This is a genomic window from Duncaniella muricolitica (genome assembly GCF_910574735.1).
GTDB lineage: Bacteria > Bacteroidota > Bacteroidia > Bacteroidales > Muribaculaceae > Duncaniella > Duncaniella muricolitica.
This window is the reverse complement of record NZ_CAJTCF010000028.1, coordinates 1-46,485: the sequence shown is the minus strand read 5'-3', so window position 1 is coordinate 46,485 and position 46,485 is coordinate 1. Positions and strand designations below refer to the sequence as shown.

Sequence of the window (46,485 nt, the reverse complement as noted above, 5' to 3'; positions counted from 1 at the left end):
AATTTTTAGTGTTAAATTTTCATGCTAAACATCAGATTTTTAACGGATTAAACACTTGGCTCCTCGGAGCCGTTAACAAATTCTCAAAAAATAACCGAAGTATTGAGTGTAATTCTAACTGCAATAAATGACGATATGAGAAACCAATTCATTACCGCTATGCTCATCGGCTGCGGAGTCCTTACGGCCGGAGCCGACACATGGAGTTACCGCGACTGCGTGGACTATGCCCGCGACCACAACATATCGCTACGCAAATCACAACTGAACGAAGAGTCTTCGGCCATCAACCTCGACGAAGCCAAAGCCCAATGGCAGCCGACTCTCGACTTTGCCACCTCTCACGGATATGTTAACACTCCGTTTGCCAACGGTTACAAGAACGGCTACAACAGCACCTACGGCCTCAATGCCGGATGGACTGTATGGAACGGCGGCGAGCGCGAAAACACCATCAAGCGCAACGAACTTCAGACAAGTATCGACCGGCTGAACACCGCTGACATAATGCGCACTCTTGAGACCGACTTGCTGCAGGTGTACATCAACATCCTCTACGCCAAAGAGTCGATAGGCATATACGAGGAAGCTGTAAAACTGAGTGAGGCGCAGGCCCAACGAGCCCGCGGGCTCATGGAAGCCGGCCGTATCTCACGTGTGGATTACGCCCAGCTCCAGGCTCAGTATGAACAGGACCGATACAATCTGGTCAATGCCAAAGGCACATACGATGCCCGCCGCATGGAACTAAAAAAGCTTCTCGAGCTCGGCATAGACACTGACATCGAACTTCAGGACGTGGAGTGGACCGCCGAGCAGGTGATGGCCTCGCTGCCCGACATGGCGGAAAGCTATCGGCTGGCTACAGTGACCGATATTAAACTCAAAGGTCTCGAACTGGAGATTGACGGTTCAGATCTCGACATTGCCATCGCCAAGGCTTCGGGACGTCCGCGCCTGTCACTCAACGCCGGAATCGGCACCGGCTATGCTGCTCCCGGTCTTTCGTTCGGGACATCCATGAAACAAAACCTCAACGAGTCAATCGGCCTCACACTGTCTGTGCCTATATTCAACAACAAGCAGACCAAGTCGGCCGTAGCCCGTGCAAACGTCCAGAAAATGAACGCCCGGCTCGACATCGACCAACGGCAGACCGAACTGGCCCAGACCGTAGAAAACTGGTATATCGACACCCGCTCTTCACAGTCACGCTATGAGGCTGCTGTCGAACAGCTCTCATCGGCACGACTGACCAACGAACTGACCAACGAGCAGTTCAGCCTCGGTCTCGTCAACCCAGTGGAACTGATGACAGCCCATAACAATCTTGTCGAGGCGAGTCATTCACTCCTTCAGGCCAAATACATGGCCATGCTCGGTCAGAAAATGATCGAATTTTACCGCACATCAACCATAACACTCCCCTAACAAACAATTACCATATGAAAATATCAGGATTATCGCTCACTCTGCCCCTGGCACTCCTGTTGTGTGCCTGTGGCAAAGAACCGGCAGTGCAGATTGAGACCGTAAAGGCCGAACTTGGCGAACTCACCGAGACAGTTACAGCCACCGGCGAAGTTGAATCAGTGACACAGGTCGACGTCGGCACACAGGTGACCGGCATCATCGACAAACTCTATGTCGACTACAACTCCGTCGTGACAAAAGGACAGCTTATCGCCGAGATCGAGAAGACTCTGCTCCAGAGCGAGCTCAACAGTGCCGAAGCCAATGTCGAGTCGGCCCGCGTGACCTATGAGTACAATCTCACCAACTACAACCGCGACAAAGCTCTGCATGACAAGCAACTGATAAGCGACTATGAATTTCAGACCACGCAAAAAGACCTCGAGGTGTCAAAGACTGCCTATGACAAAGCCAAGGCCGACCGCGTGCGCGCAGCAAAAAACCTCAACTACGCTGAAATCTACTCGCCAATCGACGGCATTGTAATCTCGCGTGAGGTCGAGGTAGGCCAGACCGTCGTGTCGAGCATGAACGTGGCCAATCTCTACACCATCGCCGACCTTGACAACATGCAGGTGATAGGCAATGTAGACGAGGCCGACATAGGCCGTGTAAAAGTAGGCCAGGACGTGACATTCTCGGTCGACGCTTATCCCGATGACCTCTTCGAGGGCAAAGTCACACAGGTGCGTCTCAGCCCCACCACCGAGAGCAACGTCGTGACATATGAAGTGGTGGTTGCCGCTGCCAATCCGGAGCACAAACTCATACCCGGCCTGACCGCCAACCTTACTATCTATGTGATACGCGAACAGAATCTCCTGCTCCTCCCGGCCCAGGCCTTCAAATTTGAGCCGGAAGAGAATGAAGGCAATGAAAAACTTCCGCAGCCGACAGGTACCCCCGACCGCTCGGGCCTGGCCAAAGACGAACGATACGTATGGGTTGTCGACGGCATGTCGCTCGTGCTAACCGTAGTGAAAATCGGCGAATCAAACGGCATAAAGACTCAGATACTGAGCGGACTTTCCGAAGGCACATCCGTAGCTGTCGGTTACACCGAATCGGCTGTCGCCACAGCCAACACCGAGGCTCAGCGAAGCCCCTTCGCCCCCCAGCCCCCGGGCCGCAATAAAAACAAAAAATAGGAGACTTCCCACTATGAGCGAAAATAAAGAAATAATCCGTGTCGACAATCTGCGCCGCGAGTTTATGGTGGGCGGCGAGCGCGTCAAGGCTCTGCGCGGGGTGTCGTTCTCAATAGCCGAGGGTGAATTTGTCACCATCATGGGCACATCCGGCTCGGGCAAATCAACTCTGCTCAATCTGCTCGGCTGTCTTGACACTCCTACCTCGGGCGAGTATATCCTTGACGGAGTGTCGGTACAGTCGATGAGCAAAAACCAGCGCGCTGTCACACGCAACCGCAAAATCGGATTTGTGTTTCAGAACTACAACCTCCTGCCCAAAACCACATCTATCGAAAATGTGGAACTCCCTCTGCTCTACAACTCCTCTGTATCGGCCAAGGAGCGTCGGGAGAGAGCCGTCAAGGCCCTCGAGGCTGTAGGACTGCATGACCGTCTCTATCACAAGAGCAACCAGATGTCGGGCGGACAGCAGCAACGCGTGGCCATTGCCCGCGCGCTGGTCAACGACCCTGTGATAATCCTTGCCGACGAGGCGACCGGCAATCTTGACACACGCACGTCGTTCAGCATCCTCACTCTCTTCCAGGAACTGCACAGACGCGGACGTACCATAATATTCGTAACCCACAATCCCGAACTCGCCCTCTACTCGTCACGCAACATCGTGCTGCGCGACGGCAAGGTGGTCTCGGACACTTATAACCCCGCTCCGGCTTCGACTCGCGAGGCCTACGAAGCACTGCCAACCGACAACGACTGACCATGAAATTAGCCAATCTACTCAAAATAGCACTCAAAGCCCTCAACAATAACAAGCTGAGATGCTTCCTGACCATGCTCGGCATCATCATAGGTGTAGCTTCGGTAATAACCATGCTCGCCATAGGCCAGGGCTCCAAAAACAGCATCAAGGCTCAGATTTCCGAGATGGGCTCCAATATGATAATGATTCGCCCCGGCAACATGCAACGCGGAGGTGTGCGTCAGAATGCCGAAGACATGCAGACTCTCAAGATCGAGGATTACGAGTCCTTGAAATCAGTCCCGGGAGTAGCAGCCGTATCCCCGATGGTCAACTCGAGCGGCCAGCTCGTCAACGGCAACAACAACTATCCCTCAAGCATCTATGGAGTGACACCCGAATATCTTGACATACGCAAACTCAAGGTCAAGGAGGGTTCGATATTTTCCGACCAGGACATCAAGTCGGCCGCCAAAGTGTGTATCCTCGGCAAGACTGTGGTCGACAATCTCTTCTCCAACGGAGAAGACCCTGTGGGCCGTGTGGTTCGATTCGGCAAAATACCGCTGACCGTCATCGGTGTCCTTGAGTCAAAAGGCACCAATTCAATGGGCCAGGACCAGGACGATGTGGTGATAGCCCCCTACACCACTGTGATGAAGCGCATACTTGCCGTCGACTATCTTCAGGAACTGTTTGCAAGCGCGGTCGACGAGTCGCAGACCGAGGAGACCATCGACAACATTACCGAGGTGCTACGCGCCAACCATCGTCTGAAAGAGGATGCCGACAATAACTTTGAGATACGCTCCCAGCAGGAACTCAGCCAGATGATGAACTCCACCTCCGACATGATGACTGTTCTGCTCGCCTGTATCGCCGGCATATCGCTCCTCGTCGGCGGCATCGGCATCATGAACATCATGTATGTATCGGTGACCGAGCGAACACGCGAGATCGGACTGCGCATGTCGATAGGAGCACGAGGCATCGACATACTGTCACAATTTCTCATCGAGGCGGTGATAATAAGTGTCACCGGTGGTGTGATAGGCATCATCCTCGGCATAATCGCCTCATGGCTTGTGACAGTCATCGCCAACTGGCCGGTGGCCATACAGCTCTACTCCGTAGTGCTATCGTTTGCGGTATGTACCGTCACAGGCATCTTCTTCGGATGGTATCCCGCCCAAAAGGCATCCAATCTCGACCCCATCGAAGCCATACGCTACGAATAGAGCCTCGGAAACTCTCAGGAAAAGACAGTAGTACAGGATTATAACAAAAAAATCCTGTACTACTGTCTTTATTATCTATTCAAACTCCGCATGCAGAGCCATGAATCTGTCAAGTGTCGAGTCAGAAATACGCTTCATTGACGCAACGACCCGGTCAAGTGACTTACGCTTCATATCACCGCTCTTGGAGTAAAACTTGTCGGCGTAACACACAAGCCGTTCCAACAACGTCTCCGGCATATACTGCCCCGGAGGCAACGGCAGCGACTGGTTCGTTATATCTTCATCCGAAATTCCGGCTCCGGTGTGACGCTCGGCCACCCGGGCATACTCCTCGCGCAGCCCTTCGCTTCTTATCAGCTTCCCACCAAGCACACCATGCATTATATATGGCTCCTCACCATGACAGTCTATATCGGGAGCATCGGTAAGAAATATGCCTATATCATGAAGCATCGCCGCCTCACGTATCTCGTCACGCTCAAGCGGCAATGCTTTTTTTTCGGCAATCTCGAGCGCGAGCTGCGCCACAGCCTCGCAATGTCGCATATATATTACCCGCCGGAGAGTCTCCGGCGGGTAATATCTGTCAATGACTTGCTGATATGTCATGAAGTATATTATTCGACTATTGTACACCATCCGTGCTTGTCCTCGATTTCACCGAGACGGATAGCGTTGAGGGTCTCATAGAGACGTGTGGTGATCGGACCGGGCTCCCCGTTTTTGGAGATTACATACTTCTTGCCGGTATCGAGGTCATCAATCTCGCCTACGGGCGAAGCCACGGCGGCAGTGCCGACAGCAGCGGCCTCGTCAAGCTCTTCAAGCTCATCAACGGTGATGTGGCGACGTTCTACCTTGATACCCATATCCTCGGCAAGTTGCATGAGGCTCTTGTTGGTGATAGAGGGAAGTATCGAGTTGGACGCGGGTGTGATATAGACTCCGTTCTTGATGGCCATAAAATTGGCGGGACCGCACTCGTCGAGATATTTCTTCTCTTTGGGGTCGAGATATAGCACGGCTGAGTAGCCAAGTTCATGGGCATGCTCACCGGCTGTGAGCGATGCGGCATAATTGCCACCCACTTTCCAGAGGCCTGTGCCGTTAGGAGCCACGCGGTCATACTGGCGCATGATGCAGATATTGGTCGGTTTGAATCCGGTCTTGAAGTAAGGCCCTACGGGTGTGACAAGAATCATAAACAGATATTCCGTAGCGGGCTTGACCCCTACCTGAGCCGACATGCCCAGCTCGATCGGACGGATGTAAAGCGACGCGCCCGAACCGTAAGGGGGCACAAAACGCTCGTTGAGCTTCACCACTTTTATTACCATCTCCTTAAACAGCTCCTCGGGCAGCGGTTCCATAAGGATACCCTTGGCCGACTCGCAAAGACGGCGTGCATTCTCTTCGAGGCGGAAGATACGGATTTTACCATCCTTGCCTCTGAAGGCCTTCAGGCCCTCGAATATCTCCTGTCCGTAATGCAGACAGGTGGCGGCGATATGCATGTTCACCTCTTCGCTCTGAGAGACTTCTATCTCGCCCCACTTGCCGTCACGATAATAGCAACGTACATTGTAATCTGTTGGGATATAGCCAAATGACAGGTTACTCCAGTCTAACTCTTTATCCATGATTCTGTTAAAATTTTCGTTTTAATATGCAAATATAGCGAATTTCTAACAAAAACCAATCAATATACCATAAATTTTCACCGTCACTCATTTTTTTATTCATTATTTGCCCCGTGTCTCTAACTTTATGCCGCAGACGATTGTTTATCTACATAAAAAAATATCCTCTCATTGCATAATCAATAATCCGTTTCAATCTATGCACTGGTTTGTAGAATCACTCCAAAACAATCCGTCCCTCGCCATCTTTCTCACGCTGGGACTCGGCTTTCTTGTAGGCCAATTGAAATACAAGTCTTTCTCGCTGGGCAATGTCACCTCGGTGCTCCTTGTCGGGGTGCTCATCGGACAGCTTGACATCCCTATTCCGGGCCCTATCAAAAACGCTTTCTTTCTCCTCTTCCTCTTCGCTATCGGCTACAGCGTCGGCCCACAGTTTTTTCACGCGCTCAAGGGCGATGGCATTAAGCAGGTGTTGTTTGCCTGCGTGCTGTGCGTGCTGTGCCTCCTCACCACATGGATTGTGGCTCTCCTGATGCACTACAACACCGGCGAAGCCCTCGGTCTTCTCTCCGGCTCGCAGACTATGTCGGCCATAATCGGAGTAGGTACCGACACACTCAACTCGCTCAACGTCTCGGCCGCCGACAAGAAAGCCTGGATTGAAATCATGCCTGTATGCTATGCCGTAACCTACGTGTTCGGCACCATCGGCTCGGCCTATATCCTCGCCAACCTCGGTCCGGCTCTGCTCGGAGGCATCAAGAAAGTAAAGGCCGAGACTGCCGAACTTGAGAAGCAGATGAATCAAGGCTCGGCTTTCTCCGACCCTAACTACATCAACGCTCTTCGTCCTGTGGCTTTCCGAGCCTATCGCGTGGAAGCCGACTTCTTCGACACGCCCAAAAGCATCTCGGAGATTGAGTCCTATCTGGCCGAGCAGGGACGCCGCCTGTTTGTGGAGCGAGTGCGTCAGGGCGGCAAAGTGATGGAGACAGCCCCCGACCTTAGTATCGCCAAGGGCGATGAGATTGTGCTCAGCGGCCGACGTCAGTTTATTATCGGTGACGAGCAGTGGATCGGCTCAGAAATCAACGATGCCGAACTGCTGTCGTTTCCGGCCGAACAGGTCCAGGTTACGGTATCCAAAAAGGGCGCGGCAGGCAAGACTGTCGACCAGATACGCGCTATGAAGGAGATGTATGGCGTCTCCATCAAGAGCATCACCCGCGGCGGCGCGCCTATCCCCGTTCTCGCTCAGGTAAAACTGTATCCCGGCGATGTCATGACCATTGTCGGTCTCAAAAACGAAATCGAGCTTGCCTCACCCGCCCTCGGATATGCCGAGAAACTTTCCGACAAGTCTGACCTTATCCTTGTGGGTCTTGGCATATTTATCGGTGGCATCATAGGCCTGCTCACCCTCCACCTTGGCCAAGTGCCTGTCAGCCTGAGCACCAGCGGCGGCGCGCTCATAGCCGGCCTCTTCTTCGGATGGCTGCGCTCCCGACGCCCCACGTGGGGACGCATCCCGAGCCAGTCGATATGGCTGCTCAACAACCTCGGCCTCAACATGTTTATCGCCGTCATCGGCATCAATTCCGGTCCCTCATTTGTAAGCGGTCTCCAACAGGTTGGCTGGATGCTCTTTGTCATGGGTGCCATCTGCACTACAATCCCGCTTGTGCTTGGCGTGATAATCGGTAAGAAAATCTTCAAATTCCCGGCTGCTATCAACCTCGGATGTTGCGCAGGCAGCCGCACCACTACAGCCTCGCTCGGAGCCATACAGGATGCCATAGGCAGTTCCATCCCCGCGATGGGCTACACCGTCACCTATGCCATCGGCAACACCCTACTGATCCTCTGGGGTGTGGTCATAGTGCTCCTCATGAACTGATTGACATCCGTATAAAAAAACCGACCGGAGTACAGAAGAGCTCTTCTGTACTCCGGTCAGTTTTTTTAACTATGTTCTTTTAGATTACTCCATGAGCCGAAAGAAGCATAGTCATATGGTCGCGGAGCTTACGGGCCTCGGCTGCGGCGACTTCGGCGAAATCCTCACCTGTGGAGGCATAGATAATGCCGCGCGATGAGTTGACTATGAGGCCACACTCGCGGGTCATGCCCCACTTGGCCACTTCGTCAAGACTTCCGCCCTGCGCACCCACACCGGGCACAAGCAGGAAGTTGTCGGGTGCCACACGACGCACCTCCGAGAACATCGCGCCCTGGGTAGCTCCGACCACAAACATCAGTTGGTCCTCGTTGCCCCACTTGCGGGCGGTCTCCAGCACGTGCTCAAACAGGCGTGTGCCGGTCATGTCGGTCAGAAACTGGAAGTCACGGCTGCCGGGATTGGATGTAAGTGCGAGCAATATCACCCAACGGCCCTCATAATCCATAAATGGCTTCACGCTGTCAAAACCCATATAGGGAGCCACCGTGATGGCATCGACACCCATATTCTCAAAAAAAGCACGGGCGTAGAGCGACGATGTGTTGCCTATGTCGCCGCGCTTGGCGTCGGCGATTATGAGCTGATCGGGATAATTCTCACGTATATATTTCACTGTACGGTCAAGAGCCTGCCAACCCTCCACTCCGAGGCTTTCATAGAAAGCTGTGTTGGGCTTATAGGCCACGCAATAGGGAGCGGTGGCGTCGATAATGGCTTTGTTGAACGTAAAGATAGGGTCCTCCACATCACGGAGATGCTCGGGGATTTTCTTGATGTCGGTATCAAGGCCTACACAAAGAAACGAGCCTTTCTTACGGATGTTTTCAAGAAGTTCTGCGCGGTTCATAACTTATATATAAATATGTGTTTATTGATTATTCGTTTTTGGTAAATATGTAGCCCGACATGTTGAGACTGTTGATTTTATGCCTCTCGTTCCATTCACGTTCTGAGTAATGCACATTCACTTCATATGCTACATATATTGTATCTGAACGGCCCGAAGCCTGATGCAATATCACCGGTTGCGCCATGCTTTCCGATGATTTCATTTTCATGATGCTGTCGACAGGCACCTTTATCCCACAGCCGATGTATACGATCAGCACACCGTCCTCTATTGTTTTGGGCATAAACACGTTCCAATCCTTGCGTTGCACATTGTCATACCCTTCGGGGATTGCCACCGAGCTTGACATCGTTTTGATGATATGGTTGCTGAAATCGCCGGCTGTAAGCTCGACAGTCTCTACATGAACATCATCCGTATCACCGCTTTCGCGCTGCATAAACTCTCCGATGTCTGTAAGATTGGCATATGGGAGTATCGAGGTGGCGAAAAACACCACGGCAAACGAGATGGCCACTCCGTTATATGTGCGGGTGCGCCGCAGGCTCAGATAACCGAACACGGCATAACACCACAGATTGAACGTTATGACATAAAGCCGTGTGGATGTGATCCCATACTGGTTCACACGATAGGCAAGCCCGACACTCATAAGCACCAGCAGCGGCAGCATGGCCACCGGCAATATGCGCAAAGCCCTGAGCGTAAGGGTGTCGGTTGGATGGGTGCGCCTTACACCTTCAAGCATAAACATCGACACGAGCACGGCAAGCGACAACCCGGAGACTGCCAAGGTAAGCACCCCTCGGGGCAAATCCCACGTGAAGAGTATCTTGGCTCCGTAGACATACAGTATGCACATATATACGGCCGTGATCATCAACACGAAATATTTGGCCGTGCCACACTGAAATTTCGATGCCTTATACACACCCTCTGTCGCCTCGACCTCGTCACGGCGCGGTATGAGATGGAGAAATATCACAGTGGGAATCATGGCAGTGCATACCACCATTGCACACGTCATTGACGTAAACCCGTCTTTGATGTCAAACAGACTTATGACAGTCATCCATATAACGGAGACTGCCAGGCTGAACGCCCAAGAGAAGACTCCGGCTGTGATAAGCCCGCAGGTCTGACGGTTGGTATAATTCCATGCCCACAGTCTGCGCGAAGGCACAAACAGAATGGCCACACACAAAGCCGTCACCACAGCTATGCGTCCTATTACAAAAGCATCGCCAATCACAGTGTCGGAGATGAGGATATAGACACAGTCGGCCCATAGCAGCACATTTGCCACAATCATAGGCCACTTCAACTGACGTCCGAGATATTCACACCACAGTGTCACCGCAAGTGACAAGGGTATGCCGACCCCGCCGAGATACCACAGCGCGCCGACCACACGTTCGCTGCCACGCACAAACTTACCTTCACCGATAATATATACGATGGCCCAAACGGTAGCATACATCACATAAATCATCGTGACAGGAAATCGCGACCACGCGCCGCGAAACGCCTGCACAAGCATATCAGCCGAAATCTTCGACTTACGGTGCAGGTTGTCTTCACCGATGTAGGGAGGAGGAGTTTCCATGCTGATTGGTTTTGGTTACACTGTGACTTGAATGGCAACCGCCGGAGTAATAGGCGGGATAGAATTGCCTGCTAAAGTTCGGCTGCCTTGAGTTTCTCGGCATTCTCGGCAATGGTGAGCTGGTCGATGACATCCTGTATGTCCCCGTCCATAAATGCCTGCAGATTATATATGGTATAATTGATACGGTGGTCTGTGATACGGCCCTGCGGATAGTTGTAGGTACGTATCTTGGCCGAACGGTCACCCGTCGACACCATAGTCTTGCGGCGCGAGGCTATATCGTCGATATACTTCTGATGCTCCTTGTCATATATGAACGTGCGCAGACGGCTCAGAGCACGCTCCTTGTTCTTGGGCTGATCGCGGGTCTCCGTACACTCTATAAGTATCTCCTCGGTCTCGCCCGTATTGGGATTGCGCCACATGTAGCGCAGACGCACGCCCGACTCTACCTTGTTGACATTCTGGCCGCCGGCTCCGCCCGAACGGAATGTATCCCACTTGATTTCGCCCTCGTTGATTTCCACGTCAAAGGCCTCGGCCTCGGGCAACACAGCTACCGTAGCCGCTGAAGTATGCACACGGCCCTGGGTCTCAGTGGCCGGCACACGCTGCACACGGTGCACGCCCGACTCATATTTCATCGTGCCATACACATTGTCGCCAGTAACGCTCACCACGATTTCCTTATATCCGCCCGCGGCTCCCTCGCTACAGCTCGTCACAGCTACCGACCATCCCTTCGACTCGCAATACTTGGAATACATCTTGAAAAGGTCTCCGGCAAATATGGCAGCTTCGTCACCGCCTGTTCCGCCACGAATCTCAAGCACCACATTCTTCGAATCCTCCGGGTCAGCCGGCACAAGCAGGAGCTTAATCTCCTCCTCAAGCGCGGGCAGAGCATCCGTAGCCTCGTCAAGCTCATCCTTGGCCATCTGACGCAACTCGGCGTCTGACTCCGAGCCGAGCACCTCACGCGCCTCCTCGATATTTCCGAGCAGAGTGCGGTAACGGCGAGTGACGGCCGTAAGTTTTTCAAGGTCTTTATACTCTTTGGTCAGACGGACATAACGCTTCATATCCTGGATTACGGCAGGGTCGGTAATCAGAGTGCTTACCTCCTCAAAACGCGCCTCGATGCCATCCAGTCGTGCTAAAAGTGAATTATCGGACATAAATAACTGTTCGGATTGAAATTTTCTACAAAGATAGCGAAAAAAATACCCACTGCAAAAAAGACACAAAAGAAACATCGGGCCGGTTCTATCCGGGACCTCCGCTTCTTTTGTGTCTTTTGTCCGCTTGTATCTCTTGACGCTGAGATTACTTCTTCTTGTTGCGGTTGCCGTAACGGCTCATGAACTTGTCCACACGACCTGCGGTATCGACGAGCTTCTGCTTGCCGGTGAAGAAGGGGTGTGACGAGCTGGTGATTTCAAGTTTCACCAGAGGATAGGTAACACCGTCAACCTCGATTTCCTCGCGGGTGGCTACAGTGGAACGAGTGATGAAGATCTCATCGTTTGACATGTCCTTGAATACTACTTCACGGTAGTTGGAGGGATGGATGTCTGCTTTCATTTTAGTATTGCGGTTAAATTGTTAACGAATCATTTAATTGACGTTGGTAGGACGCCTGTATTCGTAATGGCGGTGCAAAGGTAGCAATAATCCCCCATTCCCCCAAATCCCCACGCCACTTTTTTCACCAAAAATCGCCCGATTCAGCCATCAGCCCGACTCAGCCCCGTCCACCCCACCCCCTCCCATCCCCGCCACCCTTTTGAAAAAGTGTGAGCGCGGAAGCGCGAAGCCCAACCCCACCCATTAGCCCCATTGCCCTCTCCCTTCCCGGCCGCGAAGCTTTGTCCCCGCCTCCGAGCTTCAGCTCGGCCCACAGCGCGCGGCATTACCGCACCCCTTGCGTCCCCATTCTTACTACCTTTGCCTACAAAAAAGCAGACATGCACGCAAGGAGGCTCATCACCACCCATCAGCCACGCAAGCCACGCATACCCGACATCTGGTGTCACGGCTTCTCACGCCACCTCGGCAGGGCACTCACCCCCGCCGAGCGAAGCGTCATATCCCGTCTTGAGCAAAACCGCCGCAGCCGCCCCCAACCCGTCATGATCATCGACCGACCCGGCCACGACACCACAGCCATCCTGCGCAGCTACCTCGACTACAGGCTCGCCACATCACCCCCGGGAGCCACAGCCATACTCTGCACCCCCTCGCGACCAGCCCGCATCACACGCAACAAAAGGCTCCGCCACATCACCTACCGACAGGCCGACCACATCCGAGGCACCACCCCCGCCTTCATGATGCTCCTCAACGCCCACCAAGCCAAAACCTACTCACCCCTCCTGCGCGACCCGCGCAACTTCAGGCGACTCTGTTCAGCACTCTTCCCCATCCTCGACGCCTCAGGCTTCCTCATCATCCACCTTCAGGCCCCGGCAGCCCCACACCACGCCCCCGGCATCTCCGACTGCCACGCAGCCCCGCAGCCACAGCCCGCCGACCCGCCGCCCGTCACAATCATCACCATCCCCGACATGGCCACCCTCACCCGCCTGCTGGCCACACTCCCCCCATCAACACCACAAGCCCCATCCGGCCCATCCGTCCCGCCCCACCCACTTTAGCGGTACACCGTGCTCCGCAGCCCAAAGCTAAACCGCACGGTAAGCGACCGTTGACATACTGCACACCACTCCACACCCGGCTACGCGACCAAAGTCGCCGCCTGCAAAAAATTATTTCGCCCCGGCATAGCGCATGTATTGGGGATTTTTTGTAACTTTGCAGCGTATTTCAAGAAATAGCTCTTTAAAATTATGATAAATCGAGTTTTGATACGTATAAAGGTAGTTCAGCTACTCTACTCCTACCTGTTGTCGCAGAATGAGTTTCGCATAGAAGCTCAAGTAGAAAACCCTTCACGTGACAAAAAGTATGGCTATGCGCTATATCTCGACCTGCTGATGCTCGTGCTTGAACTCTCGGGCATTGATGTATCCAACGGTCGTCGCGAGTCTCCTCTGCGCGGCCTGTCCCTCAACAAGCACATTCATCAGAGCCTGCTTGCCAAATCGCTAAACTCCAACTTTGAGATTCGAGACATTATAATTAAGGAGCGCGCCAAGCCCGAGGCGTTCGACTCAGTGATACCGACACTTTACCGTGCCATAGCCGAGCTGCCCGCCTACAAGAGCTTCGCAAAAATCAAGACCCCTACCCTGCATGACGAAGTGACATTGTGGCTCTCGATTGTCGAGAACATCTTTGCTCAAAACGCCGAGTTCATGGCCATCGCTCGTCGCAACCCCGACTTCACCATGGCCGGATTCGAGCGCGGCATAGCCTCTCTCAAATCCACCCTCGGCAACTATGGCGACAACCGCTCGTTGGTAATTCACGCCCGCAACTCGCTCGACCATGCCATGGAAAAAGCTTACGAGCTCTACTACAGCCTGCTCCAGCTCGGCATAGAGCTGACCAACGAACAGGCCCTGCGCCTCGACAACGCCAAGCACAAATTCTATCCCACCGATGCCGACCTGCACCCCGACATGCGATTTGTCGAGAACAAATACATCCAGGCCCTCATATCCAATCCCCGGTTCAACGAATACATCGAGAACAACAAAGTCTCATGGGTGGCTCAGGACACCATGACAAGCACGCTGCTCAACGAAGTGCTTCAGTCGGATGCCTATCTCGACTACATGGCCTCACCCGGTGAGAAAACCCTCGAAGAAGACGCTGCACTCTGGCGCACACTCTACAAGAATGTCATCCTCCCGTCCGACACTCTGGCCGAGGCCCTCGAATCGAAATCCATCTATTGGAACGACGACCTTCAGGAAATGGGCACATTCGTCCTGAAAACCATACGACGCATCGCCATAGCCACAGACGAGGACTCCGCCACTTCGGCCATCATGCCTATGTACAAGGACGAAGAGGACAGCCACTTCGGTGCCGACATGCTCTCGAGTGCCATCAAGCATTGCGACGAATACAAGGAGCTCATCGAAAAATTTGTCAACACAGCCCGCTGGGACGCCGACCGTCTCGCATTCATGGACATCGTAATAATGGTAGCCGCAATCACCGAGATTATCGACTATCCCGCCATCCCGCTGGCTGTCTCCCTCAATGAGTACATCGAGATTGCCAACCACTACTCGACCCCGCGCAGCGGTTCGTTTATCAACGGCATTCTTTACTCGGTAGTCAAATATCTCAAAGAGGAAAACAAAATCTTTAAGAGCTGAACAAACGTTTATACTAATAATTAACTTCGGTAAAAATCAACAAACCACAACCCGATATGCTTAACAACATTCTTCTCCAGGCCCAAGGCACAGGATGGGCCAACATCCTGATGATCGTAGTGCTCATTGCCATCTTCTACCTGTTCATGATTCGTCCGCAGCAGAAAAAGCAGAACGAAATCAAGAAATTCCGCGAAGGCATCAAAGCCGGCGACCGCGTAGTCACCGCCGGAGGCATCTACGGCAAAGTACGCTCGGTTGGCGACAACACTTTCGATCTCGAAATTGCCAAGGACGTCCGCATAACCATTGACAAAGGCTCGGTATACCCCTCTGCACAGCAGGCTGCACAGGACGCCCAGGCCGACAACAAATAATCCCGGCCAAGACTCCGCATCCACATGAAGGATAAAGTCAGATATATCATACAGCGTGTAAGCACAGCCCTTCGCTCAAGCCGAGGGAAGGATGTGCTTACATACCTTATGTTTGTGGCTGTAGCCTTCGTGTTTTGGGTATTCATGTCTCTCGACACCGAGATGCAGCGCGACTTTGACGTCCCCGTCGAAATCAGCGAGATACCCGACAGCGTCACTCTCATAGGTCAGCCCCCCGCCTCATTGGCCGTCAGCGTCAAGGGCAAAGACTCCCACCTCATAAGATTTTTGTGGGGTAAAATGTCTCCCGTAAAATTCAAATGGGCCGACAATGCTTCGGACGGCTCCCTGCTCCTGCCCGCCGCCCGCATGGACACCAAACTTCGCGACTACTTCGGACCTGGCGTCGAGATTGTATCGTGTCGTCCTGACTCCCTGCGCATACCCTACACCTCACAACCGGGCGTTAGGGTGAAACTCATCGTCCAGACCGACATTCACCCCAACCTGCAATACATTGTCTCGGGCACCCCTTACGCCGATGTCGACTCAGTGACCCTATATTCGGTCAACGACATCCCTCATTCGCTCAAGATGGTAAGCACCGAGCCGATAGTCAAGTCCGGGCTCAAGGACACAGCCCGCTATGAAGTCAAGGTCAAACCGATAGCCGGAGTGCGAATAGTGCCCGACAAGGTGACTGTGACTGTACCGGTCGAGCCCCTCATCGCCCGTAAACGCATGGCTGTCATCGAACCGCAGGGTGTACCCGCCGGAAAGCACCTGGTCACATTCCCCTCCAAGGTCGAAGTATCATACCTCGTACCGATGAGCGCGTATAATGACGAATATCCCCTCAAGGCATTTGTCGAATATGCCGATGTAAAAAATCCCGGCAACAAGATACCCGTGACTCTCTCGATGATTCCGAGCATATATCACAGCGTATCGTTCTCACCCGAAAGTGTCGAATACATAATCGAAGACGCCGAATGACCGTCAATCGTCCCTACATCATAGCCATCAACGGAGGCATCGGCAGCGGAAAAAGTGTCGTAAGCCGCATAGTCACGGCAATGGGCTATCCCGTCTATGACTGTGACGCCCGGGCACGGCAACTCATGGACAGCAGCGACGAAATCAAGGCTGCCATATCAGCCGACATCCACCGTGCATGCATAAAAGATGGCCTGATCGACCGCGCCATGCTCGCATCAATAGTGTTTGAGGACAAAGAAAAACTTGCCATTCTCAACTCCATCGTACATGGTGCCGTGCGAGAGCATTTCGCGTCATGGGCCGAAAATCAGCCCGGCACCGTATGTTTTGTCGAGACAGCAATCCTTTATCAGAGCGGCATGGACACCATGGTCGATGAAGTATGGACTGTCGACGCCCCGCTTGACCTGCGCATTGAGCGCGTAATGAAACGCAACGGCCTCACACGCGAGGCTGTAATGTCACGGATTACCACCCAGGACTCCTACACCCCCGCCACCCCCCATCCTCTCGTCCGCCTGATAATCAACGATGCCGACACCCCCCTCCTCCCTCGCATCGAACAACTCACCTCCACCCTCCCCACCCGCTAACAACCTGCTTTTCGCACAAGCCTGACATACCCCACCCGTCATCTATAGATTGGCATTGTGAATACACCTGTAAATCCATCGCGAACATCCAATTTTAATATTTTTCCCCATAGAGTTTGCCAAGACGAGATTTTGTTAGTAACTTAGAGGCACAAAAAATCACATTTGTGTCACAAAGGCGTAAACCTTTTTGACGACACGGACGTTGATAAGTCATGACAACTAACTTCGGTCGCTAATGTGGCCAAATATAAAATAACAAAATTATGAAAGCTTTAAACATTGTGCTCGCAGTATTAGGAGGTGCCATCGCCGGTGCCACAGTAGGTCTTCTTCTCGCTCCCGAGAAAGGAGAAAATACCCGTAAAAACATCGTAAAATATCTCGAGAGCAAGGGCATCAAGCTCCAGAAGAGCAAACTTGAGGAACTCGCCGACGAAATTGCCGACGAACTCGGGAAATAATATCAGAAAAGATTAACACCACAATACAATCCACTGCATTATGTCAAACTTATCTACACTCTATGCTTTCATCGGTGGCGCAATCGTCGGAGCCGGAGCCGCAATTCTCTTTGCTCCCGAGAAAGGCGAAGACGTACGCACACGTATCGCTGAACTTCTCCGTAAGAAAGGCATTCTGTGCTCCGACAACGAAATCGACGCACTCGTTGAGCAACTGACAACTCAGATTGACGACTGAAATAAGCCAGTCCCAATCTACTCGACATAAATACATCGTCAGGGGCACGCCGGCTCATATCCTCGTGCCCCTGACGTGTTATTGACAATATGTCTGTTCCACTACCCCCATCACATATTCCACCATAATTAACTCACTATGCCGGAAATACGCGATCAGATATCAAGCATCTGGTTAGAAATCAAAGAAACCCTCAAGCTTAACTTTGATTACGCCAAACTCACCGCCACCGAAAAACTTACCGTACTCCTGTCTATGATAGGTCTCGCTCTTGTATGTTTCGCATTGGCTTCGATAATAATATTTCTGATTTCACTCGGGCTCATGCTCCTGCTGGCAAAGAGTACAGGACTGTTTGGCGCATGCATGATTATGGCGGGAATATATGCCATGATACTTGCCGCTGCCATATTGTTGCGCCGACAACTTATAATCGATCCCATAGCCCGCTTTATCTCCCACTTGTTTCTTAAGTAATCATGTCGAACGCCAAACAACTGCCACACAATACCGAAGAGTGGAAGGGATACACCCTTGAAGAAATCCGCTATGCCCGCGCTTACACAGCGGCCCGTATGGAACTAAACCGCGAACGTCTCACTGCCCGCGCTCGTGACATGCAAAAAAACGGGCTCAAACCGGGCGTGTCGAAAGGAATGCTCGGCAAAATGCTCGGAGCGTTCAGTTACATCGACATCGCGCTGCTCACATGGCGTGTAGGACGCAAACTGTTCAGAGTAACCCGAGCCATAAAAGGTAAATAATACCGGCTATAATATAATCTCCACGTTCCCATCACAATCATAATAGTATCACCTGTATTCTTGCAATCAACATGAACGATTATACCGAAGTACGCCTCGACCTCAACCCTTGCACCGAAACCCACACCGACATTCTCGCAGCCATGCTTGCAGAGGCCGATTATGAAAGTTTTGTACCGGACAGCACCGGTCTGACCGCATATATCAGAAAAGAAGACTTCAGCCCAATGGCTCTTGACCATGTGATACGCGAATTTCCGATGGACACTGCGATATCACCGTCTCATTCAGTCGTAGAGGGACAGGACTGGAATGCCGAATGGGAGAAAAACTACTTCAAGCCTATCGTAATCGATAATCTTTGTGCAATACATTCGTCATTTCACAAAGATGTGCCGGCATGCAAGTATGATATACTCATCGACCCTAAAATGGCTTTCGGGACCGGCCATCACGCAACAACGACTCTGATACTGCGTCGTCTGCTTGCAATGGACCTCACAGGCAGAAAGGTTGTAGACATGGGCACCGGAACCGGCATTCTCGCCATACTTGCCGACATGCGCGGTGCCGCCAGAATCGACGCCGTGGAGATTGATGAGTTTGCCTATGAGAACGCAAAAGAGAACGTAAAACTCAACAATGCCTCACACATTGCCCTGCACCATGGTGACGCATCAACTCTTGCAACAATACGCGACATCGACCTCTTTATAGCCAATATCAATCGCAATATCATAACCGCAGACCTTGCAGCCTATGCCGACACGTTGTCACCCGGCGCATCGGTGGTTTTGAGCGGATTTTATGAAGAGGACATACCCGTAATAATGAAAACGGCCGAGACATTGGGGCTAAAATATGCCGACCACACTGTGCTTGATCGCTGGGCCTCGCTCCATCTGAAAACAGACGAAGCATAGAGTTCGGTTAAAGCATCTGCCCTCCTCTCTCCTTCTCCAATCTGTCAGCATTATATATAATGAAAAGAACCGCCATATCAATCATCACATTTCTGTCTCTCCTTTCAGCCAATGCACAGACCAACGACAATACCCCGCAACATGGATTCACCTGGGGAGTGGAAGTCGGATCGGGAATAGACATGGGAGGCGATAACATGTCGACCCTCAATCTCGCGGCACTCATAGGCTACCGTACATCCTGGATTAACTTTGCCGGAGTCGGACTCGGAATCGACATGATGATGTCCAATTCATGCCGCTCATTTCCAATATATGGTATGATACGTTCTTCGTTTGCCGAGAAACCCAAACTGTTTTTTGCCGAAATGAGAGCAGGAGTTGCATTAAACCAAGCCACCGACGTGCCTGACCGCACCAACCTGTTTCTTCAGCCAGGAGCCGGAATATATCTGGCCACAGGCAAAACCTTCGCGTCCTACATAACACTGTCATACACCTACAACGCCATGACATTCTATGGCGACAAGAAAGACACTCTCGTGCATGGACTCAACATGGCCACGCTTTCGCTCGGAGTGACATTCTGATACAATAATGTTAGCGATGTATCAATCGTCTGATCCAATCACGTCCTTCATTCAATACACGAGAAACGACATATGATTTCCGGAATCTGAACGCCATCCGCTGCAACAGTGACAATTGCCTATACTCACCCGTCTCTGCAATCTGACTTATATATGGATGATTTACAGCCAGAGAGTGAAGCCGACGCTTTTCCGCCTGACTGAAATCAGAAGCATATATGTGACGTAAATGTGAACGCAGATTGCCTATCATATTGCCGACTGCTATCAGCTCGGCATCCGGATAGCCAAGCTCCGAAAGTCTGGTTCTTAAGAATCTACTAAACACAACACTGCGCTCAATTCTGTCAGCCTTATACATCTTACTCAGCGACATGTGGTTGTCTCGATAAAAATAGAACGGATAAGATGTATATGCTATAGCCCCGCTTTTGGCAGCAAATTCTATATTAAACACATAGTCTTCACTTATCAATTCACGTTCAGAATGAAATCTGACTCCGCTCCTGATTATGGCATCTCGCCTATATAATCCTGCACAAGCACTTGCATTGGCCAAAATCCTGTCAGTCGCAAGCTCCGACACAGCCATTGTCTCAGCAAGCATCGGCATTGCTTTTTCAGGGAATTTATCTAAAACCTGATATTCATTTCCACCCTTCGTCTCAACAGCATGGCCATGTATATGTTCGCCACAACGTTTCAGAAGGTATCGCACCTGGTCCACACCTGCGCACTCCGCAATGTCGACACATGTCTTTAAGGCGTTCAATGCCAAGCAATCATCTGAGTCAACAAAACATACCCATTGTCCGCAAGCATAATCCAGGCCTGTATTACGGGCATATCCCAAGCCTGCATTTTCTTTATGGACAACCCTTATACGTGAGTCTGTCCGAGCATAATTATCGCACATTTCCGGGCACCTGTCAGGAGAGCCATCATCGACCAAAATTATTTCAATATCCCTCAACGACTGATTTCTGATGCTTTGTAAGCACGTATCAAGATATTGCTCTACGTTATATACAGGAATAATAACCGAAACGACTGGCTTCATTTGATATGCGGCTCTACGATTTGATTCTCTTTTGTTCATCTTCAGCCATTGGCTGCAAACCTCTCAGACAGATATAAAACATTATCATGCATATATAAAAACTTCTATACTGGTCATTATATACAAGAATCAGCGTTGTCACCAACAGCATATAAAGTTTTATATTATTGGCACGCACATGTTTGTCCGACGTAAACAGTATCGACATCAAATCATACATCATCCATATAAGCCCGATCAAGCCCAACTGAATCACTATAAAAAAGAACATGATTGAAGACCCCTGGAGAAACCATTGATATTTGGATGCAAACTCTGACGTCGACAATACCTGACCACCCTTAAACTGGCCGACTCCTGCACCCAACAGCATTCCGCCTCCTGTAGACGAGCTAAGAATTTCGGGGACAGCGACAAAGCGACCATAACGCGGCAAATCGACAACCCACAGATTATCTGTCTCAATGACTTCATCCTGTACTAACTCGGCCAACTCCATAAGATGATCTATGTCATCACCGATTAAATATTCCGTAAAATATTCTGAATCGAAATGATCGCTCTGCACATCTATTGCCACAAGATAGATATAACCGGCAACGCAAAACAGCACCAATGACAACGGCAATGCAAAAATCAATTTCCCGATAACCTTCTTATCGATTACAATTAACAAGACGAAGTAAAACATAAAATATAATACGCTTATCTTCGTCTCGTTCAAGAAAGTCGGGAACAGCAGGAACACATATACACGATTGGCCCAAAGATTCTGAAAATAAGATTTATTCTCATTCCACTCTTTATTGATGAGATAGAATGATATTATATAAATCAATGTCGATACCTGGCCAGATGCAAATTTACCAAGCGAACCGCCGCCCGCATCACCTGCACCAAATCGAATGAACTGGCTGACAAGACAGGGCACCTGAAGCCATAGAAAAATATACAACATTTTATCAAATGACTTGACAAATCGTTCCGAGTCATTTGAAATCAGCATATATCGAATTATCGGGGCTGCAAACAACAAGCCGACAAAATCGCGGCATCCATTAACAAACTCTATACAACCCTGATGATTAACAAATGCCGACAATCCGCCAATAGCACAGAATGAGACAAGCACTATCGTATCGCGACGATTCTTAATTGTCGACACACCCAATACTACATAAGCCAGATCACAAAGCATGTTGACATAACTGCGTGTCGGCTCAAGCGCGGTAATCAGGTCAGTACACACGAATCCCCAACACAGCTGTATCCACAGGGCTGTGAAGAGGATTCCTGTCATGAGTTTGTATCTATCTACCATCAGACGGCGAGACCTACAGATGTAAAAATATTACACTATCTATCCAACAGCGACATGCGGTCACTTCTTGGCTGAGTAGCCGTAACCGTAGCCTTTCTTGCTGTGGGTGCCATTGATTACAACCGATAGTTTTTTGAGACGCTTGTCCTCATAGATCGACTCGACAAACTTCAAGTCGTCGAGCGTGCTGTAATTGATACGTGTCACATAGATAGAGGCATCGGCGATACGGTCGAGAGTAAAGGTGTCACTGACCATACCTACAGGTGCGGTGTCAACAATTATATAGTCATACATGGGACGCAACTGTTCAAACAACTTGTCGACAGCGTCGCTCATAAGCAGTTCGGCAGGATTAGGCGGAATCGGACCGGCGACAATCACGTCGAGCGATGAAGTGCCTTCAACATGGCTGATAATGTCGGACAGAGCGAGATTTCCCGCTGACAGATAGTTGGTAAGGCCCCATTTGGGATTAATGCCAAGATAGTTGCCGATCTGCGGGTTGCGAATATCCATGCCGACAAGCAGCACTTTCTTACCATGCTGAAGTGCGAGCGATGCTGCGAGGTTTATCGCGATAAACGATTTGCCCTCGCCCGATTTGGTAGAAGTCATGAGCACAATCTTGTCGCCCGAACCGCCAAGCAGAAACTGGAGATTGGAGCGCAACAGACGGAAAAGCTCTGTAGCCGATGACGTGTCATGCTCTGTAACCACAAGACTGCGGCCGGAATGGTCAGTGCACATTTCGCCAAGCACCGGAGCAGAGATGTGACGCTCCACTTCCTCACGCGACTCGGCTTTGTTGAGTATGAGTTTACGTAAGTATAAATATATCGGAGGCAATATGATACCTATCAAAAAGAATACGATAAGTATCATTTTGTTTGACGCACCAAGCGGCTCGCTCAACACGTATGCCTCATCGACAATCTTACCCTTGGGAATAGAGTTGGCCAGCAGCATGGCATTCTCCTCCTGACGCTGGAGAAGAAAGAGATAAATCTCCTGCTTCATCTCCTGCTGACGCTTCATATTGACATACTCACGTTCCTGCGTGGGTATACGGCCAAGTTTGGATCTATTGTCGCCCTGCTGCGAGATGAGGTCTTTCAGTCTCACACGCGAGGCATCAATGGCCCGGTCGGTCGTTGCAAGAATGTTGCGACGGGTCATGTCCATGCGATTTTCAATTTTGCGTAACGCATAGTTGTCAGCCTTGGCATTATTGAGCAACTCGATACGTTCCATTACCAGGGAATTATACGCAGAAATACCATGTTGAACAGAAGCCGTCGACACGGTGGTAGGCACCAGTTCGGTATTAAGTATCGAATCTGTAAAGAAATCGCGTGTGAGTTGCAGGAGTTCCAGCTCCGTCTCAAGAGCCACGATATTATTTTCAAGAGTGCTCTTCTTGGAACTGCGGTAAGCGGCCTCGGCCTGAATATCTGTAATACCGTTGGCCTCCTTATAACGCTGTATGGCCGACTCTGCATCATCAAGGTCATGCCCCATCAGACGTATGCGGTCCTCAAGGAATGTCGCAGTCTTCTGGCCCTGAAGATTTTTTTCGTATATACCGCGCTCGTTATACTTTTCGAGAATCTCGTTGAGTATCGCGCTGCCATAGACGGGATTGGGTGTGTCGAATGCAAGTGTTATGACATTGCTCTTTTTACTTGCCAGGCTGGCCTCGACCTGATCGGTAAGCATCTCAGCACCTGACTCATAGCCGGCAAAAGAGATAACGCTTTTCACCTTTTTGCCTTTGGGATATGATTCAGTGGCCTTGACGGTAAAATCGCCATAGTCAGTCTTGACAACCGTCGGGAGCTTCACTCCGCTTATGTCGGCAATAGTCTCTTTTTTTGCCTTCACACTGATGTCTGCAATGCCGCTTTCATCAGTTTTAACCTTAAAGACAAGTGTTGTGCGAAGTGTGTCGGCTATACCCTGAGCCTCGACATCAATAGGAAAGTCGGGATATGAGAGCGCAGACTTCAAGAAGCCCGTACGCACATAGTGTGTCTTGTTGATGCCCAACGCTTTGACCACATTGCGATAAAGCGAGTGGGAAGAGATTACAAACACCTCATCCTGCACATTGGCATTTGAGCCAAACAGCGCGCCTATACCATTGTTTTTTCCTTTGGCTGACGATGCGCCGAAAGGTCCGTCATCATCCTGTGATATAAGAATATTGGCTCTAACAGCCATATTCCGGCTATGCATGCGCGTGTATAGAAATCCCAACACAAGACACAGGAATATGGATATTACAAAATAATACCATTTTGAGGCGTATGAGCGCAACAGGCCCATTATATCTAAATATTCAGCCTTCGGACGGGCGTTTGCCATGATACTTATTATAAAATATATTGTGTTTTCCGGGTTATATTCTCAACAGATCACTTTACAGTAAGAGCGATTACGAGCGAAGCTATCACCGAAGACGCACTCACGATAGTGGATATTACCGAGAGTTTGAACGCATTGTTCTGGTTATACTTCGAGTTGGACTGGCGTATAGCATTGGGCTCTACATAAATATAGTCATTCTGCTTTACGTAGTAGTAGGGCGAGGTCAGCACGTCGGACGAATTGAGATTGAGATGCGCGAAACGACGCTCACCATTCTCCTCGCGTATCACAAGCACATTGCTTCGTTCGCCATACTCCGTGAGGTCACCGGCAGCCGTAAGTGCGTCAAGTATCGAGCACCGGTTGCCGGTAAGAGCTATCTGTCCGGGATTTTTCACTTCTCCGGCCACATTAACCTTGAAATTCACAAGACCGACATACACCATAGGGTCCTCAACATCTTTGCTCAGCCTCTTTATCAAGTCGTCACGAAGCTGTTCGGTGGTCATTCCGGCCACATGAATGGTGCCGAGTACGGGGAAGTTTATATCACCTTTTGACGATACTATATAGGTCATCTGCTTGTCATTGCGTGTCGACTCCATGCCCCATTTATATGCAGGATTGGCCAACGGCAGATTATATATAGCTGTTGCAGAAGGGTTGACTGAATTGACCGTGATATACAATTCGTCATCAGGCTCTATAGTAGGAAGGTAGTCTGACTTGGGGAGTGTACCCTCTTTAACTGATGATAAATCGGTGAAATATGGTAACGTGGTCTTGGACGATGAGCACGAAGCAAGAAGCATAGCCGAGAGCAGACAGCCGGTAATGAATTTGAGTTTCATAAAAATTTCACGTATGCATTTCATAAGAGCGCGTTTGCAGCCAAACACACTATTATGAAACGCAAAGATGTGTAAAATATTATACACATCTCTAAAAAAACGACTGCAAAATCAATTCACCATCGGATTTTGCGGATGATACAGCCACCCTCTGAAATCATCACCGAGAGCTCTGACAGCCCTGTGCCAATAGGCATCACCGGCACCCCGCAGCATATCGTGAGGCGAGCCGGTCAGAGGCGACACAGCCCAGACGTTACGGGCAAGTTCTTCCTCAAGCTGAGATCCGCTCCAGCCGCTATATCCGAGGAAGAAACGAATATTACCCTCCAGTTCATAACCATCGTTGACTATCGAGAGCATCGGCTCAAAGTCACCGCCTACCCACAACCCGTCGCCAAGAGGTTGTGTGCCCGGGATGATGTCGCCGAGGGTATGTATGAAATACAAACGGTCACTCCCCACCGGGCCTCCGCAATAGACAGGAATAGGTTCCTTACGCTCGACGCCCTCAACAAGTTCCTGCAACGTGTAGTCCGAACCATTGTTAAGCACTACGCCCATAGCACCGCCTCCGGGCTCATACTCTATGAGCGCGATAACCGAATGGCTGAAATAATCCTCTCGCAGAAAAGGCTCGGAGACCAACAGTGCTCCGGGGGCCGGGGTGTTACCCGACTGAATATCTATATTAAACAGCAGCGACTTGTAATCCATAACATCTACATACTTTAATGGTTCGCCTTGTGAAGAAAAGTCAGGAGTAATGAAACGCGTGCTCCTACACTTTTAACAACACCGGACGCATAAAAGTTACAGCGTGACAGCGTTTTTGCACCGGCAGAGCCGTCACAGGCAGCCACAACGGCGATTTACTCAACCAACTCTCCGATAAGCGTGGCCGATGACGCCGACACGGCCTTGACACGCACGGTGTCGCCCACACGACAGTTGCCACGCGGGAACACAAAGGTCTTGTTTTGCGAGCTGCGGCCCACCATCTGCTCTTTGGATCTCTTTGACACGCCCTCGACGAGCACTTCGAACGTGTGGCCGACATCACGAAGATTGCTTGCGAGCGAGAGTTCATTTTGCAGAGCTATCATGCGGTTAAGACGCTCAATCTTCACTTCCTCCGGCACATTGTCGGGCATTGTGCGCGAGGCAAGCGTGCCCGGCCGCTCGGAATACTTGAACATGAACGACGAATCAAAACCCACCTCTCTCATAAGCGAGAGAGTCTGCTCAAAATCCTCCTCCGTCTCATCGTGAAATCCCGTAAAGAGGTCGGAAGATATGCCGCAGTCGGGTATGCGGGAACGTATTGCCGCGATGCGGCCAAGATACCATTCACGTGTGTATTTTCGGTTCATCGCCTTGAGCACGCTATCACTGCCCGACTGCACGGGCAGGTGAATGTGACGGCAGATATTGGGATGAGCGGCAATGACATCAATAGTCTCGTCGCTCATATCCTTGGGATGGGAGGTGGTAAAACGTATGCGCATATCGGGAGCGGCCTCGGCCACCATCGCAAGAAGAGCCGGAAAATTGACCGTCACTCCGTCAGGACCGGTATAGCTGTAACTGTTGACATTCTGTCCCAGGAGGGTTGCCTCCCTAAATCCCCGTGCTCTGAGGTCGGCAAGCTCGGCAAGTATGCTCTGAGGCTCGCGTGAACGCTCTCGCCCGCGGGTATAGGGCACAATACAATAGGAGCAGAAATTATTGCATCCGCGCATTATACTGATAAATCCCGACACGATATTTCCCGTGATGCGGGCGGGAATAATGTCGCGATAGGTCTCGCTTGTGCTCAAAGTTACGTTGACAGCCTTCTCACCGGCCTCGACCGAGGCAAACAGTGCGGGCAGGTCGAGATATGAATCAGGCCCGGCCACAAGATCAACGCCATGATTAGCCACCAGATCCTCTTTGACACGCTCGGCCATACAGCCTATCACTCCGATAATGAGTCGCTGACTGCTTTTCGGACGCTTGCGGCGCAGCGAGGCAAGGAATGCCAGGCGCGACAAAATCTTCTGCTCGGCATTGTCGCGTATGGAGCAGGTGTTGAGCAACACGGCATCAGCCTCGTCAAGATTGTCGGTCATGTCATAACCGACCGTAGCCATCACCGAAGCCACTACTTCACTGTCAGCTACATTCATCTGACAGCCGTAGGTTTCTATGTATAATGTGCGGTTTTGTCCCATAATTTATTTGTGTAATAGCGCAACATTAAGTAACTTTGCGCAAAAGTAGCACAAAGTTACACATTTTTTCGCAAATGGAGACAATAATAATATGGATAGTGATTGTCGCTGTCGGAGCCGCTTATGAGTGGGTCAAGAAAAAGGCCGCGCCGTCAGAGAGCGAGCAGCATCCGCCAGCCCGCACATCACGCCCGGCTCCATGCAATGCACCGTGGAGCACCGACCGGGCCATGCAGCAGCCGGCCCGCATGCAACACGAGCCACGCAAACCCAAAGCACCCAAGCCGGCTCCGGCCGTCTCAGTTATCCCAGCCCCTGCTCACTCCTACCAGCCGCTCACTAATCTTCCGGCCAACGACACTCCGATGCAGGTAGAAGAGCTCGACAACAATCAGGAGACTCCTCAGACCTCAAAGGTGTCACAACAGGAGCTGGCCGAACGACAGGCTCACTATGACCGCTGGCGCAAAGCGATACTCGACACGCAGATACTTGAGCGCAAATTCTGACTATCAAATATTAACGAATATAGAATTCAACTAAAGCATAAACCGACTATCAAAATGAGATTTCCTATTCTCACTCCTGAAGAGGCAGCCGACCTCTTTTACAACGACTGCAACTGCGGATTCTCCGGCTTTACCGCTCCCGGAGCACCCAAGATGGTCACACAAGCCATCGCCGCCAAGGCCGAGCGGCTCCACGAGCAGGGAGAACCTTTCAAAATCAACATCGTCACAGGAGCCTCGACATCCGACTTATGTGACGGCATGCTCGCCCGAGCCAACGCCATAGGCCGACGCACCCCCTATCAGAATCATCCCGACCTGCGCAAACGCATCAATTCGCACGACGCCCATTACTTTGACCTCCATCTCTCAGAGACCGCCCAGAAGCTGCGCTACGGCCAGATAGGCGACATCGACATCGCAATAATCGAGGTGTGTGACATCAAGGATGACGGCACTGCCGTGGTAGGCACAGGCGTGGGCAATGTCCCCACCATAGCCAAGATGGCCAAGCGCGTAATTATCGAGCTCAATGAGAAGCTCCGCCACTCACTCTACGGTCTGCACGACATATATATGCCCCTTGATCCGCCTTGCCGCCGTGAAATACCTATCTACAAGCCCAGCGACCGCATCGGATCACCCGTGCTCAAAATAGACCCTGAGAAGATTGTAGGCGTAGTAATGAGCGACAGCTACGAGGGCGTGAAGCCTTTCACCCCGCTTGACGAGACCACCAAGATGATCGGAGCCAACGTGTGTCGCTTCCTTATCGGCGAAATCAAGGCAGGCCGCATCCCCTCGTCGTTCCTGCCCATACAGTCGGGTGTAGGCAATGTGGCCAACGCCGTGCTCTACGGACTTGCCGACGCAAAGGAGATACCTCCGTTTGAAATGTACACTGAAGTGATACAGGATGCCGTCATTGACCTCATGAAAAATGGCCGATGCAAATTTGGCTCAACAAGCTCTCTCACAGTGAGCAACGAGGTAGAAGATGAGGTAATCAGCAACATCGACTTCTTCAAGGAGCATTTGGTGATACGCCCCGTGGAAATATCCAACAATCCCGAGGTGATACGCCGACTCGGCGTCATCGCCATGAACACAGCTCTCGAGGCTGACATCTTCGGCAACATCAACTCGACCCATGTCACAGGCACACGCATGATGAATGGCATCGGAGGCTCGGGCGACTTCACCCGCAATGCCTATGTGTCGATATTCTCTTGCCCGTCCGTGACCAAAGAGGGCAAAATCTCCAATATCGTCCCCATGGTGTCACACGTGGACCACACCGAACACTCGGTAGACATCATCGTGACCGATCAGGGTATAGCCGACCTGCGCGGACTTGACCCCGTACAGAGAGCCCACGTAATCATTGACAACTGCGCACATCCTATGTATCGCGAACTGCTTCGCGACTATCTCAAGTTGTCGACCCGCGGTGGCCAGACCCCCCACACTCTTGAGGCATCACTGTCGTTCCACACCGAATTTCTTGCCTCGGGCGATATGCGCAACGTAAATTTCGCCAAGTACTGTCGATAAATCGGCAAACAAAATAACCTGAAAGACAAAAGTCTCAAAAGTAGCTACTTTTGAGACTTTTGTCTTTCAGGTTATTACCGATTGTCTATTCTGCCGTTTTTGCCTGGGCTACTTCATACTCCACCAGTCGAGGTTAAAGAGGCTGTCGCCATCTCCCTCAAAGCAGAAGTAAAGGTCGTGAATCCCTTTCACCTTCTTAAGACGGGTAGAGAAATCCTTGTACACATCCATCGAGCCGGTATTGCCGATATTTATCGTGCCGACAACAGGCCCATCCTGGCTGTCGATTCTAATCACAATCTTGCCGCCATCTTTAACAGCCGCTCCATTCATTGTGATGTTTTTCGCACCTTTCCGGCCAAAGTCTACCCCCTTTAGCATCAGATACTCGCCATTGTCGATACCTGTCAGATATTGGTTGTGGCCCGCGAGCGGAGCTGTTTTAAGACCCCATCCCCAAGCCATAGTCTCAGCCTCGACACGACGGAAAGGATTGAACGGTTCGATCTGCTCGACATGACATTCCGTCCAATAAGGAAGTTCGCGGATAGTGCCGTCAGGATTATACTTCATCTCGGCAGCTCCGACCGAGCGACGCTCATGATGCTTGTCAGTGACACGTCGCAACAGTTCGTAATTAAGACCAAACACGTATGTCTTGCCCTTGTAGTCAATAATACCGGGATGATTACCGTTGGAACGCGGAGTCGGAGCCATTATATATCCCTTAGTAGTCCACGGGCCTGTGGGGCTGTCGCTCATGGCATAACCTATGCCCTCAGGACAGCATGTCGATGCAAACGCGAGATAATATTTGTCACCGCGACGATAAAACCACGGCCCCTCCTGATACTTGTCGGGACGGTCGAGCTTAACAATGTCGCCGCTATATGAAATCATATCACTGTTTAGCTTCACGTAATAGAGATTAGGGTTGCCCCAATACATGTAAGCCTGGCCGTCATTGTCGATAAAGACGGTCGGGTCAATGTCATCCCAATGTTCCTGCTGCCACACAAGAGGCTTGCCTATAGGGTCGGTAAACGGGCCATAGGGCGTGTCGGCCACAAGTACACCGATGCCGTGGCCATGAAGCGGACAATACATATAGAACTTGCCGTTTCTCTCAATCACCTGCTCGGCCCACGCACCATTGTCGCGACTGCGCCATTTGAAATTCTCGAGCGAGGCCACCGCTCCATGATCGGTCCAGTTGACCATATCGGTCGAGGTGTAGAGGAGCCAGTCTTTCATAAGAAATCCATCGGCATCATCCTCGTCATGCGTAGTGTAAAGAAATATAGTATCATTATGCACCATAGGTGCAGGGTCGGCCGTATACTTTGTCTGGACTACAGGCAACTGGGCCACAGCCGGCAGCGAGAGCATGCCGCATAGGGCAAGGGGAAGCAATGTGATAAGTTTTCGGTTCATGTAGATTTTTAGTTTAAGGTTAATCCTTGTTGCAAATTTACAAGTATGAACCGACTCGGGCATTACTCAATGTAACACACAGGTTTCACTCCGCACCATACCGTTCAGACTATCGTCTCACAATTGTCTTCATCCGTCACATACAGCCCTCAGGGGTTGTATTTCGCCGAGGAGAGCAACGATGGAGAACAATAAAACGCCGGGGTGAGCATATGCTCAATCGAGGCCGACGGGTTGTTGTCAATATAAGACTTCACGAGCCTGTGACCGATAAAACGTCCGGCTCGGCCCGGCACTTCGGGTGATATTACCGACACATGCGGAGCTACATCGACCAGCGAACGCGCTATGGCATAATCGGTAGAAAACAGCATCTGCCCTCCGACAATACTCTGCCATATCTTCAGCTCGTTGCCACACAACCAGGCATATTGACTATCGTCATAGCCAAGCACGCAGGCCTCACTTCTATCCGTGAGCCGCATCACGGCCTCGGCAACCGCTCCCTCATAGGCAAGACGCGTCACCACCTGCGGGTAATCGTCAGACGGACGATAGGGATAGGCGGAACGCACAAGAGCCTCGGCCACATCAACAAGAATGCGATCGCGCACTTTGAGGGCTCTCACATAGTCGGGAAAATACTCATAGTGCACATAATCCGCGCCGAGATAATGATTGAGCCCTATATATAATAATGTATCTGCGACCAATACCGACTGAGAGAACGGCGAAATAATGGCAAACACTTCGGGGACACGCACCTGTGGCAGCACAGAGCGCATCCGAGCGAAGACCTCTCCGATAGCCATACTCTCCCTGCGCGTGTCGCCGTATTCGCGCTCCACCCCATCGAGATGCTCGCGTATCGACGGCTTTTCGGCATAATCCGCTACCGTCAGAGGAGTCGGAGCCGGATAACCACTTATCTTAAAGAGTGTTTCAGTCGCCTTGACCGACAAAGAATCATCCGGCATGACGCCTCTTGCTATCTGACGGTCGAGACGATGCAGCTCCACAGGCTTCACATCCGATTGGCACGAAACCATACACCATGTGGCGGCGACTGATAAAATCGCCTTGGAAAAGCGGCTGTATGCCCGTACGGCTGTTGTGCTTATACTCATGACTATTGTTGCAAAATGATTGTCCAAAATTAGACATTTTTTGGCAGATAAGCCAAAAATTCGGTCAATGTGGCCTCCATTTACTTTTCTTTTACTAATTTTGCATATTGGAAACAACCATAAGACATGCGCCACACCGTATATCATATAATAATGAGTATGCTCCTGCTATGCGCCGCTCCCGCTGCGATGGCCAAGGACTTTACAGTGGTAATAGACCCCGGACACGGAGGCAAGGATGCCGGTGCGCTCGGGACTCGCACCAATGAGAAAACCATCAATCTCAAAGTGGCTCTGAAACTCAAAGAGATGCTCGAGAAGGAGATGGACGACACCAAAGTGGAGATGACACGCTCCACCGATGTATTTGTCCCCCTACAGAAGCGAGCGGACTTTGCCAACAACAAGCATGCCGATATATTTGTATCCATCCACGCCAACTCAATATCGTCAAAATCGCCCATGCACCGCAAAATCAACGGTGCGGCCGTCTATACTCTCGGTCTCGACCGAAGCGACACCAATCTCAGCGTGGCCATGCGCGAGAATGAGGTGATGAAACTCGAGGCCAACTATTCCACTACCTATCAGGGCTTTGACCCGTCGTCGACCGAAAGTTACATAGCCTTTGAGATGATGCAGCACAAAAACATGGATCAGAGCATAGCCCTGGCTGAAGCTGTGCAAAACCAACTGGTGAGGACTGCCGGACGAAAAAACAACGGAGTGAGACAGGCCCCGTTCTGGGTGCTGGTGCGCACAAGCATGCCGTCGATACTTGTCGAGCTCGACTTCATATGCAACCCGACCATGGAGACATTCATGGCGTCAGACGCCGGCAGCACCAAACTGGCCCGAGCCATATATAACGGCATCGAACGCTATCGAAATGCCTCAGGCGTCACATCTAAAAAATATCCGGCCCATAAGCGTGCCGTCAAGCCTGTCTCCACCCCCGAGCCGGAGCCGGAATGTAGCTCAGAGGAGACAAGCCCGAGTTGCAAGCCTGCGGATGCGTCGGCCATAGTATATAAAATACAGTTTCTGACCGCTCCAACTGTCATACAACAGGGTGACAAAAGATTCAAGGGCCTCAAGGATGTGGAGTCTTATCGCGATGGCGGTGCGGTAAAATACACTTACGGTTCTTATCCGTCGGTCAATGCCGCTGCTGCCGATCTGAAAAAAGTCAAGACAAAGTTTCCCGACGCATTTGTCATAAAGACCCGCGACGGAAAACGAATCAAATAACCCCCCAAAAAAATTCAACTCTGACAAAAACATTATTCGTTATATGAACAAACTATTCTCACGCGAAGTAAAGATAGGAGCCTCGGTGCTCGTAGCCCTGCTGGCACTCGTATTCGGCATCAACTACCTCAAAGGCGTAAACATATTCAAGGCCGCCAACTATTACTATGCCTCCTACACCAATGTTGCCGGGCTGGCACAGTCGGCACCAGTGACACTCAACGGCTACAAAGTCGGTCTGGTGAGAGATGTGGCATATGAATACGACAATCCCGGCCATGTGAGAGTAGAGCTCAGTCTCGACCGCCAGTTGCGCCTCCCCGAAGGCACCGCTGCCGCTATAGTCACCGATATGTTAGGCACATCGACAATCGAGCTGCGTATGGGCACATCGCCCAACTATATCGAGGTCGGACAAAAACTTCAGGCTATCGAAGGTAGCGGACTAATGGACAAGGTATCGACCGAACTCATGCCGACAATCATACAGATAGCTCCGCATATCGATTCGCTCGTCGTAGCCCTGACCGCCATCGCAGCCGATCCGGCTCTGCAATCATCGGTGAAACGTCTCGATGTCATCATGGCCAATCTGGAGAAATCGACAACACAACTCGACCGCGCCATGGGAGCGATGCCCTCAATCATGAACAACGCAAACGCCACTATGGCCAACGTCAAAGAAATCTCGGCTAATATCTCACAGGTGTCACAGGCTCTCGCCGTTCTCTCGGACGACCTCAAGAAAATGCCACTTGACTCGACACTCACCCATCTCAATAATATCACAGCCAATCTTGACGAAGCCACCGAGAAACTCAACTCGTCCAACTCGTCGCTTGGTCTGTTGCTCAACGACCCCGGCCTCTACAACAATATCAACAACTCAGCCGCACATATCGACAGCATACTCATCGACCTAAAGAAGCAGCCCAAACGCTACATCCCAAGTATAAAGATATTCTAAGCACCCTCCGTGTGAAAAGCTAACGACGAGTCTGTATCCATAGCTATAATAAGGATACAGACTCGTCTCATTTTTTTTGCGAATAAACCTATTTTAACAAAATATACCTTATCGTTGATTAAACCTTATGTAATATCGGCAGTCTTAATAACATAAACAAAACTTATTCATTACGATATACTAATTAAACTCGATGACACGTTTCAGACACGCTCTCACGACGTTAGCCCTACTCCTCTTCAGCACAGTAACAGCATTGGCTGTCAACATCACCGGGACGGTGAAAGACGCGGCTTCGGCCGAGCCACTTATGGAGGCAACCGTAAGGCTTCTCACAGCCAAAGACAGTACATTTGTCAAAGGCGTCACCACCAATCTTGACGGCAAGTTTACCCTCTCGGGCGTCCAAAAAGGCAACTACATCCTTTCGGTGACATATATCGGATATTCCGACCATTATCAAAATGTAAATGTAGCTTCGTCCAATGTGCGCCTGGGCGCGATTGAAATGAAAGAATCATCACAGTTGCTCGGGGTGGTCAATGTAGTCGCCACCAAAACTCCCATAAAAGTCATGGAGGACACCGTGGAATATAACGCAGACTCTTACCACACGCAGCCCAACGCTGTGGTCGAAGACCTGCTGAAACGACTCCCGGGCGTGGAAGTTGGCTCTGACGGCTCAATCACAGCCCAGGGAAAGACCATATCAAAGATTCTTGTCAATGGCAAGGAATTTTTCAGCGATGACCCGCAGGTGGCATCCAAAAACCTCCCCGCCAACATGATCGAAAAGCTCCAGGTAGTAGACCGCAAAAGCGACATGGCCCGTCTGACCGGTGTCGACGACGGAGAAGACGAGACTGTGATCAACCTCACTGTAAAAAGAGGTATGGACGAAGGATGGTTTGGCACAGCCGAGGCCGGATATGGCACAGACAAGCGTTATGCCGCCTCCTTTAACATCAACCGATTCTGGAACGGCAATCAGCTCACATTTCTCGGCAATCTCAACAACATCAACCAGGTAGGATTTACCGACAGTAACGGCTCACGTTTCCGTGGACCACGCGGACAAGGCGGTAATACCATCTCACGTGCTTTTGGCGTGAACTTCAATATCGGCAACGAGGAAGTGTTCCGCATCGGCGGTGACATAATGTACTCCAACACCGACCGTTCATCCACCAAGTATCAGAACCGCCAATACATCTTCCCGGAATATTCCACATTCTCTAAAATCGACAACATCGCCCGTGACCGCTCCAACAACGTGAGTGCCAACCTGCGTATGCTATGGAAGCCCGACTCGTTCAATACTCTCGAGTTCCGTCCCCAATTCTCTTACAACCACCAGAACGCCTATTCATGGGAAAACACCGTCAACCGCGACCCGCGCTATATGCTGAACGGCAACGACATTGTCAGCACGACCGACAACAACGTCAACTCCCGCGGTAACTCCTACGAGACATCCGGCCGACTCATATATTCACACAGTTTCAAGAACCACCGCGGTCGCTCACTCTCACTCAGCGGCAGCTACTCGATGTCAAACGTACGCGAGTATCAGTATTCACTCTCCCACATCGTAAAACGCATGCTTGAGGAAATGGAGGCCGAGGAGGATGATCCGACAGCCGACGACTATCTTATAGAAGACCAGGACCAGTATATCGACTCGCACACCTGGAGCAATCAGGTAATGGGCCAGATGACATGGACCGAACCTCTCGGCAATCCGGCCAACGGCAACTCGCTCGTGTTCAGCTATCGCATGAACTACCGCTGGAACAATTCCGACCGTCTGTCATATGACTACACCGACCCGACAGCTCCGCTTGAGGATCTTGTGCTCAACGAAGAGCTCTCCAACAGTTTCCGCAACAACTATTTCAACCAGAACATACGCCTCGGTTACAAAAAGACAGGCCGCAACCTCAACTATGAAGTCGGTCTCGCTCTCGTGCCTCAGATGTCAAAGTCAATCGACCTCATCAACTCGGACCGCAACATCGACACCCGCTGGGTATGGAACTATGCCCCCTATCTGCGTCTGCGTTACAAATTCAGCAAGCAGCGTTCATTCCAGGCCAACTATCGCGGACGCTCATCACAGCCGTCGATGACTCAGCTCCAGCCGGTGCCCGACGTTACCGACCCCATGAACATTACCATCGGTAATCCTGACCTTAAGCCATCGTTCTCCCACAACCTCAACCTGCGCTTCCAGGATTTCAACATGGACGCCCAGCGTTCATTAATGTTCAATTTTGATTTCACTTACAATCAAAATTCAATCATATCCAATACCATCTATGATGCAAACGCGGCCCGTACAACCACCTATACCAACGTCAACGGTGTGTGGAGCGGTCGACTCATGAACATGATGTCAATGCCGCTGAGCAACAAAAAGTGGACCATCTCCAACCACATATTCGGCAACGCGTCACAAAATATCGGCTTCAACAACGGTGTGCGCAACACTGCCCGCAACTTCAGCATCTTCGAGAGCCCTGGCATAGCGTTCCGTCCCGACCACTTCGAGTTTGAGATACGTCCGCAATACAATGTACAGTTCTCCAACAACTCGGTACAGACAGCAGGCAACGCCACCATCCACCGTTATGGAGGCCGTGCCGATGCCACTTACTACACCCCCTGGGGTCTGACTATTCAGAGTGACGTCAACTATACCGCAACCAAGGGTTACTCAGCCGGCTTCAACACCAACACATGGATGTGGAACGCATCAATCTCGCAGCAGTTGCTCCGCGACAAGTCGCTCACTGTGTCGGTACGCGTCTATGACCTTCTCAACCAGGTCAACAGCATCAGCCGCAGCATCACCGCAAGCTATATCGACGACACAGCGACCAATGTACTCACCCGCTACTTCATGTTCTCTGTAAGCTATCGCTTCAATACTTTCGGTAAAGGCAACGAGCCCAAGATTAACGGCGGAGAGTTTAACCGCGGTCCCGGCCGTGGCGGCTTCGGAGGCCCCGGAGGGCCGGGCGGACGCGGAGGCCGTCGTTTCTAAAAAGAACAACCACACATATTACAATCCGTCCACATTATTGTTTGCATAGGTTAGGTTAAAGCAAGGACGGACCAATGGCCGGGACTCGCGATGAGCCCCGGCCATTCCTTTATATATTAAACGGCACGCAGACTTGATTTTAGCATCAAGCCTGCGTGCCGTTTAATATCGCAATCGCTTATCTTACTTACCTGTCAAGACAGTGCGTATGTCATGAAGAGTGTTGAGTGCGGCCATGGGAGTGAGATTGTTTATGTCAAGGCCAAGTATGCGGTCACGCAACTGTGTCAGCACAGGATCGTCAAGCTGGAAAAATGACATCTGGAATCCCTCGGGCACATCCGAAATCTTGCCGAGCCTCTCCGACGTAGCATTGTCACTCTCGCGGTTGACGCGCTCCAGATGACGGAGCACCTCATCGGCCCGCTTCACAATAACCTGTGGCATGCCGGCCAGTTTGGCCACATGGATACCGAAACTGTGTTCGCTTCCACCTCGAGCGAGTTTGCGCAGAAACACGACTTTACCCTCTATCTCACGGACCGACACGTTATAGTTGACCACACGGCTGAAACTCTTTTCCATCTCGTTGAGCTCATGATAGTGAGTGGCGAAGAGAGTCTTGGGATGAGAGGTGCCATGCTCGTGGATATACTCGACTATGGCCCATGCGATAGAGATACCGTCGTAGGTAGATGTGCCGCGGCCAAGCTCGTCAAAAAGTATGAGGGAGCGTTCGCTCATGTTATTGAGGATGGATGCGGCCTCGTTCATCTCGACCATAAAAGTCGACTCTCCGAGCGAAATATTGTCAGAGGCTCCGACTCGTGTAAAAATCTTGTCGACCACGCCTATGTGCGCGCTCTCGGCCGCCACAAACGAGCCAATCTGCGCAAGCAGCACATTGAGAGCCGTCTGACGGAGCAAAGCCGACTTACCCGACATATTCGGGCCTGTTATCATCATCACCTGTGTGCCTGTATTGGACAGATTGACACTATTGGTAATATACGGCTCGCCCGGCGGCAGTTCTTTTTCTATGACGGGATGACGCCCCTCCACTATAGAAAGCTCGAGAGAATCGTCAACCACAGGACGGTTGTAACGATTCTCGATGGCTACGCGTGTAAACGAGTTGAACACATCAAGCTGCGCCACCAACTGCGCGTCGAGAAGTATTGCCGGGATATAGTCGGAAAGACGAGTGACGAGCTCGGAATATATGCGCTGCTCGATGATGGCAATCTTATCCTGCGCGCCAAGTATCTTCTCCTCATATTCCTTGAGTTCCTGAGTGATGTAACGCTCGGCATTGACAAGAGTCTGCTTGCGTATCCACTCGGGAGGCACCTTGTCGCGGTGGGTATTGGTGACTTCGATATAATATCCGAACACGTTGTTATAAGCCACTTTGAGCGACGGAATACCCGTGCGCTGGCTCTCGCGCTGCTGCAACCGGGCAAGATAATCCTTGCCACGATAGGCGATGTCGCGCAGTTGGTCAAGCTCTTCATCCACTCCGGGACGAATCACTTCGCCACGATTGAGGGCGGTGGGGGCGTCTTCCACGATCTCACGGGCTATCTTCTCGGCGATAGTGGTACAGGGATTGAGCTGGTCGCCGACCGACTGAAGTACCGCAAGATCGGCTCCACAACACACGCGCTTGATGTCGGGAATCACACGGAGGGCATTGCGCAGTTGTAACAGTTCGCGGGGATTGACACGCAAGGCCGACACTTTGGAGATAAGTCTCTCAAGGTCACCGATCTGAGACAGGGCCTCATGCACAGCCTCGCGGTCATCGGGATGCCGGAAGAAATACTCGACAATGTCAAGACGTTTGTTTATCTCTGTGGGATCTTTCAGCGGGAAGAGTATCCAGCGGTGAAGCAGGCGCGCACCCATAGGGCTGACTGTACGGTCAATTACATCGAGCAGACTTTTTCCGTCCTCGTTCATCGAGCGTACCAGCTCGAGATTTCTAACGGTGAAGCGGTCGAGCCTCACCGACATCTCCTCTTCGATACGGGCAATCGATGTGATGTGTGATGTGTGGGTGTGTTGCGTTATGTCGAGATAATGGAGCACCGCGCCCGAGGCAATAATTGCCGAGGTCATGCGGTCGACACCGAATCCTTTGAGCGAAGAGGTCTCAAACTGTTTCAGCAGACGGTCGTGAGCCGATGAGTCGGTGAATATCCAGTCGTCAAGCTCAAAGATATAATAGTGCTCGGCCATCGACTCCTCGGCCAGACGCTTCTTGCCACGCTCCACAAGCACCTCTTTGGGAGCAAAACTGCTCACAAGTTTGGTCACATAATCGACCGAACCCTCGGCGGTAAGAAACTCGCCGGTCGAGATGTCAAGAAACGCCACTCCGGTGTTCTGCTTGCCGAAATGTATGGCGGCAAGGAAGTTGTTCTCGCGATGATTGAGCACATTGTCGTTGATTGACACACCGGGAGTGACAAGCTCGGTGATGCCGCGCTTAACGAGTTTTTTTGTCGTTTTCGGATCTTCAAGCTGCTCACATATAGCCACACGCTTGCCGGCACGCACCAATTTGGGCAGATATGTATCGAGTGCGTGATGTGGGAAACCGGCCAGCTCCACATATTGCGCAGCCCCGTTGGCTCGACGGGTGAGCGTAATGCCGAGTATCTCGGAGGCCGCAATGGCATCCTCTGAAAATGTCTCGTAAAAGTCTCCCACCCTGAACAGCAATATGGCATCGGGATGTTGTTTTTTCATCGCGATATACTGCTTCATCAGCGGAGTTTCCACTATAGCTTTGGCCATAAATCAGTTATATTATGCTTCGATTTCAGACAATTCGAGCCAACGCAGCTCTTTCTCGTCAAGTATATCTTTAATCTCACTGTATCGCGCTGCCTTCTGAGCTATATCGCCGATATTTTCTCCCGAATTAAACAGGGCCTCGAGGGCTGATTTCTCTTCGGTGAGTCGGTCAATCTCTTCAGTGAGAGCTTCGAGCTCCTTGCGCTCCTTAAATGTAAGCCTGCGCTGACGCTGCACAGCCGGCTCGCGCTTCGCTGCGGCCGGAGCGGTCTTTGCGGTAGCTTCCTGAGCCTTGGCAGCCTTCTGCTCCTTGAGATAGTTGCGATAGTCGGTATAATTGCCGGGGAAATCCTTTATCACACCGTTGCCCTCCATCACAAAGAGGTGGTCGACTATGGAGTCAAGGAAGAAGCGGTCATGCGAGATTACAATCACACACCCCTTGAAGTTCTGAAGGTATTCTTCAAGTATGCCGAGTGTCATGATGTCGAGGTCGTTTGTCGGCTCGTCGAGTATCAGGAAGTTGGGCTGGGTGATGAGTACGGCCGCAAGATGCAAACGTCGCATCTCGCCTCCGCTGAGAGTGGATATGTATTTCTGCTGATCGGCCGGAGAGAACAAAAACCGTGTGAGAAACTGCATTGGCGTGTAGTGGGTCGTGCCATTTATCACCACATCCTCTGTGATGTCAGTGATGGCGTCAATCACCCGCTTGCCTTCGGGCAACGACAACCCGTCCTGGCTGTAATAACCAAACCGCACGGTCTCGCCGACGTTCCACTCACCCGAATCTTGAGCCACAAGGCCCTGGAGCATCTTGATGAATGTCGACTTGCCGACACCATTCTCACCGACAATGCCGACCTTCTCATATCGGGCGAACGTGTAGGTGAAATCATCGAGTATCACCTTGTCGCCAAATCGTTTGCACACGTTTTTAGCCTCAAATATCTTCGATCCGATATATGACGACTTGACCTCGTTGGGGTCAATGTTACGCTCGTCATATCGCACCGACGCACGCTCCTTCAAGTCATAGAAGGCATTGATGCGGTATCTTGCCTTGCCGGCTCGGGCCTGAGGCTGACGGCGCATCCACTCCTGCTCTTTGCGCAAAGTGTTCTTTACCTTGGCAAGCTCGCCTGTCAGAGCCTCTATGCGCTCAGCCCGTCGGCGCAGATAATAATCATAGTTGCCTTCATAGGTAAATATCTGACGCATGTCTATCTCTATAATCTTGTTGCACACGCGGTCAAGAAAATAGCGGTCATGCGTAACCATCAGAAGTGTGATGCGCTGACGGGTCAGATAGCCTTCGAGCCACTCAACGGTAGATATGTCAAGGTGGTTGGTCGGCTCGTCGAGAATAAGCAGGTCGGGATTGCCGAGCAACACGCGGGCAAGCGCGGCTCGCTTGAGCTGTCCGCCCGAGAGGTGGTCGACCTTCAGTTCGGCACTCTCTATGCCGAGTTGCGACAGCATCTGGCGGACACGGTCTTCACGCCCCCACTCCTCATGGTCGGTATCGTGTATGGCCGGCAGCAGATTGTGCATCAGCGTAGTGCCGGGTTCAAAGACAGGCGACTGGTCAAGAAACCCTACCCTCAGGTCGTTGCGAAAGGTTATGGAGCCGCTGTCGGGTGACTCATGCCCCGAAAGCAGACGCAGCAGTGTGGACTTGCCCGTGCCGTTCTTGGCTATGACTCCGATCTTGTCTCCTTCGTTGACACCAAAGGTTATCGAGTCAAAGAGCATACGGTCGCCATAGCTCTTGGTCAGGTCTTCGACTTGAAGATAAGGTTTCATCAATCAGTAGTTGAATAATTAGTTTTGCAATTATTTCTCAAGACATGCGTCAAGGGCTTCGGTGATGGCAGTGCGGTCCATGCCACGTCCGATAAATACGAGCTTGACCATACGGTCACCGTAATCCTCGTCCCAGTCTTTCATCATATCGGGATTCTGGGCCATAAGTTCGCGGAACTCGTCCTCGGGAGCTGTGGCAAACCATAGACCGGCCTCCTTGAGCGACTTCTGACGTCCGGCCGACTCAAAAAGATATGACATATCGGGATTGGAGGAGAAATAACATACGCCTTTGCAGCGTATCACCTCCTTGGGCCAATTTGTGGCTGCAAAGTGGTCAAACTTATTGAGGTCAAATGCGGGCCGTCGATAGTAGACAAACGTGCTTATGCCATACTCCTCTGCCTCACCCTCGCCATGATGATGGTGATGGTGGCAGTGTCCGCAAGTGCAGCCTTCGCCATGCTCATGGTGATGTTCATCATGATGGTGTCCGTCGTGCTCATGCTCATGGCAATGGTCATGACACTCATCGTCATGATGATGGTGGTGATGATGATGCTCGCGTTCCTCTTCCTCAATCTCATGATTGTCACGGTCAATCTGCTGCACCCACGCGGCCGATGATGCCACGGAGTTAAAATCAAAAAGGCCGGTGTTGACAAGGCGCGTTATATCCACATCGGCATAGTCACACTCTATGATTTCAGCCTTGGGCTGAATAGCGCGGACAATGGCCCGGATGCGGGCAAGCTCTTCGGGCTTGACTTCCGACACTTTGTTGAGAAGGATTATGTTGCAGAACTCTATTTGCTGTATGATAAGGTTTTCGATATCTTCCTCGTCAAGATTCTCTTTCTTGAGCGACTCGCCGCAACCAAACTCGTCCTGCAGGCGCAGGGCGTCGACAACTGTCACGATACAGTCCAGACGGGGTATGCCATATATCGTGGCAGTCTCGCCGAGCTGAGGGATGGAACATATCGTCTGGGCAATGGGTGCCGGCTCACATATGCCGCTGGCCTCTATGACTATGTAGTCAAAACGCTTCATCGCCATGATGTCCTCAATCTGCTTGATAAGGTCCATCTTGAGCGTGCAGCATATACAACCGTTGGAGAGAGCCACAAGGCTGTCGTCTTTCGAGTCGACCACTCCGCCACGCTCGATGAGGCTGGCGTCGATATTCACTTCGCCTATATCATTGACAATCACAGCAAATTTTATGCCGCGCTCGTTGGTCAGAATATGGTTGACCAATGTGGTTTTACCGCTGCCGAGATAACCGGTAAGCAGCAATATGGGAGTTGTCTTTTTCATCATATTTTCTATGCTGAATATATTGTGTTTTATATCACCATTCAATCTTTATCGCCACGCTGTCAAGTTCGGCGGCAATGGGTGGCGTTATCTTGGCTACACGTATGAAGCCGCCCTGTATCAGCGGAAAACGGCCGGTAAGCGCGGTCTTGATACGCATGGCTACATGCTCAAGCAAAGCCGAAGGCTCAGACATCACTTCGGCTATCACCCCGGTGGCCTCGGCATAATTGAGGGTACCTCCAAGGTCATCATGCTCCAAAGCCCTGTCCATAGGATAGACCAGATGGGCCGAGACCTCAAAGAGATTGCCCACCTGACGCTCTTGTGGGAGCACTCCATGTCGGGCAAAAATCCTCAGCCCGTTTATTTCTACCGTGCCCTTCATTATCCCCATGTAAGGTTAGTGCCGCGCTTGCGCCATCCCTTGATGCGATAATAGAGAGTGTAGAGCGGGTGATATGACATAAACCAAGGGAATGTGAGCAGCAACGGACGCGACCACAACGCACGTGACGTCTTGCGCCATGATATCATCAGGATAATCCATGTGACCAGCAGCACGACTCCTGCCGCAATCGCAGGCACCAGCGAAGGGAGCCCGACCACTGCAAGCGCGACCGCCGAACATATCAGCAGCCACCATGCCCAAGAGCAGGAGCTGAAAAACAATCGCGCATGGCCGCGAAGACGCGAAGCCGTGTAGTCGCGACGTATCTTGTCGGCCTTATGCATGGCTCCGGGAGCATCCTGCACATGCAGGAGCATAGAGTCGGCCGACAGTTCGACGGCTGTATTTCCACCTCGGGCCACCTCGCTGACAAACACGTCATCATCGCCATACTTTAAGTCAAGCGAGCGTGAAAAACCTTTATTATTGAAAAACACCTCACGACGATAGGCTATGTTACAGCCCGTGCCGCGATAAGGGCGACCGGCAATGGCCCAGGAGAGCCACTCGACGGCACTGCGCACCTGGTCAAACGAATGCAGCCGCTTCCAAGCATGCGATATACCATCCTGCTCTGACGGAGCAGCATAGCCGAGCACAACATCAGTGTTAGCATCAAAATGACGCGCCATGTTTCTGAGCCATTTGTCGGACGGCACCTGACATGCACCGACTGTATGGAGCAAAACATTATATTTCGCAGCCTTAATGCCGAGCGTCACAGCAAGTTTCTTTCGGGAAAGCGAGCGCGATTCCTGTGGGGTGAAAGTCATATAGAGATTGGAATATCTCTGCTCAAGGCGTGCTATCACATCTTTGGTCGAGTCCATAGCTCCGTCATTCACGACAATTACCTCAAACGGCGACGGATAGTCCTGGTCGAGTATCTGGGGTAGCAATACCTCGAGATTGGCGGCATCATCCTCGGAATATACTATCACCGACACGGGCGGAAACACATAGTCGGCCGCCACAGAGTCGTCGCGACCGCTGTCAGCAATCACTCTACGGCCCACCGACGCCACATAATGGCGAAAACCCGCAAGAAGATATATCGCCGAAACCGACAAAACGGCCAGCAGAGCTATTATGACAGGGGTGAAGCTGATTTCAAACATTTGTAGTACAAATTGGAAATTATATCTGCATTAATACAAAAATCCCTGTCACAAAGTGCGCACAAGGACCCATATTGAATTGCAAAATTACAAAAAAGAATCCATTCATCAGCCAAAATCGGCCTATTTTATTCCCAATTTATTACGCACACGACACGTATTCACTCAGCTTTTACCGAGCATAAAACACATCTATGATTAATGATACGGGGATTGCATATGTCATTAATTCTTCTTAATTTTGGAAATCCAATCATCACAATAAATAAAAAAGCAGCCGATATGAAAAAGACATTAATCCCCTTAGCTCTGATAATCACAGGGCCATTGTGCGCGACTGCTGCCGAAGCACTCGCCACTCCCGCCGATGGGATAGACAGAACTGTCGACATCTCAAATATCCTCGTCACAAAACGGCCGGAAAAAGCGGCCATAGACTCACTCATACAAGACCTCCCCACCCTTACGCTCAACGATGCGATAGCCGCAATCGACAACAACATGAGCGAAAATGAAATAACCCGAACCGTCGACGCCGTATATCTGGTCAACAATCTGAAAAACGGCTATCCGCTCGATGCGTCACGCGACGCCATAACATTCACATCTCGCTTTCCGTTCAGACGCCCCAACCACCTTGACATTGCCAAGCTCAAAGATATATTCAACTCCGAGAGCCCTATATTACACAGGAATTACCTCAAAAAATTTGAGTTTGTGTTTCGCAACTGCGGGGCCATGCCGGAACTTATCGGCCTGCGTGAACTGATTGAGAAAAACGTGGCCGATTGCTCTGAGAAATCATCCGCGCTCCAACTGTTTGACGCCTACACACCACTCATGACCGGCTCACCGGCACCGGATGCCGAGTTTGTTGACAAGGATGGATGTCGGCATCGCCTGTCGGACTACGCAGGCAAAACCGTCGTAATCGACATATGGGCCACATGGTGTCACAACTGTCTGAAGAAAATGCCAGCCTTTATCGAGCTGCGCGATTCTTACGCCGAAAATGACAACATCGCATTCCTGACGATATCAATCGACCGCCCCGATAAACGCGAACTATGGGACAAGATGTGCGACAAGCATTCACTGCACGGTGCAAACAACTTCATCACCGACAGCAACGACATGTCGGAGTTTGAGAATCTCTACAAGATATACGGCATTCCACGATATATCCTAATCAATCCAAACGGTAAAATCGTCGAGGCTTTCGCCCCCTCTCCCGGTCCGGAACTAAAAAAGCTCATCGACACCATATTACAATAGTTCGTTAAAAAATTATTCATAGGCTAAGCGGCATCTACCGCCAAGCCAAGGAGTTCTTTGACAAGTTTAGCATTTAAAGTCTTGTTCGGGTCAATTCC

The 46,485-nt window shown here is 51.1% G+C and carries 41 protein-coding genes; 22 read left to right on the top strand and 19 right to left on the bottom strand.

The window, feature by feature from the left end; translation table 11 throughout:
• Nucleotides 1-135 precede the first annotated feature (135 nt).
• The 4 genes from QGT73_RS07865 to QGT73_RS07850 are packed head-to-tail and all read left to right on the top strand — an operon-like array spanning nucleotide 136 to nucleotide 4,604.
• Nucleotides 136-1,431, top strand: a complete 1,296-nt coding sequence (locus tag QGT73_RS07865) for a TolC family protein (RefSeq protein ID WP_280122092.1) — start codon at nucleotides 136-138, stop codon at nucleotides 1,429-1,431.
• A 14-nt stretch (nucleotides 1,432-1,445) separates the two neighbouring features.
• Nucleotides 1,446-2,621, top strand: coding sequence for an efflux RND transporter periplasmic adaptor subunit (locus QGT73_RS07860; protein ID WP_280122091.1), 1,176 nt, complete (start codon nucleotides 1,446-1,448; stop codon nucleotides 2,619-2,621).
• Between the two features lie 13 nt (nucleotides 2,622-2,634).
• Complete coding sequence (locus QGT73_RS07855; protein ID WP_280122090.1) at nucleotides 2,635-3,384, top strand: ABC transporter ATP-binding protein; 750 nt, start codon at nucleotides 2,635-2,637, stop codon at nucleotides 3,382-3,384.
• Between the two features lie 2 nt (nucleotides 3,385-3,386).
• Entirely contained in the window at nucleotides 3,387-4,604 is a 1,218-nt protein-coding gene (locus QGT73_RS07850) for an ABC transporter permease (RefSeq protein ID WP_280122089.1), read from the top strand.
• A 75-nt stretch (nucleotides 4,605-4,679) separates the two neighbouring features.
• Here QGT73_RS07850 and QGT73_RS07845 read toward each other — a convergent pair whose 3' ends face one another.
• Together QGT73_RS07845 and QGT73_RS07840 are read right to left on the bottom strand one after the other, a co-directional pair.
• Nucleotides 4,680-5,216, bottom strand: a complete 537-nt coding sequence (locus QGT73_RS07845; RefSeq protein ID WP_280122088.1) for an HD domain-containing protein — start codon at nucleotides 5,214-5,216, stop codon at nucleotides 4,680-4,682.
• Between the two features lie 8 nt (nucleotides 5,217-5,224).
• Entirely contained in the window at nucleotides 5,225-6,247 is a 1,023-nt protein-coding gene (locus QGT73_RS07840) for a branched-chain amino acid aminotransferase (protein WP_280122087.1), read from the bottom strand.
• A 199-nt stretch (nucleotides 6,248-6,446) separates the two neighbouring features.
• Here QGT73_RS07840 and aspT point away from each other — a divergent pair, with 199 nt between their 5' ends.
• On the top strand, nucleotides 6,447-8,147 hold the full coding sequence (gene aspT, locus QGT73_RS07835) for an aspartate-alanine antiporter (protein WP_280122086.1): 1,701 nt from the start codon (nucleotides 6,447-6,449) through the stop codon (nucleotides 8,145-8,147).
• A 79-nt stretch (nucleotides 8,148-8,226) separates the two neighbouring features.
• Here the strand turns inward: aspT and pyrF are convergent, their stop codons facing one another.
• The 4 genes from pyrF to QGT73_RS07815 form a co-directional block, all read right to left on the bottom strand.
• Nucleotides 8,227-9,057: an orotidine-5'-phosphate decarboxylase gene (pyrF, locus tag QGT73_RS07830; protein WP_280122085.1), complete on the bottom strand. Its 831-nt coding sequence runs from the start codon at nucleotides 9,055-9,057 to the stop codon at nucleotides 8,227-8,229.
• A gap of 28 nt (nucleotides 9,058-9,085) precedes the next feature.
• The gene (locus QGT73_RS07825; RefSeq protein WP_280122084.1) at nucleotides 9,086-10,666 is read right to left on the bottom strand and encodes a DUF4153 domain-containing protein; all 1,581 of its coding nucleotides are present in this window, start codon (nucleotides 10,664-10,666) and stop codon (nucleotides 9,086-9,088) included.
• Nucleotides 10,667-10,737: 71 nt separating this feature from the next.
• Nucleotides 10,738-11,847, bottom strand: coding sequence for a peptide chain release factor 1 (gene prfA / locus QGT73_RS07820; RefSeq protein ID WP_123618520.1), 1,110 nt, complete (start codon nucleotides 11,845-11,847; stop codon nucleotides 10,738-10,740).
• Nucleotides 11,848-11,995: 148 nt separating this feature from the next.
• A complete protein-coding gene (locus QGT73_RS07815; protein ID WP_123618519.1) occupies nucleotides 11,996-12,253 on the bottom strand; it encodes a type B 50S ribosomal protein L31 in 258 nt (85 codons plus the stop codon).
• Between the two features lie 383 nt (nucleotides 12,254-12,636).
• On the opposite strand from QGT73_RS07815, the gene QGT73_RS07810 reads away from it, so the two are divergent.
• The 11 genes from QGT73_RS07810 (at nucleotide 12,637) to QGT73_RS07760 (ending at nucleotide 19,909) form a co-directional block, all read left to right on the top strand.
• Nucleotides 12,637-13,326, top strand: a complete 690-nt coding sequence (locus QGT73_RS07810; protein ID WP_280122083.1) for a hypothetical protein — start codon at nucleotides 12,637-12,639, stop codon at nucleotides 13,324-13,326.
• A gap of 192 nt (nucleotides 13,327-13,518) precedes the next feature.
• A complete protein-coding gene (locus tag QGT73_RS07805; RefSeq protein ID WP_280122082.1) occupies nucleotides 13,519-14,961 on the top strand; it encodes a transcription antitermination factor NusB in 1,443 nt (480 codons plus the stop codon).
• 56 nt (nucleotides 14,962-15,017) lie between these two features.
• Nucleotides 15,018-15,338, top strand: a complete 321-nt coding sequence (gene yajC / locus QGT73_RS07800; RefSeq protein ID WP_280122081.1) for a preprotein translocase subunit YajC — start codon at nucleotides 15,018-15,020, stop codon at nucleotides 15,336-15,338.
• 24 nt (nucleotides 15,339-15,362) lie between these two features.
• On the top strand, nucleotides 15,363-16,334 hold the full coding sequence (locus QGT73_RS07795; protein WP_280122080.1) for a YbbR-like domain-containing protein: 972 nt from the start codon (nucleotides 15,363-15,365) through the stop codon (nucleotides 16,332-16,334).
• Complete coding sequence (gene coaE / locus QGT73_RS07790; RefSeq protein ID WP_280122079.1) at nucleotides 16,331-16,930, top strand: dephospho-CoA kinase; 600 nt, start codon at nucleotides 16,331-16,333, stop codon at nucleotides 16,928-16,930. The genes QGT73_RS07795 and coaE overlap by 4 nt, the downstream gene beginning before the upstream one ends.
• 266 nt (nucleotides 16,931-17,196) lie before the next feature.
• Complete coding sequence (locus QGT73_RS07785) at nucleotides 17,197-17,394, top strand: YtxH domain-containing protein (RefSeq protein WP_123617904.1); 198 nt, start codon at nucleotides 17,197-17,199, stop codon at nucleotides 17,392-17,394.
• A 40-nt stretch (nucleotides 17,395-17,434) separates the two neighbouring features.
• On the top strand, nucleotides 17,435-17,632 hold the full coding sequence (locus QGT73_RS07780) for a YtxH domain-containing protein (protein WP_123617905.1): 198 nt from the start codon (nucleotides 17,435-17,437) through the stop codon (nucleotides 17,630-17,632).
• A 138-nt stretch (nucleotides 17,633-17,770) separates the two neighbouring features.
• A complete protein-coding gene (locus QGT73_RS07775; protein WP_280122078.1) occupies nucleotides 17,771-18,109 on the top strand; it encodes a hypothetical protein in 339 nt (112 codons plus the stop codon).
• Between the two features lie 2 nt (nucleotides 18,110-18,111).
• The gene (locus QGT73_RS07770) at nucleotides 18,112-18,396 is read left to right on the top strand and encodes a hypothetical protein (protein ID WP_280122077.1); all 285 of its coding nucleotides are present in this window, start codon (nucleotides 18,112-18,114) and stop codon (nucleotides 18,394-18,396) included.
• Between the two features lie 71 nt (nucleotides 18,397-18,467).
• Entirely contained in the window at nucleotides 18,468-19,319 is an 852-nt protein-coding gene (prmA, locus tag QGT73_RS07765) for a 50S ribosomal protein L11 methyltransferase (RefSeq protein WP_280122076.1), read from the top strand.
• 59 nt (nucleotides 19,320-19,378) lie between these two features.
• The gene (locus QGT73_RS07760; protein ID WP_280122075.1) at nucleotides 19,379-19,909 is read left to right on the top strand and encodes a hypothetical protein; all 531 of its coding nucleotides are present in this window, start codon (nucleotides 19,379-19,381) and stop codon (nucleotides 19,907-19,909) included.
• Between the two features lie 10 nt (nucleotides 19,910-19,919).
• Here QGT73_RS07760 and QGT73_RS07755 read toward each other — a convergent pair whose 3' ends face one another.
• From QGT73_RS07755 to miaB, 6 genes are all read right to left on the bottom strand, one after another.
• Nucleotides 19,920-21,008: a glycosyltransferase gene (locus tag QGT73_RS07755; protein ID WP_280122074.1), complete on the bottom strand. Its 1,089-nt coding sequence runs from the start codon at nucleotides 21,006-21,008 to the stop codon at nucleotides 19,920-19,922.
• A complete protein-coding gene (locus QGT73_RS07750) occupies nucleotides 20,983-22,269 on the bottom strand; it encodes a hypothetical protein (RefSeq protein ID WP_280122073.1) in 1,287 nt (428 codons plus the stop codon). Before QGT73_RS07750 ends, QGT73_RS07755 begins: the two co-directional genes overlap by 26 nt.
• Nucleotides 22,270-22,350: 81 nt before the next feature.
• A complete protein-coding gene (locus QGT73_RS07745; protein ID WP_280122072.1) occupies nucleotides 22,351-24,657 on the bottom strand; it encodes an exopolysaccharide transport family protein in 2,307 nt (768 codons plus the stop codon).
• Between the two features lie 50 nt (nucleotides 24,658-24,707).
• A complete protein-coding gene (locus QGT73_RS07740) occupies nucleotides 24,708-25,511 on the bottom strand; it encodes a polysaccharide biosynthesis/export family protein (protein ID WP_280122071.1) in 804 nt (267 codons plus the stop codon).
• A gap of 111 nt (nucleotides 25,512-25,622) precedes the next feature.
• Nucleotides 25,623-26,228 carry a YqgE/AlgH family protein gene (locus QGT73_RS07735; protein ID WP_280122070.1) on the bottom strand — a complete coding sequence of 202 codons (606 nt, stop codon included), beginning with the start codon at nucleotides 26,226-26,228 and terminating at the stop codon, nucleotides 25,623-25,625.
• A gap of 155 nt (nucleotides 26,229-26,383) precedes the next feature.
• On the bottom strand, nucleotides 26,384-27,727 hold the full coding sequence (miaB, locus tag QGT73_RS07730; RefSeq protein ID WP_280122069.1) for a tRNA (N6-isopentenyl adenosine(37)-C2)-methylthiotransferase MiaB: 1,344 nt from the start codon (nucleotides 27,725-27,727) through the stop codon (nucleotides 26,384-26,386).
• A gap of 74 nt (nucleotides 27,728-27,801) precedes the next feature.
• Between miaB and QGT73_RS07725 the strand changes: the two genes are divergently transcribed.
• Nucleotides 27,802-28,236, top strand: coding sequence for a hypothetical protein (locus tag QGT73_RS07725; RefSeq protein ID WP_280122068.1), 435 nt, complete (start codon nucleotides 27,802-27,804; stop codon nucleotides 28,234-28,236).
• A gap of 54 nt (nucleotides 28,237-28,290) precedes the next feature.
• Nucleotides 28,291-29,790 carry a butyryl-CoA:acetate CoA transferase gene (locus QGT73_RS07720; RefSeq protein ID WP_123617917.1) on the top strand — a complete coding sequence of 500 codons (1,500 nt, stop codon included), beginning with the start codon at nucleotides 28,291-28,293 and terminating at the stop codon, nucleotides 29,788-29,790.
• A gap of 108 nt (nucleotides 29,791-29,898) precedes the next feature.
• Here the strand turns inward: QGT73_RS07720 and QGT73_RS07715 are convergent, their stop codons facing one another.
• Nucleotides 29,899-31,179, bottom strand: coding sequence for a glycoside hydrolase family 43 protein (locus QGT73_RS07715; protein WP_280122093.1), 1,281 nt, complete (start codon nucleotides 31,177-31,179; stop codon nucleotides 29,899-29,901).
• A gap of 194 nt (nucleotides 31,180-31,373) precedes the next feature.
• Complete coding sequence (locus QGT73_RS07710) at nucleotides 31,374-32,351, bottom strand: gliding motility protein GldB-related protein (RefSeq protein WP_280122067.1); 978 nt, start codon at nucleotides 32,349-32,351, stop codon at nucleotides 31,374-31,376.
• A 153-nt stretch (nucleotides 32,352-32,504) separates the two neighbouring features.
• On the opposite strand from QGT73_RS07710, the gene QGT73_RS07705 reads away from it, so the two are divergent.
• The 3 genes from QGT73_RS07705 to QGT73_RS07695 all read left to right on the top strand — a co-directional run bounded on the left by QGT73_RS07705 (nucleotide 32,505) and on the right by QGT73_RS07695 (nucleotide 37,615).
• Nucleotides 32,505-33,602, top strand: a complete 1,098-nt coding sequence (locus QGT73_RS07705; RefSeq protein WP_280122066.1) for an N-acetylmuramoyl-L-alanine amidase family protein — start codon at nucleotides 32,505-32,507, stop codon at nucleotides 33,600-33,602.
• Nucleotides 33,603-33,645: 43 nt separating this feature from the next.
• Nucleotides 33,646-34,569: an MlaD family protein gene (locus QGT73_RS07700; RefSeq protein WP_280122065.1), complete on the top strand. Its 924-nt coding sequence runs from the start codon at nucleotides 33,646-33,648 to the stop codon at nucleotides 34,567-34,569.
• A gap of 193 nt (nucleotides 34,570-34,762) precedes the next feature.
• Complete coding sequence (locus QGT73_RS07695) at nucleotides 34,763-37,615, top strand: TonB-dependent receptor (RefSeq protein WP_280122064.1); 2,853 nt, start codon at nucleotides 34,763-34,765, stop codon at nucleotides 37,613-37,615.
• Between the two features lie 183 nt (nucleotides 37,616-37,798).
• On the opposite strand, the gene mutS is transcribed toward QGT73_RS07695, so the two are convergent.
• Genes mutS through QGT73_RS07670 form a run of 5 tightly spaced genes read right to left on the bottom strand, consistent with a single transcriptional unit; the run spans nucleotide 37,799 to nucleotide 45,112 of the window.
• Nucleotides 37,799-40,417, bottom strand: a complete 2,619-nt coding sequence (gene mutS / locus QGT73_RS07690) for a DNA mismatch repair protein MutS (RefSeq protein ID WP_280122063.1) — start codon at nucleotides 40,415-40,417, stop codon at nucleotides 37,799-37,801.
• Between the two features lie 12 nt (nucleotides 40,418-40,429).
• A complete protein-coding gene (locus tag QGT73_RS07685; RefSeq protein ID WP_280122062.1) occupies nucleotides 40,430-42,223 on the bottom strand; it encodes an ABC-F family ATP-binding cassette domain-containing protein in 1,794 nt (597 codons plus the stop codon).
• A 30-nt stretch (nucleotides 42,224-42,253) separates the two neighbouring features.
• Nucleotides 42,254-43,546, bottom strand: a complete 1,293-nt coding sequence (locus QGT73_RS07680; protein ID WP_280122061.1) for a CobW family GTP-binding protein — start codon at nucleotides 43,544-43,546, stop codon at nucleotides 42,254-42,256.
• Between the two features lie 31 nt (nucleotides 43,547-43,577).
• Nucleotides 43,578-43,931: a dihydroneopterin aldolase gene (gene folB, locus QGT73_RS07675; protein WP_280122060.1), complete on the bottom strand. Its 354-nt coding sequence runs from the start codon at nucleotides 43,929-43,931 to the stop codon at nucleotides 43,578-43,580.
• A complete protein-coding gene (locus QGT73_RS07670) occupies nucleotides 43,931-45,112 on the bottom strand; it encodes a glycosyltransferase (RefSeq protein ID WP_280122059.1) in 1,182 nt (393 codons plus the stop codon). Before QGT73_RS07670 ends, folB begins: the two co-directional genes overlap by 1 nt.
• Nucleotides 45,113-45,394: 282 nt before the next feature.
• On the opposite strand from QGT73_RS07670, the gene QGT73_RS07665 reads away from it, so the two are divergent.
• Complete coding sequence (locus tag QGT73_RS07665; protein WP_280122058.1) at nucleotides 45,395-46,387, top strand: TlpA family protein disulfide reductase; 993 nt, start codon at nucleotides 45,395-45,397, stop codon at nucleotides 46,385-46,387.
• The last annotated feature ends 98 nt before the right edge of the window (nucleotides 46,388-46,485 follow it).

What these genes read in the sequence shown, in the direction of transcription:
- QGT73_RS07865 (WP_280122092.1), top strand. Translation starts at nt 136, where the DNA reads ATGAGAAACCAATTCATTACCGCTATGCTCATCGGCTGCGGAGTCCTT.
- QGT73_RS07860 (WP_280122091.1), top strand. Translation starts at nt 1,446, where the DNA reads ATGAAAATATCAGGATTATCGCTCACTCTGCCCCTGGCACTCCTGTTG.
- QGT73_RS07855 (WP_280122090.1), top strand. Translation starts at nt 2,635, where the DNA reads ATGAGCGAAAATAAAGAAATAATCCGTGTCGACAATCTGCGCCGCGAG.
- QGT73_RS07850 (WP_280122089.1), top strand. Translation starts at nt 3,387, where the DNA reads ATGAAATTAGCCAATCTACTCAAAATAGCACTCAAAGCCCTCAACAAT.
- QGT73_RS07845 (WP_280122088.1), bottom strand. Translation starts at nt 5,216, where the DNA reads ATGACATATCAGCAAGTCATTGACAGATATTACCCGCCGGAGACTCTC.
- QGT73_RS07840 (WP_280122087.1), bottom strand. Translation starts at nt 6,247, where the DNA reads ATGGATAAAGAGTTAGACTGGAGTAACCTGTCATTTGGCTATATCCCA.
- aspT (WP_280122086.1), top strand. Translation starts at nt 6,447, where the DNA reads ATGCACTGGTTTGTAGAATCACTCCAAAACAATCCGTCCCTCGCCATC.
- pyrF (WP_280122085.1), bottom strand. Translation starts at nt 9,057, where the DNA reads ATGAACCGCGCAGAACTTCTTGAAAACATCCGTAAGAAAGGCTCGTTT.
- QGT73_RS07825 (WP_280122084.1), bottom strand. Translation starts at nt 10,666, where the DNA reads ATGGAAACTCCTCCTCCCTACATCGGTGAAGACAACCTGCACCGTAAG.
- prfA (WP_123618520.1), bottom strand. Translation starts at nt 11,847, where the DNA reads ATGTCCGATAATTCACTTTTAGCACGACTGGATGGCATCGAGGCGCGT.
- QGT73_RS07815 (WP_123618519.1), bottom strand. Translation starts at nt 12,253, where the DNA reads ATGAAAGCAGACATCCATCCCTCCAACTACCGTGAAGTAGTATTCAAG.
- QGT73_RS07810 (WP_280122083.1), top strand. Translation starts at nt 12,637, where the DNA reads ATGCACGCAAGGAGGCTCATCACCACCCATCAGCCACGCAAGCCACGC.
- QGT73_RS07805 (WP_280122082.1), top strand. Translation starts at nt 13,519, where the DNA reads ATGATAAATCGAGTTTTGATACGTATAAAGGTAGTTCAGCTACTCTAC.
- yajC (WP_280122081.1), top strand. Translation starts at nt 15,018, where the DNA reads ATGCTTAACAACATTCTTCTCCAGGCCCAAGGCACAGGATGGGCCAAC.
- QGT73_RS07795 (WP_280122080.1), top strand. Translation starts at nt 15,363, where the DNA reads ATGAAGGATAAAGTCAGATATATCATACAGCGTGTAAGCACAGCCCTT.
- coaE (WP_280122079.1), top strand. Translation starts at nt 16,331, where the DNA reads ATGACCGTCAATCGTCCCTACATCATAGCCATCAACGGAGGCATCGGC.
- QGT73_RS07785 (WP_123617904.1), top strand. Translation starts at nt 17,197, where the DNA reads ATGAAAGCTTTAAACATTGTGCTCGCAGTATTAGGAGGTGCCATCGCC.
- QGT73_RS07780 (WP_123617905.1), top strand. Translation starts at nt 17,435, where the DNA reads ATGTCAAACTTATCTACACTCTATGCTTTCATCGGTGGCGCAATCGTC.
- QGT73_RS07775 (WP_280122078.1), top strand. Translation starts at nt 17,771, where the DNA reads ATGCCGGAAATACGCGATCAGATATCAAGCATCTGGTTAGAAATCAAA.
- QGT73_RS07770 (WP_280122077.1), top strand. Translation starts at nt 18,112, where the DNA reads ATGTCGAACGCCAAACAACTGCCACACAATACCGAAGAGTGGAAGGGA.
- prmA (WP_280122076.1), top strand. Translation starts at nt 18,468, where the DNA reads ATGAACGATTATACCGAAGTACGCCTCGACCTCAACCCTTGCACCGAA.
- QGT73_RS07760 (WP_280122075.1), top strand. Translation starts at nt 19,379, where the DNA reads ATGAAAAGAACCGCCATATCAATCATCACATTTCTGTCTCTCCTTTCA.
- QGT73_RS07755 (WP_280122074.1), bottom strand. Translation starts at nt 21,008, where the DNA reads ATGAACAAAAGAGAATCAAATCGTAGAGCCGCATATCAAATGAAGCCA.
- QGT73_RS07750 (WP_280122073.1), bottom strand. Translation starts at nt 22,269, where the DNA reads ATGACAGGAATCCTCTTCACAGCCCTGTGGATACAGCTGTGTTGGGGA.
- QGT73_RS07745 (WP_280122072.1), bottom strand. Translation starts at nt 24,657, where the DNA reads ATGGCAAACGCCCGTCCGAAGGCTGAATATTTAGATATAATGGGCCTG.
- QGT73_RS07740 (WP_280122071.1), bottom strand. Translation starts at nt 25,511, where the DNA reads ATGAAACTCAAATTCATTACCGGCTGTCTGCTCTCGGCTATGCTTCTT.
- QGT73_RS07735 (WP_280122070.1), bottom strand. Translation starts at nt 26,228, where the DNA reads ATGGATTACAAGTCGCTGCTGTTTAATATAGATATTCAGTCGGGTAAC.
- miaB (WP_280122069.1), bottom strand. Translation starts at nt 27,727, where the DNA reads ATGGGACAAAACCGCACATTATACATAGAAACCTACGGCTGTCAGATG.
- QGT73_RS07725 (WP_280122068.1), top strand. Translation starts at nt 27,802, where the DNA reads ATGGAGACAATAATAATATGGATAGTGATTGTCGCTGTCGGAGCCGCT.
- QGT73_RS07720 (WP_123617917.1), top strand. Translation starts at nt 28,291, where the DNA reads ATGAGATTTCCTATTCTCACTCCTGAAGAGGCAGCCGACCTCTTTTAC.
- QGT73_RS07715 (WP_280122093.1), bottom strand. Translation starts at nt 31,179, where the DNA reads ATGCTCTCGCTGCCGGCTGTGGCCCAGTTGCCTGTAGTCCAGACAAAG.
- QGT73_RS07710 (WP_280122067.1), bottom strand. Translation starts at nt 32,351, where the DNA reads ATGAGTATAAGCACAACAGCCGTACGGGCATACAGCCGCTTTTCCAAG.
- QGT73_RS07705 (WP_280122066.1), top strand. Translation starts at nt 32,505, where the DNA reads ATGAGTATGCTCCTGCTATGCGCCGCTCCCGCTGCGATGGCCAAGGAC.
- QGT73_RS07700 (WP_280122065.1), top strand. Translation starts at nt 33,646, where the DNA reads ATGAACAAACTATTCTCACGCGAAGTAAAGATAGGAGCCTCGGTGCTC.
- QGT73_RS07695 (WP_280122064.1), top strand. Translation starts at nt 34,763, where the DNA reads ATGACACGTTTCAGACACGCTCTCACGACGTTAGCCCTACTCCTCTTC.
- mutS (WP_280122063.1), bottom strand. Translation starts at nt 40,417, where the DNA reads ATGGCCAAAGCTATAGTGGAAACTCCGCTGATGAAGCAGTATATCGCG.
- QGT73_RS07685 (WP_280122062.1), bottom strand. Translation starts at nt 42,223, where the DNA reads ATGAAACCTTATCTTCAAGTCGAAGACCTGACCAAGAGCTATGGCGAC.
- QGT73_RS07680 (WP_280122061.1), bottom strand. Translation starts at nt 43,546, where the DNA reads ATGATGAAAAAGACAACTCCCATATTGCTGCTTACCGGTTATCTCGGC.
- folB (WP_280122060.1), bottom strand. Translation starts at nt 43,931, where the DNA reads ATGAAGGGCACGGTAGAAATAAACGGGCTGAGGATTTTTGCCCGACAT.
- QGT73_RS07670 (WP_280122059.1), bottom strand. Translation starts at nt 45,112, where the DNA reads ATGTTTGAAATCAGCTTCACCCCTGTCATAATAGCTCTGCTGGCCGTT.
- QGT73_RS07665 (WP_280122058.1), top strand. Translation starts at nt 45,395, where the DNA reads ATGAAAAAGACATTAATCCCCTTAGCTCTGATAATCACAGGGCCATTG.